Origin of the sequence: Bacillus sp. MRMR6 (assembly GCF_001940785.1) — a bacterium.
GTDB lineage: Bacteria > Bacillota > Bacilli > Bacillales > Cytobacillaceae > Neobacillus.
Window position 1 is genome coordinate 1 of sequence record NZ_MSLS01000023.1, and the last position, 57,671, is coordinate 57,671.

At 40.7% G+C, this 57,671-nt stretch carries 40 protein-coding genes and 2 pseudogenes (1 of these 42 running past the window's edge); 9 read left to right on the plus strand and 33 right to left on the minus strand.

The genetic code is table 11. From position 1 onward, the window contains the following. The 11 genes from BTR25_RS18455 to BTR25_RS18505 all read right to left on the minus strand — a co-directional run. Positions 1–183, minus strand: a 183-nt coding sequence (locus tag BTR25_RS18455; protein WP_483295243.1) for a transposase, incomplete at its 3' end; no start/stop codon positions are given. Between the two features lie 240 nt (positions 184–423). Continuing rightward, on the minus strand, positions 424–1,269 hold the full coding sequence (locus BTR25_RS18460; RefSeq protein ID WP_075689522.1) for a creatininase family protein: 846 nt from the start codon (positions 1,267–1,269) through the stop codon (positions 424–426). A gap of 58 nt (positions 1,270–1,327) precedes the next feature. After that, complete coding sequence (locus BTR25_RS18465; protein ID WP_075689523.1) at positions 1,328–2,713, minus strand: MFS transporter; 1,386 nt, start codon at positions 2,711–2,713, stop codon at positions 1,328–1,330. A gap of 400 nt (positions 2,714–3,113) precedes the next feature. Next, positions 3,114–3,860: an AraC family transcriptional regulator gene (locus tag BTR25_RS18470; RefSeq protein ID WP_075689524.1), complete on the minus strand. Its 747-nt coding sequence runs from the start codon at positions 3,858–3,860 to the stop codon at positions 3,114–3,116. Between the two features lie 273 nt (positions 3,861–4,133). Further along, entirely contained in the window at positions 4,134–5,669 is a 1,536-nt protein-coding gene (locus tag BTR25_RS18475) for an MFS transporter (RefSeq protein WP_083652461.1), read from the minus strand. Between the two features lie 320 nt (positions 5,670–5,989). Then, positions 5,990–8,314, minus strand: a complete 2,325-nt coding sequence (locus tag BTR25_RS18480; protein ID WP_075689525.1) for a glycoside hydrolase family 2 protein — start codon at positions 8,312–8,314, stop codon at positions 5,990–5,992. Between the two features lie 320 nt (positions 8,315–8,634). After that, positions 8,635–11,271: a glycosylhydrolase-like jelly roll fold domain-containing protein gene (locus tag BTR25_RS18485; protein WP_075689526.1), complete on the minus strand. Its 2,637-nt coding sequence runs from the start codon at positions 11,269–11,271 to the stop codon at positions 8,635–8,637. 10 nt (positions 11,272–11,281) lie between these two features. After that, on the minus strand, positions 11,282–12,094 hold the full coding sequence (locus tag BTR25_RS18490; RefSeq protein ID WP_083652462.1) for an SDR family NAD(P)-dependent oxidoreductase: 813 nt from the start codon (positions 12,092–12,094) through the stop codon (positions 11,282–11,284). Between the two features lie 106 nt (positions 12,095–12,200). Further along, a complete protein-coding gene (locus tag BTR25_RS18495; RefSeq protein WP_075689527.1) occupies positions 12,201–13,010 on the minus strand; it encodes an SDR family NAD(P)-dependent oxidoreductase in 810 nt (269 codons plus the stop codon). Between the two features lie 36 nt (positions 13,011–13,046). Then, a complete protein-coding gene (locus BTR25_RS18500; RefSeq protein ID WP_075689528.1) occupies positions 13,047–14,339 on the minus strand; it encodes a glycoside hydrolase family 1 protein in 1,293 nt (430 codons plus the stop codon). Between the two features lie 43 nt (positions 14,340–14,382). Further along, positions 14,383–15,921 (minus strand): glycoside hydrolase family 43 protein, encoded by a 1,539-nt coding sequence (locus BTR25_RS18505; protein WP_075689529.1) that lies wholly within the window; start codon positions 15,919–15,921, stop codon positions 14,383–14,385. 212 nt (positions 15,922–16,133) lie between these two features. Here BTR25_RS18505 and BTR25_RS18510 point away from each other — a divergent pair, with 212 nt between their 5' ends. Beyond that, positions 16,134–17,381 carry a helix-turn-helix domain-containing protein gene (locus tag BTR25_RS18510; protein ID WP_075689530.1) on the plus strand — a complete coding sequence of 416 codons (1,248 nt, stop codon included), beginning with the start codon at positions 16,134–16,136 and terminating at the stop codon, positions 17,379–17,381. 54 nt (positions 17,382–17,435) lie between these two features. Here the strand turns inward: BTR25_RS18510 and BTR25_RS18515 are convergent, their stop codons facing one another. Both BTR25_RS18515 and BTR25_RS18520 read right to left on the minus strand, forming a co-directional pair. Beyond that, positions 17,436–18,722: an MFS transporter gene (locus BTR25_RS18515; protein ID WP_075689531.1), complete on the minus strand. Its 1,287-nt coding sequence runs from the start codon at positions 18,720–18,722 to the stop codon at positions 17,436–17,438. Positions 18,723–18,823: 101 nt separating this feature from the next. Beyond that, positions 18,824–19,230: pseudogene (locus BTR25_RS18520) on the minus strand (PLP-dependent aminotransferase family protein); the annotation flags it as partial. Between the two features lie 454 nt (positions 19,231–19,684). On the opposite strand from BTR25_RS18520, the gene solA reads away from it, so the two are divergent. After that, entirely contained in the window at positions 19,685–20,836 is a 1,152-nt protein-coding gene (gene solA / locus BTR25_RS18525; protein WP_075689532.1) for an N-methyl-L-tryptophan oxidase, read from the plus strand. A gap of 37 nt (positions 20,837–20,873) precedes the next feature. Here the strand turns inward: solA and BTR25_RS18530 are convergent, their stop codons facing one another. Further along, entirely contained in the window at positions 20,874–21,671 is a 798-nt protein-coding gene (locus BTR25_RS18530; RefSeq protein ID WP_075689533.1) for a Cof-type HAD-IIB family hydrolase, read from the minus strand. A gap of 413 nt (positions 21,672–22,084) precedes the next feature. Between BTR25_RS18530 and BTR25_RS18540 the strand changes: the two genes are divergently transcribed. Further along, positions 22,085–27,868, plus strand: coding sequence for a lamin tail domain-containing metallophosphoesterase family protein (locus tag BTR25_RS18540; protein WP_075689535.1), 5,784 nt, complete (start codon positions 22,085–22,087; stop codon positions 27,866–27,868). 433 nt (positions 27,869–28,301) lie between these two features. On the opposite strand, the gene BTR25_RS18545 is transcribed toward BTR25_RS18540, so the two are convergent. The 6 genes from BTR25_RS18545 to BTR25_RS18570 form a co-directional block, all read right to left on the minus strand. Then, the gene (locus BTR25_RS18545; RefSeq protein WP_075689536.1) at positions 28,302–28,934 is read right to left on the minus strand and encodes an FMN-dependent NADH-azoreductase; all 633 of its coding nucleotides are present in this window, start codon (positions 28,932–28,934) and stop codon (positions 28,302–28,304) included. Between the two features lie 710 nt (positions 28,935–29,644). Then, complete coding sequence (locus BTR25_RS18550) at positions 29,645–30,868, minus strand: ROK family transcriptional regulator (protein WP_075689537.1); 1,224 nt, start codon at positions 30,866–30,868, stop codon at positions 29,645–29,647. 151 nt (positions 30,869–31,019) lie between these two features. Continuing rightward, complete coding sequence (locus BTR25_RS18555) at positions 31,020–32,819, minus strand: glycoside hydrolase family 2 protein (protein WP_075689538.1); 1,800 nt, start codon at positions 32,817–32,819, stop codon at positions 31,020–31,022. 51 nt (positions 32,820–32,870) lie between these two features. Next, complete coding sequence (locus tag BTR25_RS18560) at positions 32,871–33,701, minus strand: carbohydrate ABC transporter permease (RefSeq protein WP_075689539.1); 831 nt, start codon at positions 33,699–33,701, stop codon at positions 32,871–32,873. 6 nt (positions 33,702–33,707) lie between these two features. After that, entirely contained in the window at positions 33,708–34,598 is an 891-nt protein-coding gene (locus tag BTR25_RS18565; RefSeq protein WP_075689540.1) for a carbohydrate ABC transporter permease, read from the minus strand. Between the two features lie 143 nt (positions 34,599–34,741). Next, on the minus strand, positions 34,742–36,010 hold the full coding sequence (locus BTR25_RS18570; RefSeq protein WP_254842746.1) for an ABC transporter substrate-binding protein: 1,269 nt from the start codon (positions 36,008–36,010) through the stop codon (positions 34,742–34,744). 1,130 nt (positions 36,011–37,140) lie between these two features. Between BTR25_RS18570 and BTR25_RS27745 the strand changes: the two genes are divergently transcribed. Continuing rightward, positions 37,141–37,305 (plus strand): hypothetical protein, encoded by a 165-nt coding sequence (locus BTR25_RS27745; protein WP_175596828.1) that lies wholly within the window; start codon positions 37,141–37,143, stop codon positions 37,303–37,305. Positions 37,306–37,644: 339 nt separating this feature from the next. Here the strand turns inward: BTR25_RS27745 and BTR25_RS18575 are convergent, their stop codons facing one another. After that, positions 37,645–38,106 (minus strand): hypothetical protein, encoded by a 462-nt coding sequence (locus tag BTR25_RS18575; RefSeq protein ID WP_075689541.1) that lies wholly within the window; start codon positions 38,104–38,106, stop codon positions 37,645–37,647. 101 nt (positions 38,107–38,207) lie between these two features. After that, a complete protein-coding gene (locus BTR25_RS18580; protein ID WP_075689542.1) occupies positions 38,208–39,188 on the minus strand; it encodes an aldo/keto reductase in 981 nt (326 codons plus the stop codon). A 199-nt stretch (positions 39,189–39,387) separates the two neighbouring features. Here BTR25_RS18580 and BTR25_RS18585 point away from each other — a divergent pair, with 199 nt between their 5' ends. Next, entirely contained in the window at positions 39,388–40,284 is an 897-nt protein-coding gene (locus BTR25_RS18585) for an AraC family transcriptional regulator (RefSeq protein ID WP_075689543.1), read from the plus strand. 767 nt (positions 40,285–41,051) lie between these two features. Here the strand turns inward: BTR25_RS18585 and BTR25_RS18590 are convergent. From BTR25_RS18590 to BTR25_RS18620, 7 genes are all read right to left on the minus strand, one after another. Next, positions 41,052–41,651 (minus strand): YesL family protein, encoded by a 600-nt coding sequence (locus BTR25_RS18590; RefSeq protein WP_075689544.1) that lies wholly within the window; start codon positions 41,649–41,651, stop codon positions 41,052–41,054. A 44-nt stretch (positions 41,652–41,695) separates the two neighbouring features. Beyond that, positions 41,696–43,198: a glycoside hydrolase family 32 protein gene (locus BTR25_RS18595; RefSeq protein ID WP_075689545.1), complete on the minus strand. Its 1,503-nt coding sequence runs from the start codon at positions 43,196–43,198 to the stop codon at positions 41,696–41,698. A gap of 3 nt (positions 43,199–43,201) precedes the next feature. Next, the gene (locus BTR25_RS18600) at positions 43,202–44,179 is read right to left on the minus strand and encodes a PfkB family carbohydrate kinase (protein ID WP_075689546.1); all 978 of its coding nucleotides are present in this window, start codon (positions 44,177–44,179) and stop codon (positions 43,202–43,204) included. 156 nt (positions 44,180–44,335) lie between these two features. Continuing rightward, a complete protein-coding gene (locus tag BTR25_RS18605) occupies positions 44,336–45,928 on the minus strand; it encodes an ABC transporter substrate-binding protein (RefSeq protein ID WP_075689569.1) in 1,593 nt (530 codons plus the stop codon). A 147-nt stretch (positions 45,929–46,075) separates the two neighbouring features. Continuing rightward, positions 46,076–46,990: a carbohydrate ABC transporter permease gene (locus BTR25_RS18610; RefSeq protein WP_075689547.1), complete on the minus strand. Its 915-nt coding sequence runs from the start codon at positions 46,988–46,990 to the stop codon at positions 46,076–46,078. A gap of 18 nt (positions 46,991–47,008) precedes the next feature. Continuing rightward, a complete protein-coding gene (locus BTR25_RS18615; RefSeq protein WP_083652467.1) occupies positions 47,009–47,935 on the minus strand; it encodes an ABC transporter permease in 927 nt (308 codons plus the stop codon). 287 nt (positions 47,936–48,222) lie between these two features. Further along, complete coding sequence (locus tag BTR25_RS18620; protein WP_075689570.1) at positions 48,223–49,203, minus strand: LacI family DNA-binding transcriptional regulator; 981 nt, start codon at positions 49,201–49,203, stop codon at positions 48,223–48,225. A 393-nt stretch (positions 49,204–49,596) separates the two neighbouring features. Here BTR25_RS18620 and BTR25_RS18625 point away from each other — a divergent pair, with 393 nt between their 5' ends. Next, positions 49,597–50,097: a hypothetical protein gene (locus BTR25_RS18625; protein WP_075689549.1), complete on the plus strand. Its 501-nt coding sequence runs from the start codon at positions 49,597–49,599 to the stop codon at positions 50,095–50,097. Between the two features lie 63 nt (positions 50,098–50,160). Then, positions 50,161–50,475 (plus strand): annotated as a pseudogene (locus tag BTR25_RS26905) (transposase); the annotation flags it as partial. Positions 50,476–50,594: 119 nt separating this feature from the next. Here the strand turns inward: BTR25_RS26905 and BTR25_RS18630 are convergent. Together BTR25_RS18630 and BTR25_RS18635 are read right to left on the minus strand one after the other, a co-directional pair. Beyond that, the gene (locus tag BTR25_RS18630; RefSeq protein WP_075689550.1) at positions 50,595–51,377 is read right to left on the minus strand and encodes a GNAT family N-acetyltransferase; all 783 of its coding nucleotides are present in this window, start codon (positions 51,375–51,377) and stop codon (positions 50,595–50,597) included. A gap of 248 nt (positions 51,378–51,625) precedes the next feature. Next, complete coding sequence (locus tag BTR25_RS18635) at positions 51,626–52,660, minus strand: M14 family zinc carboxypeptidase (RefSeq protein ID WP_175596829.1); 1,035 nt, start codon at positions 52,658–52,660, stop codon at positions 51,626–51,628. Between the two features lie 534 nt (positions 52,661–53,194). Between BTR25_RS18635 and BTR25_RS18640 the strand changes: the two genes are divergently transcribed. After that, a complete protein-coding gene (locus BTR25_RS18640) occupies positions 53,195–54,340 on the plus strand; it encodes a PstS family phosphate ABC transporter substrate-binding protein (RefSeq protein ID WP_075689552.1) in 1,146 nt (381 codons plus the stop codon). 226 nt (positions 54,341–54,566) lie between these two features. After that, a complete protein-coding gene (locus tag BTR25_RS27750) occupies positions 54,567–54,713 on the plus strand; it encodes a hypothetical protein (protein ID WP_175596830.1) in 147 nt (48 codons plus the stop codon). Positions 54,714–55,231: 518 nt separating this feature from the next. Here the strand turns inward: BTR25_RS27750 and manA are convergent. Together manA and BTR25_RS18650 are read right to left on the minus strand one after the other, a co-directional pair. Beyond that, a complete protein-coding gene (gene manA / locus BTR25_RS18645) occupies positions 55,232–56,191 on the minus strand; it encodes a mannose-6-phosphate isomerase, class I (RefSeq protein ID WP_075689553.1) in 960 nt (319 codons plus the stop codon). 117 nt (positions 56,192–56,308) lie between these two features. Continuing rightward, positions 56,309–57,671: the 3' portion of a PTS fructose transporter subunit IIABC gene (locus BTR25_RS18650; protein WP_083652465.1), read on the minus strand. Its footprint extends 578 nt past the window's final position; only the last 1,363 of its 1,941 coding nucleotides appear in the window; the start codon falls outside the window, past its right edge; the stop codon is at positions 56,309–56,311.

Genomic DNA, 57,671 nt, shown 5'->3' on the forward strand with positions numbered 1-57,671 from the left:
CATTCGAATTGGTGGCACGGCATTGCGACCGTTATCCAGACAATATTTATCTTTTAATTCTTCAATTATGAATGAAAAGTCGACTAGTTTTTTAATTTGGCGAAGCATATTATCTTTTGGAACAATGAGATCATAAATTCCTATATATGGGCTAAGATTAAATGAATCTTGAAAGGAAATCATTTCGGTACCACCTTTAAAGTCTTGTTACCTTAATTATAAAATAAAAAGCAGTTGAAGGGTTGATAAAATCAACCTTCAACTGCCTCAAAACAAAGGACTTTTTCAGTGCCCTCCGCTTTAGCGCCGAGGAGGCTCCCCAGAACGCCCGCGGAAAGGGAGCGATTTCGCAAAAATCAACACTGTCCATTAACACAGCCAAAAGAAAAAAACGAGAAAAAATATTCTCATTTTTTTCAAAGATTATAACCATTCACGGTATTTTTGGAGACTGTCAGTTTGTGTATATTCATCTGTTTTCCGTAATAGCTCAACAATGGTGGGCATATCCAATTTCTCAATAAATTCCTCAATGGCAAGAATGCCTGATTGAGCTAATTCTTCACGATGGTGATCAGATGTAATTTGAGGTGTCGGTAGATGATCAGACGGTTTATCAAAGTATGAACCGATTGCTCCTGACTGCATCGCATATTTCGCAAGTTCATTACCTGGGTTTTTATTCATGCCGTTTAAAGCATTTTGCATATCATAAGTTACAGAATGAGATTCTGAAACATTAATCGGAACATCTTCCAACCTGCCTAATATTTCGTAAGCCCCAATACTCATATCATTAAACCTCTCCATAAACGAATAACTTAAATCTTTAACACTATCAAATGCTTTCACCATGTCTATATAGAGAATTGGTACTTTTGTTTCTTCAAAAAAGTCACGAATCATCCCACTTACGGTTAGGTAAGCCGGTCCATGACAAGTTACATATACCTGTCTTCTAAAACCTTGTTTTAACAGTGATTTTGCAATTGTTTCTAAATAACTCATACCGTCTTTCACGCTCATCTTAATGGTCCCGCGGGCCATCACTGTCCCACCAGCGAAGAAATATGGAAGATTGTGAAGAACAAGACCGTTTGTTGCCTCTGCCATTTTTAAAGCAAGTGCTTCAGCAAAAACAGTTTCGGCATCAAGTGGCAATGCTCCGTGTGTTTCTGTTACACCAACAGGAACAAAGATTAGATCATTTTGCTGTAGATATTCTTCTACTTCCGCGTTTGTACATTTCGATAGAAACCGAGTTCTCAAATATAACAACCCCTTCTTATAAGCGCAACGAACTTCGAGTGAAGCTTCATCGTAATTTTTACAAGTTTGCTGCTCTTCTGTCCTTTAATGTAGTGTACATTTCTTCAAATTTCGTATTATTTAAGTTAAATATCAACCCAATGCCGATCAGCATTAAACTAAACGCTAAAATAGGCAGTCCGTTATACATACGTAAAACACCTTCTGCCACTTCCTTACTTTGAGAAGTTTGCCCGGAAACAAAACCTACCCAACCTAAAGCATAACTTCCAAGGGCCGAACCGACACCCATACCTATTTTACGTGAGAATGAATAAATGGAATAAAGGGTTCCATCAAATCGTTTGCCCGTTTGAAGTTCTGTGTAATCTAAACAATCTGTGACGAGTGCCCAAACAATCATAACAAAAACCATATTGGCTATGGTTGCAATATTATAAGCAACAATATAAATGTAAACATTTTCAATGATAAAAATAGTTAAGAGAATCGTAGCAATTAAACTAAAGCTTGCACTACCGATTACCATATTTCGTTTACCAATCTTTTTAACTAGACTAGGAACAAACATAAACAATACAAGCATGACTCCCATTTGGATGAATTGGTTAATAGCAAATGCACCTGTATTTTTGTAGTATTCTGCGAAAACGATGGCACCTAATTGCGAAACGCCATTAATCATGAGTAATGATCCTACACTTGCCACCATCATCCCCAATAACTGGCGATTCTTTAAGGCTGCCTTTAACGCTTCTGTGAATTTATAATCCGTTTTTGCCCCCACTGGCCGATCATCACGAATGCGTTCTGTACTTAATTTAACAAGTCCGGTATAAGCAAGAACAGAAAGAATACTGAATACAATGGAAATGTAGAAAAACATTTCAGGAACTAGATTCCCAGATTTATCATAGATAAACATGGGAACGAAAGATAAAAATCCAACTCCGACAACCAACCCGCCAATAGAACGAGCACGAGATAATTTCGTTCGTTCAATCGGATCATCTGTAATAACAGCTGCTAACGAACCATAAGGAATAGAATCAGCTGTGTAGGCGATTCCGTAAAACAGGTAGACAAATACAACCCAAACATGAATGGCAGTTGATGACCAACTTGAGACATCAGCAAATGAAATTAAAATTGATGCTGCGAGCAGCCATTTGGAAATATTAATATAGGGTAAAAATTTATCACCACTTTTTCCTAATCTCCATCGATCCGGGATGCTTCCCATCATAACATCTGTTGCTGCATCAACGATTCGTGCAACTAAGAATAATGTCCCCATAAAATAGGGACTAACACCAAGGACAGAGGTGGTGAATAATAGGAAAAATGAGCCGATGTAAAGGTTCGCAAACCCACCGCCAACATCTCCCAGCATGTATCCAAATTGGTCACGGAAACCAAATTTTCTAACCTGTTTCTTTTCCATGTTGTAACCCCCAAATGTAAATAAATATAGATACAATAACTAAACGATCAAAGAGTGATATGCAGATTACCACCATTTGCTTAAATAATAAACTACACCGTGTTTGTTTACTATACAAACTAATTATATATATATGTAACCTTCCTTCATCACCCTCCTCCCACTGTTGTCTAAAAAAAGGACTAGATAACTTTGTAAAAAGCTAAATTCTTCTAGTGACTCTCGAGCTACTATTAAATTTTGTAAACTTTTCAGACTAATGTAAGCGTTTTTAATTTATCTAATGATATCTTAACGCATACTTTCTAACTATTTTTGCAATAAAATAGCATTCTTTTACACTATAATTGCATTAGATAAGAAAAAAGCCTTTAATCAAACTTTTCGGTTGATTAAAGGCTCACTTACTATTATTTCGTTTATATTCTTTTGGGGTTACGCCTTCTTCCTCTTTAAAAACACGAGAAAAGTATTGTTGATTTGCAAAACCTACAATATAGGAGATTTCAATTAATGAGAGATTAGAATTGGTTAATAGTTCCTTTGCTTCCTTCATTCTTATTAAATTTCGAAAATGGCTGATTGTCATTCCCTTTTCTTTTTTGAAAGTCCGCATTAAGTGGGACGGATGTACATGTAACTTTCGTGACATTTCCTCAATCGATAGATCCTCTGAAAAATTCATCGTAATAAAATGCTCAACTTTCTCAACAATGGTTGCTTTTTCAAGTTTTATAAATCGAATAGAAGGATCTGAGTACTCTTCTAGCATTCTTTTATGAATCTCTTCTAGCTCCGATATTGACTTGGCGTTCTCAACCATAATGGCGTATTTTTCTGAAAAATAATGGCATTGCCATGAACTCAAGCCGCCTTTTCCCGCTGCATAGCTGTAAAGCGTATTGTGCGATAATAATAAGTTCTTATACGCACGTAATTTATTTCTAGGAATTCTTTTCATAATATCTAAAGTGTCTTGTCTTAGATACTCATTCAATTCATGCGCATATTGGGCAACAGATTTCTGTTCCCCTTTTCGAACCAATTGTAATAAATCTTCCCGACTTTTATGTGCTGACTCGATCAACTCATGCTTTGTTTTATGTTTACTAAAATCACTAATTAAATCAACATCCGAGCCTTCCATAATATATTCCCATCCCCTCAAATGTTACCTATAAATATTATAAGACAAAAAACTCTAGACCAACTCAAAATTTTCACATGGGTTTCACAGGTTCACACAGGGGGTTCACACAGGGACGGTTCTACTGCTTCCCTCCATAAACTGACTGATGAATCCAGCACAAAGAAATAAAATAAGGTCATGGCTTCTAGCACCGCAAGGTGCAAGAAGCCATGACCTATTTTCTGCTCTTCAACTGAAAAAAACGCAGTAGAACCGTCCCTGTGCTACCGCCTATAAATTGACTGAAATTGTATCATCGTTCGATTTTCCGTTAGGAACGGCATTTCGACGGGTTTCGATTTCTTCTGTAATTTCGGCCATGCGGTTTTTATCTAGTTCATAGTATTTCATGGCAATTAAGGATGCAATCCACGCGAACATCATGACACCTATGGACATGAACATGGTCATCCAGAAAATACTTTCAGAATATGATGTATTGACATCTGGGAAAGCGGTTTTGAAACCAATAAAGGCAAGCATTAATCCTACAAACGTTTGCTGTAGGGAAGAAACGGCTTTATCAATAAATGAATAGACGGAAGATATGACGCCTGGTGCATAACGCTCTGTCTGATAGGTGTTATAGTCAATCACATCCATTAACATCGGCATACTAAGCCCAGAAGCCACATAACGAACTGCCCCGCCGACCAAGTATAATAATAAGAAAGCAATCGTCATAAAGCCCATGTTATCCAAACGAATTTGTGTTGGATCCCCTAACCAGAGAAGTAAGAATAACAGCCCGAAGCTGATTAGACATGCCCATGTTGCACCAACATAGCCTTTCTTTGAGCCAAATTTCATGGCATAACGCATACCAAAAATAAGAACTAAAATATTTGGAATCATTCCAATCCCCTGGATGACCCCCATCATCGCATAATTCCCAATCACAATTCCAAACAGCATGACGTTCACAATCTGATTACCAGCAATTTGCATGCTCAATTTATCCGTGGTTGCGGCCACTATATACATCTGCAATGGTCGATTTCCCTTTAGGATGGGCCATAAATCCTTTAGCTTAAGAGGGATTGTATTTTTCCCTGCACCAAAGTTTTCAATTCGATCCTTCGAAGCAATCGCCAAAATACCCAGCCCATAAGCAACACCCGCAAGAATAACAGTAAAAATGGTCATTTCTTGAAATAAACCAATTTGACTAAAACCACCATATTTTCCAGTTAGATACATAGATAGATAGATGGTGGCAATGGTGTAGAAGATCATCGTATAAATCATCGTAAGCATCCCAAAAACCGGACGTTGTTCAGGATCATTCGTAATAATATTGTTGCCAATCTGAAGGCCCACTTGAGAGAATGTATAACCGAAAATGAAAATAGCATATAAGATAATAAAATAAATCATTTTAAAGCCATCAGGAACGAGATGATTGGTGAAGAACAGTAGTAAAGTTGATGAAGACATTAGGACATAAGCAACAAGGATTGCCGGTCTCACCTTACCGTACTTTCCTCTTGTTTTATCAATAATTAGACCAATAAGTGGATCGGTAATGCCATCAAGGATTCTTGAACCCGTTATAATCAAGGAGGCAATCACCGTGCCAAGTCCTACGATACCAGCAGCATAGTATGAAACAATTCCCATTAAAAACATAAATGCATTATGAGCAAACCCGCTAATCGGATAAAGACCCATTTGCCATTTTGTTGCACGGTGGTATTTACTCTCTCTTTCTGCTTTTCTCAATACCTTTTGTTCCTTTGCAAACTTTCTGGCTTCTTTCTTTTCCATTTAATCTCCCCCTCGCTTATGAAACCCCAACATGACCGGAATATCAAGTTATTCAAAGACAGCTACATTCCAAAAATGAACTGAATCACTTTCATTTTTTTAAAAAATAACTGAATGTTCCTCAGGCCTCCTTTCCCAACCTACAAATAAAGCGCTTACAGATAAGATATAGCAATTAAATATCAAGGTATTGTCTTTTAGTGACCTTTTTGGTTAAATCGATAGATTTCAACTTATTTTTTGAAAATTTAATCTATTTCCAAAACTATCCAATCAAGGGGAAATCTCCACTCACTCATTCACGAGAATCCCCATATCACCTATTTTTTAACTTTTATTAACTCTCGATTTAATCGTTTGATCCTACTCTGGCCAAATAATGAGTTGTTATCACCTTGTTCCTCGGCCATTGATGCCAGTACATCAAGCTTAAAGCCTTTCATCATCCCGTACATGGGGATTTTTGTAAGATCACCTAATATCCGAATGACCACCTCTTTTGTCTCTTCATACTCCATCAAGTCCTGCAGCGTTTCTCGTGAGGAATAGACACCTTCAGGGATTTCAACCTCTTCAATCGGTTCATCGTCATTGTGCTCCGGCAGGTCAAACCAGTTCGCAACCATTTCACCCTGGTCTTCTACTGGTGCTTTATAGCTAGGATTTGCCTCTGCTACTTTTTCAAACCATGCTTGATCATCAACTACTAAATCTCCAGCCTGTGCTTTGACCTTTATATGGTTTGATCCGTCTGCTAGAGCTACATCTTTAAAGACTACCCTTCTATTAACAGCCGATTGTGTCTCTACCTTTTCACCATTAACATACAAAGTAACTTGTTCACAGTTTGTATATACCTTCAAATCTGATTGATTACTTGCACGGTCTACATAACGCTTACCAGCAAGATGAACAAAGTGGTCCTGAGACCAGTGTGCCTTGTACATGAAGAAAGCATCTTTTTTCACTTTGCGATCGTAAGTCACAAGCCCTTTGTTGTTCCGTCCTTTTACGCCGCCTTCATCACGAACATTCGCACCAAAATCAAACATATTCCAGACGTAGGTTGCCCATAAAAAAGGCCGCTCTTCGAATATTTTCCAAACCTTTTCGTGATAGAGTGCATGGTATTCTTCGGTGTAATCTTTTACCTTTGGATCATCACTATGGTATTCAATTATGCCCTCAGCACCGTATTCAGAGATACATAGACTAATATTCGGATTTGTTTCATGGAAACGATCCAGCCATGGAGCAAAGTCTTCTGCCTTCCCATTGTACCAGCCATAATACTTGTTATAGCCGATAATATCTGTCATGCGGTTGTATTCATCCGTGTCCTCTACGATGAAAACGTTGGCCATGGTCGTTAAACGGGTTGGGTCTTCTCTCTTAGTCAATTCATTCAGTTCCCGAACCACCTCGCGAACCTCTTTTTCATGTTTGCTGCCAATTTGAATTTCATTTTGAAGACCCCAAAATAAAATAGAAGGATGGTTAAAGTTTTGGCGAATTAATTCCACCATTTGGGATTTAGCGTTCGCCCCTGTTAAATCTGTTTCAGACATCTCTGTAATAAATGGTATTTCCGCCCATACGACCATCCCTTCACGGTCACATAGATCATAGAAATACTGATCATGCTGATAGTGTGCTAGACGAATCGATGTTGCACCGATTTCTTTTATCAGTTCCATATCTTCTTCATGCTCGTTTCTACTTATGGCCCAGCCCATATCCTTACGGTCTTGATGTCGTGACACACCATGTAATCGTATGTTCTTGCCGTTCAGGAACAAACCTTGTTTTGGATCCACATGGAAATACCGGACTCCGAATGGGACAACTACTTCATCGATTGTGTCATTGTGACGTTGCAGGGAAACCCGCGCTTCATACAGATGGGCATCTTCTAAACCATTCCATAACCTAGGATGGTGAATGGTCATGGCTAGATGAATCGGTTTTGTTTCTCCGCCTTCGATATTGACCTCGGCAGCACGGTAGCCCACTTGTTTGCCTGCCTGGTCAAACAAATCAACCCAAAGTCTCACCTTGCTTGCTTCCGTTACGTCATTTGTGATCCGTGTCTGTATCGATAAATGAGCCTGTTGATCCGTAACGTCTTCCTGTACCACATAAACACCTTGAGATCCGTGATCCATTACATCCACATGTACCGGATTGACAACGACTAAATGAACATCACGATAAATCCCTCCATAAAAAGTAAAATCAGCACGCAACGGATAAACATCTTCAAAGGCCGAATTGTCCACCTTTACAGCTAACAGGTTGGGCTCGCCAAAAACAAAATGCTCCGTTAAATCAAAGCGAAAGGTTGAATACCCCCCGCGGTGCTGCCCTAAATGAATCCCATTTAAAAAAACATCCGTAACACTATTTGCTCCCTCAAACTCAATAAAAACACGATTTCTTTGCTCTTCTTGCGGTAGAGTAATACTCCTACGATACCAACAAGCCCCGCGGTGAAATTCATTGCCGTTTGCTCCGTCAATTGCATTCCAAGTATGCGGCAAAGACAACGAACGCCAACTTTGGTCGTTATAAGAAATTTCTTTCGCTTCGTTTTCATCCTGCTTTGAAAATTTCCATGATTGGTTAAGATTGATCTTCTTCCTCATACCTACACCTCCAACCATTTATTCCTTTTTGTACGAACAAATCAGGTCATCACGATGGCTCTATTTTAGCTTGTAAAAAAGTGTAATACACCTAGTAAGAAACCCTTTACATTTCATCATTTTTGAAAAGTTTATCCGCTAATATCGTAATGATAGCATCCTCCGAATAACTAATATGGTATTTTAGTGACTTTTTTAGTAGTAATAGATTCGACAAGAAAATATTTATTTTTGACAAAAATGAAGCTTTTCTCTGCTAGTGATAACACCAAAAAGAGGCATACATACGGCTTATGTATGCCTTTAATCTTAACTATGATTTACGCTTCTACCAATAACCGTACTGGTCCTAGTAGACCGCTTGGTTCGTGGTGTCCAATCCGTGAAAGCATGTCATTGTTTTCCTTCACAAGGGTGTTGGTTACTTCTATCTGGAGTGAATTTAACCCCTCATGGAGGTGTCCGCTCAATTCATACCTGTATGGAGCTTGGATCCGAACTCCTAGCGATTCACCATTGACAAATACCTCACTTGTTTCAAAGGCATCCCCGAGATCCATCCATACACGTTCCCCATCTAAAGTCCATTCAAAATTCGTTTCATATCGCATCGTTCCAGAAAACGATTGTAAGCCTTCGATACGACTTACATCAGATAGTGACTCAAGTTTACCCCAAGGGTTAAAGTCAGGATATTGCTCAGACGTTGCGGTTGAAAGTGACCATGGACCTTCTATAGGTGCCGCCTGCTGCAGCTTTGTAACCTTCGTGCTTTTCGCTAGCGTGTTATCTACCAATCCAGCCACAACAACTACGGTTTCGAATGGGGCAAGTCTAATAGACACAAGTGAATGTTCACCTTTTTCAGCCACTTCAGCACGGCTTATGCTGTTGTCATAGGCATCATAGCAGACGATTTCCCTTGTAACCGGAAGCTCGACCTCCGTATCGATTTCATTCAATGGATGCTCGTTAAAGAACATATACACATCCATATCCTGCTGTTTCACATGATAATAACGCAGGTATGGCTGTTGGTCCCTCACCTGGATATCAAAATAGCCGGAACTTTTCATGGTGTCAGCGAGTTCAGCAAGTGAAACTGTTTTTACATTTTCATTTGAAGCTAAAATTTCAAGCTCTTCCTGAACAGGTTCGCCTTCACATGAACGCTCAGGAAGACCATCTATAAAGAAAACCGGTAAGCCTTCTTTTGCAAAATCTGCTAACTTTTTAATCGCACTAGCAGGCAAGATTTCAGCATAAGGGATAATGAAACAGTCAAATGTCTCCTCATGACAAACTAGCTTTGAAGCCTTGACTTCTACATCCGCTATGATGGTATCACACGGGAGAATATCACAGTCTATTTGATTTCTCATTAATTCTTTTACTGGCTTTTGAAAATACATATAATTGCCCTCTGACCATTCGGCTTCTGCATGGTATAGTACAGCCGCTGAAGCAACATGGGTACCTGCCGACAATAGATGGCTCATCCGATTCGTATATTGATTGAGATATTTATAATAACGATATTGAGGATTTTTTCCTCTAGCATACATATGCGGTGGGCAATCGTAATCTGGATATTCTTTTGGTGAAAAGGCATGCGGGACAAAATAATTAACCCCTCGAACCAGCATGTGATCCGTCATCCATTTCATCAGTTTTAAGCCTTCCACCCATCCATACGCACCGAAAATTTCTGCCATCGTACGGCCTTTCTTTTTCGGATCAAAATGAGCAAGGGATGTGGCCATTTTTGCCAAACCGTAATTAAAAAATTCGTTATCCGCTTCTCCAGCAAACATTCTTGAAGGAATTTCATCAAAGCCTGGATTTAGCTGCCAAAGTACAACATCGAGACCAGACATATCTTGTCCGCCAAGTGCTCTGAAGAAATGACCTGCACCACTGCCAAGACGGGCATGCACGTTGTTGTCCTCTAACACATGACCAATATATTCAACTCCATGCTCCCTACACCAATTTCCAATTTGGTCAGTGAAATTTTCAGCATATAGCTTGGTTACGACATTCATATAACAATAGCGCATTTCCGACATCACTTTGCTGCCATCATGCCAAAGAAACGGTAAAAACTTCTTGTAATCTGCTCCAAATTCATTTTCTAGTAACTTGTACATCTCTGCACTCCAAGGAAGGGACACATCGGTTTTCCCAAGCTTTGAATCGTAGTAGGCTCCTTTCGTATCATTATAGAAACCTGGTTCATCAGAGAAAAACCCAGCGATTGTCCCGCCAAAGTCATCACGGTACCGTTCATAAAATGCCTCGTGTACGGTATCAATTAGGACTTTAACCGATTTCCTAACAAGTGGATTTAAATAGTCATTCTTCTTAAGATCTCCGCCACGTTCATTTTCAACGATCGTAAATATCCGCCAATACCCTTCCGGAACATCCCAGTAAAGCTTCCCATTCTCAACCTTTGATGTCACATCCTCGGCGATCTCTGTTAATTCTCCGGTTACAGCATCCCGCTTTATCGCAATGACGGCTGTAATGGTGCCACCGCCTGTCTCATAGTAGCCTGGGATATACGGCGGCGGCTCCACAATGAAAGAGGCGTTTCGCCGCGGTCCATATGCATCGATATGGTTGACCGATAAAAAGAGTCGGCGCAGTTCTTTTGGGGCATCCTTCAGCTTACCAGCTGCATGGCCAGTTGGAAAATGGTCGTCATCTAGGATCCATACACGCATATCGCGTTTCTTTGCCTCCTCGATAATGACGTCCATATCCTTCCACCATTTAGGACCAAGAAAGTCTGGATGTGGACGGGCCTCTATACATACCGCTTTTATGTTTGCCTCGTCGATCCGAGCCATTTCCTCTCGAAGTACTTCCTCTTCTTCCCCATGCTGCCAGAAAAAAGGTAATATATAATTCTCTTCGGTACCAGTTAAAACATCATTTAATCTAGTTGCCATTCTTCCCACCTCATTTGGATAAGATTTCAGGATTTCCCCATTTTACAGGTGTTACTTTTCCAGCACCAGACCCCGCATCGATCGGAATCACAGCCCCGTTAATGTATCTAGCTAAATCTGATGCAAGGAATAATGCAAGATACCCTACTTCCTTAGGATCTCCCAATCTACCATTTGGGGAGAAAATCGTAGCATACTGCTGAATGACCTCTTCTGACGCGTCCCCCCAAATAGACGTACGGAAAGTTCCTGGGCATATCGCATTTACCGTAATCTGATAGGGTGCATAATCCAGCGCTGCCGTTTTTGTAAAACCTACTACACCGTGTTTGGACCCAACATATGTCCCCATGGCACTGTTTCCTTCAATCCCTGCCATCGAGGCAATATTGACGACAAAACCAGAAGAGGACTTCGATTGTAAAATCGCTTCAATACCATATTTCATCCCTAAAAAGACACCTTTTAAATTTATATCCATTAAGCGTTCATATTCTGTTAATGAAAACTCATGCAAGGGTCTATTAGCTGCAGAGATACCTGCATTGTTGACAATCCCATCTAACCGGCCAAAGGTTTCAATTGCAAAGTGAATAAGTTCTTTCACTTGCTCTTCCTTGCTGACATCTGCAGCAAAGAACGCTGCTTGTCCACCCTGCTCTTTTATTTCCAGTACCGTTTGCAAACCTTTTGCAGCATTCACATCCGATACAATGACCTTCATCCCATTTTCGCCATAGCATTTAGCGATTGCTTTCCCTAAACCATCTGCTGCCCCCGTAACGATCGCTACTTTATCTTTTACACTTGAAAAATCAATCATCACGATTCTCCTATTCTCATTGTTCTTTTTTATAGGCTGTGATAAAGGAGCAGATTTCGCAAAAATCACCCCTAAACATTCACACAGCCTTTTTATAAAAATTTCATCAGTGGTTGATGAGTTTTTTCATTTGCTTGGCAATAATCCCGACCGCTCGTTTGGGACTCAGCCGATATAATGTATCCATGATTTTTGAATCTTTACCAGCAAGCACTCGATATTGATTATTTTCCATTCCATTAATAATAATTTCTGCTGCTTCTTTAGGCGTTAATAATTGTGACAGATCCTGTTCGCTGGCATTTGTCATTCCAGCCCCTTCCACTCCAGAATTCCTCATGATATCTGTACCAACACCACCCGGGAATACGACCGTTACGTTAACATTTGTATCCTTAAGCTCTGCGTATAGCCCTTCCGTCATGAGTTTAACGGCCGCTTTCGATGCTCCGTAAATCGCCTGACCGGGAACCGGTAAGAATCCCCCCATACTAGAAATATTGGTGATGTGCCCAACAGGTCTTTCCAGTAGATAAGGAAGAAAGGCCTTTGTCATATAAAGCGTGCCATAAAAGTTAATATCCATGACCAGCATGATTTTATCGTAGTCAAGGTCATTGATATTAGTAAAAGGATGAATAATCCCCGCATTATTAACGATGCCGTCAACTGCACCATGATAAGCAATGACCTGCTCAGGCAAGGCCTCAACCGCTTCTCGATCCGTTAAATTCACAATATAGGTCGATAATTTCCCAGCTTTTTCTCCAGCCTGTTTGACTGTTTCTTCAAGTGCATCCTCATTTATATCTACCGCAGCTACACGTGCACCTCTAGAAAGGAGGGTAAGGACTAATTCGCGTCCAATTCCACCTCCTGCTCCCGTAACAACCACTACTTTATCTAGAACTTTCAAGTGTGTCCCCCCTAATTTAATGGTCTACTTTTCCCTTTAGCCGTTAAATCCAGACTTTTTAATATTTCCTAAAAAAGCTAAGCTTTCCTTTGGATATCTCGTTTGTGAGGTTCGATCAACAGCGATCAATCCAAATGTCTGGTCATAGCCCAATTGCCATTCAAAATTATCTAACAATGACCAGTAAGTATACCCGATTACGTTGATGCCTTCTTCTATACATTGTTGGACACCCGATAATGCCCGTTCGATAAACTCTACTCTTTCTTCATCGTGGTCGGTAGATACACCATTTTCGGTAACAATAATCGGCTTGCTCCAATGTTTGGAAACAAAACCTATCACATTTCCTAAAGCTTCAGGATAATATTCATAATTCATTTTCGTTAATCGCGTATCTTGATCCGGTTTCAGATAACCATCAGGCCCGTGAATTTTTCGCGAGTAATTCTGAACACCTAAGAAATCATCTTCTTGAAGGTAAGGCAGATAGTTGAAGAAATCTTCCTGCTGCTCTTGTTCTACAAACTTTTCTCCGCCAGGTAACGCTTGATGGTCATAAAGCGAAAGCGTAATTCCCACTTTAATGGCTGGATTTACTTCTCTAATCACCCTTCTCGCGATTTCATGGCTTTTCATGACGACACGCTCACCATGATCCGTTCGAGGATTATGGAACGTCTGGATGTTTCGAGGATCCATTTCAAATGCTTCACCCAAAGCTCGGTAATACTGCTCCATTTTCTCCTTCGTTTCAACATTAAGGCCAACCTGGATATCACCTTTTTTGGATGAATCGCTGCCACTAGTGCCCATCATTCTCTTCATGATTTTCGCAATTTGCTTCCCCATATTCGCCTCATTAATCGTACAAATATAAGGAATTAAATCGCCCAATTCCGAAACCACATAGCGGCTGTAGTTTCCGAAGTATTCAATCGTTGCTTCGCTTTCCCATCCACCCTCGGTAATTAACCACTTTGGTGAAGAAAAGTGATGCAAGGTGACAATCGGCGTTACCTGCTTTTCGTGACAAAATGCTAAAACCTCTCTGTAATGTTCGATCTCTTTTTGATCAAAATTTCCTTTCGTAGGCTCTATCCGTGCCCATTCAATTGAAAATCGATAGGTGTTTAATCCAGTATCGACTAACAGCTGAATATCCTCTTTAAACTTATTGTAATGATCCACTGCTTCTAGAGACGGTTCCGTGTACATGGTGTATGGAACCTGCTCCATTGCCCAAAAGTCACTATGGACATTGTTTCCCTCTACCTGGTGGGCTGCCGTAGCAGCTCCCATCATAAAATCCTCGCTAAATTTTTTCATAATCATTCCGTCCTTTCAGGTCATTTTACTTACCGTATAAAAATTAATTTTCTCCACTAGGGACATAATGAAAATTGTCAAAACGGGCAGGCGTAGTCGAAACTTTTCCATTTCCTGTTGCATACAGGCCGAAATATAGTCCAGTAAACCCTCCCGCCACTTGTGTAGACAGTAGGGCCGTCTCGCCGCTGCCTATCACTTCCAGATCATCCGTTGTTTTTCGATAGCTGAAGGTAAAGCTCGTTTCCGTTGCATTTACGATTAAACCAACAGTGGACTCGTCATACTCTACTTCCTTTTCTACCTTCCATAGACTTCCCACACGGCGGCGAAAAAGAAGAATAGACTTTCCTCGTTTCAGGGTTTTGGCCACTTCATAATGGTAATTTTCGTTCATAAATACGGTCAAACCCGCTTCCTCTCCCTCTTCATTAGGGGAAAACTCCATCCATGTTGAAATTTCACAGTTGAAATGCTGCTGTCTGCGGCCAACAAAGGCCGGAGATTCATAGTCATTCAAGGTGCAGGCTTGGCCATAGAGCGTTAATGATCCCTTCCTTTCCGTTAGCGACCATGAACCCTGAGCTGGATGACGGTAAAAATTCCAAGTCGGAGAGAGTGAAGCAGTCTCAAACTCTTCTTTTTCCTGCCACGGAATAGGCTCTCCTAATGGAAGTGATTTGGTCTCATGTTCTACTTCAGCTCTTCCATTAATTCCAATCATCGGCCAGCCTTCTTCTGACCATTCTACCGGTGCTAGATTGGTTTCTCTTCCTAGGTGATGAACCTTTGTACTTTTCACCGGCCTAAATCCTAAGAACACAGACCACCATGATCCATCACTAGCCTGCACTAAATCCGCATGACCGGTTGCCTGAATCGGCAGCTTCGTGCTTCGGTTGGAGAGGATGGGGTTATTTGGATTGCTTTCAAACGGACCATACGGGTTTCTACTTCTCGTAATCGTCACCATATGCCCATTTTCCGTTCCACCTTCAGCGACCAATAAGTAATACCAGTCATTGATTTTATATAAATGCGGCCCTTCTGGTGAACTTCCACCTGTTCCTTCCCAGATTAACTTGCACTCACTTAAAAGTTGTCCGGACTCAATATCAAATTCTGCTTGCAGGATTCCATCAGGTCCGAACCCGGGGAAACCAGCGGCAGTTAAATATACTTTTCCATCATCGTCAAAAAACAAAGATGGATCATAGCCTGCCAGATCCTCAATAAAAATCGGCTCTGACCATGGACCTTCTGGATGGTCTGCCCATACATAGAAGGTCTTTCGAATCGTTATATTTGTGGTAATCACATAAAACCGGCCATTATGATGGCGAATGGTGGGAGCATATATCCCCTGTGATGTGGTATAAGAATGGACACGTTTTAGCGGTAACTGACTTTCACGTGTTAATACATGACCAATCTGTTCCCAATTAACTAAATCGCTGCTATGAAAAATGGGTATCCCCGGAAAATATTCAAAAGAACTAGTGACCAAATAAAAATCTCCCCCTACTCTACAAATACTCGGGTCTGGGTGAAAGCCACTAATGACTGGGTTTTTAAACTTCATTCAAACCATTCCTTTCCACGCGAGTTTCGACTTAGCTGAAAGAGGTGTATACTTCAGCTTGATAAATCTAGTACAATGAATAAAAAATTCACTATTTTTAACCGCTTTCACTAGTATAGTAACACCCGCATTAGAATCGTTATGGTATTTTGGTTACTATTTTTGTACTATTGAGAATAAGCAATAAAATTTTTTAGATGGAGATGGCTCAAATGGGTGTTAACGATTACTCGCTAGTAGACAAGTTCATCCTCTTAAAAGAGACATTTCATGTGCCTCTGCTTTTCGTCAGCCCTGAAGGTAAGATTATTCATGAAGACTTACATGATCATGGTCTAAATCCTCTAAATGAAAATCAAAAAGAAAAGTTCTTTAACCCATTAAACTTTGACCCTGGTAAAATATTCAGTTTTCCAGTCATTAAAAAATCGGTGTTTTCAGAGAAAGTGATCTTAATCAGCGTCATCCAGGAAGAAGTATTTCAGGGAACCTTGCTGATTGGACCTACACTTCCACATCCACTATCCGAGGATGTCATTAGGGGCATGATCAATGACTGGCGGGCTTATTTTTATCAAGAAAAGGTCTTTCATTATTTCATGTCTTTGCCGATTATCGAAACGAACCAATTGATCAATATAAGTATTTTTGCCAATCTACTGTTTAATCACGAACTGCTTGCTGCTCAATCAGTGATTACGTCTGAAATTCATGAAGCGGCGGAAGAGAAGGAAAAGAGTCAACAAGTGAACTTAGCGGTATCGGAGAATTTGCAAGCGAACACCTTGCATCCCGACCATTTATTCGAGAAGGAAATTTTATCTGTCATCAGGGAAGGAAGAGTCGAGGATTTAAAGGATTTCCCCTTTGTGAAAGAAGAAGAGGTTGCTAATCTGCTATCTAAATCAAGCTTTATTCGTTCGGTAAAATATCATATTATCACCTTAATCACCTTAGTTTCCAGAGCTTCCATTGAAGGCGGAGTGCACGAAGAGATTGCTTTTTCCTTACATGACCGCTTTATCCTGCAGTTGGAGGATTTGAATCGCTTAGATGAGATTAGAAGCTTAGCGAGGGACGTTCTTTATACATTTGCCGAAAAGGTAAAACAGGTAAAAGATGACCGGTTTTCGACGACGATTACACTCTGCAAGGACTATATTTTTAGACATATCTACGAAGAAATCAGCCATGATGAAATAGCGAATAAGGTCCAATTAAACGCAAAATACTTGTCCCGTCTATTTAAAAAAGAAGTAGGAATCACGGTCAGCGAATACATTCAACAAACCAAAATAGACGAAGCCAAAAAGCTGCTCGCCTTTAGTAAAACCCCTATTCCAGAAATATGTTCCATGCTAAACTTCAACGACCAAAGCTACTTCACAAAAGTATTCAAAAAAATCGTCGGAGTAACACCAAAAAAATACCGAGAAACACACCATCTTTTAGAAAAGTGACGCAGGGACGGTTCTACTGCTTCCTTAAGGAAGCAGTAGAACCGTCCCTGCGTGTCACCTACGAGACCAGACTACTACTGGAATGAGTAATAAGGATAAAACCCCTCCAATAAATGATAATGTGAGGAAGCTTGAACCTGCTACGATCACTCCGGACATGGCTCCTCCAGCAGCTCCTGACAAGGCAACGAAAACATCGATAGATCCTTGCGTTTTAGCTCGTGTGGCTGTGCTAGTTGAATCAACAATAAGTGCAGTCCCGCTGATCAAACCGAAATTCCATCCTAATCCTAGTAAAGAAAGGGCAATGATTAGAAGAACGATAGAATCCCCTGGTGCAAATGCTGAGACCAAGCCTGCCAGAAGCAGCGTAGTTCCAGCAGCAATCGCCATCGCAGTACGCCCCAACTTATCAACAAGGACACCTGTTACCAATGAAGGAAGATACATGGCACCGATATGAAATCCAATCACAAGACCAACGGCCCCCAAGCTATGTCCATGATGCATCATATGAACGGGTGTCATGGTCATAATTGCTACCATAACAATTTGCGTCAGAACCATGATCGTTGCCCCAACGAAGATGCCTCTTTTGTTTTCTGTCTGTTCACTTGCTGCCAAATGACCTTTATCACTAGATTCCTGGTTGGCCGCTTCGATCGATCTTGCGATTATTAATGGATCTGGACGAAGCATGATGAAAAGAACAACACCTGCTAAGATATAGGCTGCTGCTCCCAAAATGAAAGGACCAGCAAGAGAGGGAACACCAATAGACATAGCGAAATTCCCCATTACACTAACCAGATTTGGACCTGCAACGGCACCAAATGTGGTAAAGACCATTGTCATACTAATAGCCGTCGCTCGCTGTTTACGATTTGCTAGGTCTGTACCTGCATATCGAGCTTGTAAATTGGTGGCTGACCCTGCACCATAAACCAGCAGGGAAGTAAATAAAAGGAAAACACTATTGATGATGGCTGCCATGATGACTCCGATTGCTCCAACTCCACCGATTATAAAACCCGTTGTTAGACCTGTCCGTCGCCCAAACGCTTGCGAAAGTCTCCCAACAAATAAAGCTGCTCCTGCCGACCCTAAAGTCAGTAAAGCGGAAGGAAGTCCAGCATACGCATCCGTACCGAGCATTTGCTTTGCAAGAAGTGCCCCCACCGTAACGCCTGCTGCTAACCCTGCACCGCCAAAAACCTGTGAAATACTGACAACAAATAAGGTACGCTTGTATAACGATTGTTGTTTTTCTGAAGAATCAACGTAGCTTTGCAACAAGGCTGTTTGGGCCTCTAACGCTTTTACACTATCTTTCTGCACCATTCTCTACCCCCCCTTTTCTAGGAACAAACCTCCAACTGATTTGAATCATCATAACACGCACTAAAAAGCCATACAATACGAGAATTGTATGGCAAACAATATTAGCTAATTTCGTTAAGCAAACATTTAAGGATCATCAAACCGTTCTCAAGCTCATCGAGCGTTTTCGGTGCACAGACAGACAGCCTTACAGCTCTTTCTGGACAACTATTTCCAACGACAAAACGTTCAGCCCCATACACTTGTACTCCCTGCTGTGCAGCTATCGTTTCAAATTCAGCACCTGTAATCTTGCCTGGTAATAGCAACCAACGAAAGATGCCTGTTTCATCGCCTAAACACGTATAGTTACCCAAATATCGATTTACGATTTGGTTTCTGCGAATGGTCTGTTCCCGATGACCCTCAATTAACACTTCAAATTGATTCGATACAATCGTCCGTGCGGTAAGTTCTGCTAATAAGGGGAACCGATTATATTTAAATTATAAAGTGCCTTTGAAATAGGACATACTTCCCAATTAGAAATAGTATAATGACAATCATACTAATGATGGGTAATCTAGTTAATAACACAATCCATAACAGAACCCCACTGTCTATAGTGAAAAATGATTGAATAATCGTATTCTCTGGTTCTATAAGATCATAATACGATGTGGCCATTATTGCATAAGCCAAAACAATCGTTATACTAATCAAATTTTCATCAACTTTCCCATCTACATAACCCCTATGCTATTTAACATCCTTTTCTTCCATCTTTTCTATCAAATACCCATTGTGACGCCTTAAAGTAAAATTCTACTATTTTTTCAAAAAACCTTCTCCACCAACCAAAGTCAGTTGCTCTTGTCGTTAGGCTTCCTTAGTTAAAGTGTACACCTTCACATGGTTCAATTTTTAAGAGTATAATGGAGATATTTTTAGTATGAATATTAAGATAAATGGAGGTTAATAGGATGACGTATGATGTAATCATCATTGGGGCAGGTTCAATGGGAATGGCAGCGGGATATTATTTATCCAAGCGTGGGAAAAAAACCTTATTACTAGATTCTTTTAGCCCCCCTCACAACAAAGGGAGCCACCACGGAGAAACAAGGATTATCCGCTATGCATATGCCGAAGGTGAGGAATATGTCCCCTTTATTCTTAAAGCACGTGATTTATGGACTGAATTAGAAAGAATGACAGGTAAGCAATTATTAATCCCAACCGGGGTTCTCAGTGTTGGGAATAGAGAGTCTGATTTTCTTAAAAATGTGATCGCTAGTTCTAATAAGTATTCATTACCGCTCGAAGTCTTGGAACCACTCGACGTGCAAAACCGCTGGCCGCACGTTACGATACCGAGAGATTTTGTTGGCTGTTTTGAACCTACTTCAGGAGTCCTTAAATGTGAGGAGAGTATTAAAGCGTATCAAGAGCTTGCTGAAATGAACGGTGCTACGATTCAGATTAATAGCAGAGTAAAAGAAATCATGATTCATAATGAAAAAGTAACGGTCAAAACAGACGATAAAACGTTTTACTCAGATGCGTTGGTTGTTTCAGCAGGTGCATGGTCCGGTGACCTCCTTTCTATGTTAGATTTGGAACTCCCTCTTACACCAATAAGAAAGACCTTTGCTTGGTTTGATGCGGATGAAAATCTCTATCGTTCGAACAGCTTTCCAGCATTTGCATTTGAGACACCTCAAGGACTTTATTATGGATTTCCAAGTATTGATGGGGCCGGTTTGAAGGTTGGTCGTCATGACGGGGGAGACCCAATCCATCCGGATCAGGAAATGTTAGGATTTGGAGCATTAGCAGAGGATGAAGGAGATTTGGTGCATTTCTTAGAACACTATATCCCTGATATTGGACAGTTAAAGTATGGGAAAACCTGCATGTATACCGTTACCCCTGATGAAAAATTTATTATAGACCTGCATCCCAAGTATTCCAATGTTGCGATTGCAGCAGGCTTCTCCGGCCACGGATTCAAATTTAGCAGTGCAGTCGGACAAGCCCTAAGCAATTTAATCACCTCAGGAAAAAACGACATCGATATTTCTCAGTTCTCACTCAATCGATTTAAGCACAGGGACGGTTCTACTGCTTCCTAAAGGAAGCAGTAGAACCGTCCCCGCATTTCCATGAAACCTATATCACATTTGAGTTAAATGAACGAAACAGATAATGATTAATAAACTCCGCTAATCCATCATGTTCGTGGTGTCCTGTCACATAATCAGCGACTGCTTTTACCTCATCACTGGCGTTCCCCATGGCTACACCCATACCGACATGTCGAAGCATCTCTATATCATTAGGCCCGTCACCAATGGCAATCACTTCACTTGGACTAATTCGTAAATCACGTATAATGCTTTTTATTGCCGACCACTTGGAAACGTTCTGCGCAACTAACTCAAAGCCGTCATCCCAATTGATGACATCTGCTTCCTTTTTAAACAAAGCGGAAAATTCAGGACTAGGTTCACCTGTCCGAACACTAATTTTTAGTACATCTTGATAATCTGCCTTTCGTAGATCACCAATATACCGCGGCGGAATTTTCCCTACTTTCGTCCAATAATCGATTTCTTCATTGGTTTCCTTACAATACAGCCCATTCGCAGTATGGATAATAACATTACAAGGATTTTCAGTAGTCAAATGGTGAAATCTTTCTTCATTTACTTGGACGGTTCGCATTTGCGTAACTCTTCCTGTCCCTGCATCGTGAATAGCAGCACCATTCAAACAAATCATCGGCGTGTCTAACCCTACTTCTTTATGGTAAGGAGCGGTCACCTCATAGTGTCGGCCAGTCGCTAGAAAAACCTTGACCCCTTTCTTCATAAGCCTGTAAATCGATTGCATATTTCGATTGGAAATATGGTTTGAGGATTTTAACAGTGTACCATCCATATCAATAAATATTGCCCGTACATGCATTTAATCTGCCTCCTCATCGAGTAGTAAACCAATCATATCATCTGAATATTAATTCCTTGTAAAGTCTGTGTACGGATTTGATATAGTTAATGAGGTCCCTGCACCACTTCATTTCCGACGCAAAAAGAGCATGAAGAGTGGTTAGAACTTCATTTAAAATAGGCACTTCATCTAGTACCAAAGTAAGAGGACCGAAACTTCCTCGTGCACCCAAAAAAAGGAACACGAGAACCGTCCCCGTGTAACACCCGTGTAACACCACCCCAAAAAGGTGCACGAGAACCGTCCCCATGTCGAACCCATGTCGAATTTACCGAAATTTTACACTATTCTTAATTTCTCTTAATAATAGGTCGTTATGCTAATAGGGAGGTATATGCCTACACTATTGAATTGTTTATGAGGAGGTACTTGTGAAAAAGACGAAAAGAAAATCCACCCACAAGAAAAAAGGACTTGCTGTGACGGCTTCGCTTGTTATTTTCGCTTCAAATTTGAGTTTATCCGTTCCGTCCCAGGTCACTTTTGCAGAGGGCAACTCAACAGGAACCGTGATACAGGAGAATGAAAATGAGGTTCAGGTCATCTCTCCTCCTACGCCAACTGAGGAAATGCCGCAAACTACAGTAGACCAGCAAAACATGGAAGAGCAAACCATCGAAGAACAGCAAGAGATTACATCGGAGCCGCTAGAAGAAGACCCAGAATCCGTAGAAACACAACAGTCTGCTGTCCCTGAACCACAAGAAGATATCATTGAAAAACAAGAAGTAGATTACCAGTCTCTCCCATCCCTTCTGATTACGGAAATCATGCCAAATAATGCAGGAGCGGATGACTATGAATATTTCGAGGTATACAATAACACGAATCAACCGGTCTTATTAGACCATTTCACCTTCAGTCTTCGCTATACAGATGGAAGCGGAACAGCAGATGTAGACATGACATTTGCTCCTGTTACCCTCGAACCAAAGGAGACAATGGTATTCTGGCATAATTCGAACCATAAAACCGTGGAGGATTTCAACAGTCATTATCAAACCAATGTGCCAACCGACAAAATGGTCCAAATCGACGGAGCACCTAATTTTTATAACGGCGGCAATCGAGCCGTCGTCATCAAAGACACGAATGGAAATGACCTGGTCCTAGCCAACTATTTACTAGACGATATAGCAAGTGGTCTTGTAGTTCAATACCAATACCCGGCGAATGGTATCGAAATGACCAAGCTCGCAACAAAAACACAGCCAACACCAGGCACTCTTGTTCCCGAGCAAGTTCCAGCCCAAGAGGTCATAACAGCGGGACATCAAGCACCAGTGATTACCCATACTCCCGTTACAGAAGCAAATAATTCAGACGATCTCGTCATATCCGCACAAATTACGGATGATCATGATGATCTCTCTGCCTCTGTTTACTATCAAACAGAACCGGGAACTGATTTTATAAAAATAAAAATGGCCCAAGTGGCTAATCAAACGTATGAGGCAATCATTCCTAGAAACTCTTTGACTACCAATAAACTAAGCTATTACATAGAAGCAAGCGACCAAAACAACCGTGTTGCTTTTTCAAAAGAAAACCCGATGGAAGTGGCGATCAAAACCCCAGAGAAAATTGATTACAATGCCATTCCACCGTTATTGATTACGGAGATTTCACCTAACTCCGCTGGCGGCGGTACAGATTACTATGAATACTTTGAGCTTCATAACAACAGTGATCAACCGCAAGTGTTAACCAATTATTCATTCATTTATTACTACACAGACACTGGAAAAGAACTGCCTTTTCAAATACCTGCCACCACCATTGAACCAGGCGAAACACTCGTTTTCTGGTTTAATAATGGCCAGAAAATGCTGGCTGAGTTTAACCAGCATTTTCAAACGGCTCTAACAGCAAACCAAGTCATCGAGTTTACCGACACCTTCCCTGGCTTTGCTAACGGCGGCAACCGAGCACTTGTATTAAAAAATCAACAAGGGGCAGAAGTCATTTCAGCTAGTTATTTAGGAAGTGATAATGATAATACGGGAGCAGGTATTCAATATAAATTCCCATTCTCAGGTACAGTAATGGAAAAGCTGCAAGGATTAGCCGCTCCGATGCCAGGTTCAACGAGTAGTGACCAGGTTCCTGAAGTACCTGTCCATATCCCAGAACCCGCCAAAGATACAGTGGCACCGGTCATTGACCATACACCGGTGCAAGAAAGTGAAGCTTTTTTACCAATAAAGATTGAGGCCAAGGTAACGGACAATCTGTCCGTACCGCTCGTCACCCTCTATTACAAGGAACAAACGGCTGAGCATTTCACTGTATTATCAATGAATCCAAGCCCAGAAGACGCAAACCTCTTTACAGCAGAGATTCCGGCAGCAAGCGTCTCCGATGATGTCACATACTACATCGAAGCAACCGATGGCGCCAACGTGGAAACCTCAACAGAAAACACCATTCTGGTAAAAGAGCAGAACATTGATTATAACAAGGTTCCATACCTGCTAGTGACCGAATTGGTGCCGGATTCATCGAATGTTGGGACAGCCGACGGCTATGAGTTTATCGAAATCTACAACAATAGCAATAAAGAGATTAATTTTAAAGATTACAAGTTGTATTATCGTTACGGAACGGACCCTGGTACGGATGTAGTATGGCCTTCGGTTCCTGAGGAAGTCACCATTCCTGCCGGAGAAACACTCACATTCTGGATCATCAACGACCAAAATACAGAAAAAACAGTAGCTGATTTCAATGCCCATTATGGGGAAAATCTCGTTGAAAACCAAAACATTGTCCGGATTTACACGGGTGGGATGGCAAACAGCAGCATGCGCGGCCTGGTGATTGGGACAAACACGCATAAAGAAATTGCCCTTGCCTACTACAATGACGCACCAAATGTTGACGATACCATTGCCAATAAAGGGATCATGTACAGCTATCCCCTCGATCAGTCGACACAGCAAAATAAACTGATGATTGACAACGCGTCTCCTGGTAAAGTGGAGGCCAATCAGGTTCCAAAACAACGTGTTCAATTGCCAGAGGATACCCTTGCTCCTATTATTGATAATCGAACAGCTATAACAGAAACCTCTGAGAAAGAAAATATCAGGATTGTCGCCGATGTAAAAGACGACCAAGAGGTCAAATCTGTCCGCTTGTTTTATAAAATTTCCGGACAATCAGACTATCAAATGCAAATATTACAAAAAGATACCCACGATTCGCTTTATCACTCGATCATCCCCTCACCTGAGATCATCGGGAAAGAGGAAGTCGACTATTATTTCGTCGCCTCTGACGGAACAAATGAACAAACCAGTGAGCACAAGCAAATCAAGGTGACAAATGACCATGACCAATCGAGTTTACGCCTCAACGTGAACGAGGGCCAGATCCTTAACGGACAAGTAATCCTAAAAGGAACCTCAGCTACGGACGCTCCTGCAGACGTAACCCTTTCCGTCGATGGAACGGAATTTGAGAGCGAAACGTATCAGTCCCTGGAACGAACAGCTTATTTTGCCTTTGATGTTAACGGCCTTAATACGTACTTCCAGAACGCCGTTACCATGGGCGACGAAATTCTTTATCTCATGGATGGTGACTGGTTAACACAATGGAAAACCTTCAGTATTCCAATTGTGCCCGACCGTTTGCAGCTTGGAGACAATGTACTAACGGTTCGGTCCGGTAATAAAGCAACGCCGTTTGACTTGGGATCGTTAGAAAACCGGGATGATTATGATTTGAAGAACGTCCGCCTTGTTCTTTCCGACGGAACCGTTTTAACCGATCCATCCAACTCTAATCCAACTCAAGTGTTAAAAATGAATGATGCCAACCCGTTTGTCGATTTTTATTTTACGATTAAAGAAGAGCATGCCCTTTCAAAAACAGTCAACTGGGATACCACTCTAATCCCGGACGGCGAACATTCAGTGCTAGTGAAGGATACAGATGAGGAAAAAGCAGTCAAGATTCTGGTTGATAACACGGCACCCGTTATTGAATCGAATCTGACCGAGGGCAAGGAGTACAAAGGTGCGTTTATCATTGAAGCCAATGTGACGGATGCAATTGCCGGAGTAAAAACAGTAGAAACATTCCTTGATGATAAAAAAATCACCCTGCCATACGAAACGGCTTCATCGAAATTAAGCCCAGGGAACCATAAAGTAACCATCAAGGGAACCGATCACGCTGGGAACACCACAGAGTTAATCGTCCACTTCTCGGTTGTGAACGAAAATCCTGAGCAGCCTGAAGGGGTGTCACCCGCAAACGGTGAACATGTTTCCGGCGACCCGACACTAAAGGTAAAAGTAACCGATCCGACCGGAGATGAGGTCGACGTTACCTTCTACCAAGGCTATCAGTATGATGCCGGTATGCCAAGTGTGGTGAAAGGCTTTAAACATGCTTCTGATACAGAACCGCCGCAGTCAATGGCGCCAGTAGGTGAACAAGCTTTCACATCAGAAGATCAGTCACTTGTCAGTGCTGTAGACGGGAACTACTTAACCACTGATTCTGACACTCAATTCCCGTACCATCGTTTTGATGTCACGGTCGATGATTCAGTTGGCGCCGAGGACAAAGTTGAACTCTATTGGAAGGGAAAATCACTCGAAGGCCGTAAAGTTTCGATGTATGCGTGGAACCACCAAGAAGGAGATTGGGCACTCATTGATTATCAAATCGCCGGAGTAAACGACTTTGAACTATCAGGAAATGTGGATGTAAGTGAGTTTATGAAGGACCAAAAAGTCAATGTTCTCATCCAGGATGAAATTCCAAGCACACCAGACGAATATGATTATACGTTTGTGTGGATGTCAGATACACAATACTATGCAGAAAGCTTCCCTTATATTTTTGACCGTCAAACACAGTGGATTGCGGAAAAACAGGACGAGATGAAAATCGAATACGTCTTCCATACTGGTGATTTGGTCAATGTTTCAACAGATGTCAGTCAATGGAATTATGCCGATCAATACATGGGCGTTCTTGATGAGCACCAAATTCCGTATGGTGTATTAGCTGGAAACCATGATGTGAACCAGGTCAATAACGACTACACGGATTATTACAAATACTTTGGTGCCGACCGTTTTGAAGATAAACCATATTATGGCGATTCTTATCTTAATAATCGCGGCCACTATGATTTAATTTCTGCAGGCGGAAACGATTATATTATGGTTTACCTTGGCTGGGGTGTGACGGATGAAGGAATTGCTTGGGTAAACGATGTCCTAGCTGCCCATCCAGACCGGAAAGCGATTTTAAGCTTTCATGAATATTTACTGGCAACTGGAACGAGACATCCACTTGGAGAAAAACTATATAATGAAATCGTCGTTCCAAATGAAAACGTCATAGCTGTTTTAAGCGGCCATTACCACGAGGCACAAACCTATATCAACGAGCTTGATGACAACGGTGATGGTACACCAGATCGGAAAGTGTACCAGATGCTTGCGGATTATCAAGCAGGACCTGAAGGCGGCCAAGGATATATGCGATTGCTCCATTTCGACCAGGACAATAACCGTGTCGTCGTAAATACGTATTCACCGTATTTAGATGACTATAATTACTATGACACCGATGCCTATCCTGGAAAAGACGAATTTGTCATCGAATTAGATTTAGCTGCCGTCAACAAGCAAGTAGCAACAGACTACTTTGCAGTCAACGTCTTTAGTGATGCGGAAATTGGCAAAGATCAAGGTGTAGCGAGCGGGGAAACAGCCCAAACGATGTGGAAAGGCTTGACAGAAGGAGAAACGTATTCGTGGTATGCAGTTGCAGAGGATGCCTTCACTGGACGAACAACGTCAGATATCTGGACGTTTGTAAAAGGCGAAAACGGCCAAGCTCCAGATCCAAATGATGGCGGCCAAGAGGGACCGCCAACAGAACCAGAACAACCTGGCCGTCCAGTTGACCCAATCGGACCCGGACCGGTCAATTCTGGCGGGGATTCAAACGGAGCACCGGGAGCTGACTCCAAACAGCCTAGTGGAAAAACTAATGCTGTGACTAAAAACGGAAACACCCTTCCGAACACCGCAACCAATCAATTTAACTATCTACTAACCGGAACAGCTTTACTAATCGCCGGAGCACTATCCTTCCTGTTTGGAAGAAATAGAAAACAACAATAGCAAATCATTCAACCCGAATAAAGGACATGTAAAGTGCCCTTTATTCGGCTTTTTTTGTACAGCAAAATAAATAGATGGTTAAAAGCTCTCGAAAAAGATGGACTATAGTTGGGAGTTAATCGGAGTGGCAAGCAGGCAACAGGATATGATATTAAGCCAATTCTGGAACGAATACAATATAAACTCCGATTAATTGATTGAACGAATTCAACAGGAGCTTACTTTAAGTAGAGAAACATCAAGGACCGAATCTAAGGTCCTTGATGTATATTTGATTATCAATCAATATTCTTTAACAGAGCCAATTCTCTGAGGAAACATGAAAAATGTGCACCTCTCTTTGGGTTGCCTAAAAGAGATGCCTATACGAAATTTTTGAGTAAGGACTTAAAATTTTCGTTCATACTAGGAGAACCGTCCCTGCGTCACCCTATTAAACTGCTACTGCTGATAGTTTTCTAGCAGCTTCTTTTACTTTTTCTAGTCCTTCTGCAATAATGTCTGCCGCTTGTGCTGGCATTGCGTTGTGGCCCTCGATGATGACTTCATCTACGATTTCCATTCCGAAGACTCCGCCTACAACGTTCTTAATGTAAGTCGCTGCCATTTCCATTGGTGCTGCTTCTGGTGTTGAGTAAATACCACCGCGCGCACTTAGGATTACTGCCTTTTTGTCTGTCATTAACTGTACCAGTTGGCCATTTACGTCATATTTGAAAGTGAAACCTGCTTGGTACACATAATCGATAAACGTTTGTAATGGTGCTGGGATTGTTAGGTTCCATAATGGAAACGCGAATACAACTAAATCAGCCGCTGTAAGAGCATCCATTGCTTTTTGTTTTGCTGCAAGAAGTCGTTTTTCTAAATCTGTCATCTCTTCGCCTGATTGTACTTTTCCAAATGCATTGAATAAGTCTTGACCAAAGTAAGGCATATCTTCAGTAAATACATCAAAAGTTGTTACATTTGCACCTTCTATATTATCCATAAAAGTTTCATACATTTTACTCGAAACAGCGTCTGACGCTGGACGATTATTTGCTTTTACTACCAATATATTCATTTATATAAATCCCCTTTTACATATCTTAAACTAGATACTTTCAATTCAAATATCTTGAATAAACAATATATAAATATAATAGATTTGTCAAAGAAAGTGCACGGGAAGTGCACGGGGACGGTTCTACTGCATTTTAATGAGTTAGGTAGATAAGAAGGGAAAAGGTGATGGTTTTTTGCACATCGCGGTGCACGAAACATCACCTAATTTATACACTAATGCCAAGCACAAATAACTGCCCCTCACTTGATAAAAAACGATTCTTCTAATACAAAGGGACAGTAAAGCAAGGAAGTATCTCATCATTACTAACAATACCTTCGAATATTTTATCATTTTCATTAACATGGTCCCCCAAAATCCCACTATAAGGAATAATATTGCCTAATAGGAGAATTATATTAGGACACCTAGATAAAACACCGATCTAAAAAGAGACTACTTATCGTTTGTGGTCTCTTTTATTTTATTCTTTGCAAATAAATTAAAATATTTACCGTTAAAAATACAAATAATATCCATACCATTCTTTTTCTTTTGGCCATTCAGAAACTAGGTCCTTTTCGCCAAATATTTTTGAACAAGCAGAATGCCATTATGTATTCTTCCAATCCAGCTTCATTGCTTTTGATAAACTTGTTTAAATAGTGCATTCATTTTTTATATAATAAAGGCAAAAGGAAGCAGGAGAACCGTCCCCTTGCTTCCTTTTAATTATCTGTTTTAAACAGTTTGTGTAATACTAGTGTGACTGCTCCTAGGACCATTCCTGTTTTTCCTAGTGTTGAACAAACGACGTTAATTTCCTCGTGGGGACTTTTAAATGTGTATTTTTCAATCATTTTTTTGAGTGGGGATACAATAAAATCTCCTTGTTCAAAAATATATCCTTCTAAAATGAGTCTGGATGGCTTAAGAATATTTATCATATTAGCTGCCGCTAACCCGAGCGAGCGCGCGCTTTCTTCTAAGATCGATACAGCAAAGAGATCGCCTTCCTTGGCTGCTTTAAAAATCATTTTTAACGTGAGTTTATTCTTGCCATCCTTTATCCATTGGGAAAGAATGGAATCTTGATGATTAGTTAACTCACTTTCCACTTTTTTAACAATAGCAGCTTCTGAGGCATATGCTTCTAAACAGCCATGATTCCCGCACTCACATTTTGGGCCATTTACTTCAATAATCGTATGTCCAATCTCCCCGCCCGTATTAAAAGGGCTTTTATAGATTTCATCTTTAATAAAGATCCCGGAACCGATACCTAGCCCGACACTAAGGCAGATGAAATCTGAGAGATCTTGTCCTTGTCCAAACCAGCTTTCTGCTATCGCTAACGCACGAACATCATTCTCAACCATGACAGGAAGCTTAAATTCTTTTTCCAAGGTTTCCTTTATGGGAATATTCTCTAGATGCAAATGCGGAGAAAAGATGGCGACACCTTCATCCGGGTCAACTAACCCGTGCATAGCAAAACCAATTCCCAGAATTAAATCACTTTCAATCCGTGAACGTTTTAGTACATCATGGATATTATTGATAATCATGTCCATAAATTCATCTTTTGACGGAAGTTCGGTCATTTCCTTACTGTAATCCGTTACAATTTTTCCATCCATTGTACTCATAACAACTCGTACAACCTCAGCGGCAGCATAAACCCCGATAATATAATAGGCCGAGTAATTAATCCGCAGCAGAAACGGCTTTCTGCCGCCCGCCACCGTTGAATTAGCAGCCTCTTCCTCTGTAATCAGGTTTTTTTCAATTAATTCACTGACCATTGTACTGACCGTTGGTTTCGTCAGCTTGGTTAATTTAGCAATATCGGCTCTCGAAATCGGTTCTTTTAAACGAATCGTGTTTAAAACCGTTGATTGATTATGCTGTTTCATTCGTTCGAAGCTTCCGGTTTTACTATCGTTGCTCACGAAACTTCACCCCTTTTCTAGAACCGGATTACCAGTTTTTTAACGGTAACGTCAAGCTCTTTCCTACCAGTCATTTAATAAAAAAACCTTTCTAAAAGGACGCTCCTCGCTAAATTCGCGCCTTTTTTAGAAAGGATTCTATCATGTCTTGTTATTTAATAATATCGGAATGCCACATATCGTTGATTTCTTTGATCTTCGATAGCTCACATTTTGGTTCTCTGTTATAGGATAATAACCCGTTTATTTCTTGTTCAACATCTGTTAACTGGGTATAGCAAAAGCCGTGCAGTGCCTTTGAAGCATAAACCGCATCCATGATTCTAAGATAATCAGCGGTAAATTCCTGCTCATCTTTTACGGATGTATAGCCCCAGCCATTGTCCTCGCCGACCTTGAAGCCAATGCCGCCAAATTCAGTTAACAGGATCGGTTCACCTTTATGCTCAAAGCCGTCAGCATAAATTCCTCGTCTTGCTGGCTTGGACTGCAGGAGAGCTTCTTTCGTCGAAAGGGACTCCCTAAAGTCCTCGTATTTGTCCGTTTCATTCGCTGAACCGTGGTTGTAATTATGAATCGCGCAAATATCGGTTACCGTCTGTTCCCAACCATCATTCGATATCACCAAGCGTGTTGGATCAAGAGAATGGATGAGATGGTACAACGCTAACGAATGGTGCTGTTGCTGTTTATTCCCTTTAATAAATGGAACTCCCCAGCTTTCGTTTACCGGAACCCAGGCGACAATTGACGGATGATTATAATCACGTTCAATGATTTCAATCCATTCCTTCGTCAATCTGGCAGCGGCATCCTCACTAAAAGAAGCTGAGGCAGCACATTCCCCCCAAACAAGGAAACCTAGTTGGTCTGCCCAATAAAGGAAGCGTGGATCTTCTACTTTTTGATGTTTTCTACATCCATTAAAGCCCATTTCTATTGCAAGTGCAATATCTTTTTTCAGGTCCTCGTCCGTTGGGGCTGTCAACAATCCCTCTGGCCAATAGCCTTGGTCTAGGACTAGTTTCTGATAGTATGGCTTGTTATTCAGGTAGACCATTCCATTTTCACTATGAACCTTTCTCATGCCAAAATAAGAATCAATCTCGTCATAGACCGTTTCTTCATCTTTTAAAGTGGCCTTGAAAGTAAACAGGTTTGGATTTTCTGGTGACCAGTTCCAGCCGTCATGGTGGAACGCTGTTCTGAATACCTTTCGATTATACAGATTGATTGAGCGTTTATTATAAACTTCAAACACTTCAACGGTATCTTTGGCGATCCTTTCGCCCTTAAAGCTAATTTCGATGTCTACTTTCTTGTTCGTACATTCACCCGCTACCTCGAACTCAAGGGTAATATCTCCACGGTCAATATCTGGCGTTAACCTAAGTTTCGAGATACTTGTCTGGCATAACGGCTCCAGCCAGACGGTTTGCCAAATACCAGTGGTACGGGTATACCAAATGGAATCTGATTTTTCAACCCAAAATTGCTTTCCACGAGGAATGGTCTCATCTGTTGAAGGGTCTTCCACTCTTACAACCAGACTTTCCTTACCCCAAGTTAAATAATCGGTAATATCAAGAGAGAAGCTTACATGCCCTCCTTCATGGAAACCGGCAAACTGCCCGTTCACATAGATCCATGCCCGGTAATCTACTGCACCGAAGTGTAAAACGACATTCTGTTGATTCCAGCCAGCCGGAACCGTAAATTCCCTACGGTACCACACATGATCGTGGAAAGTTGGATCATGGATGCCGCTTAACTTTGTTTGATACGCAAACGGAACCGTAATTTTTCGATCAAATGCACTTTCTTTTTGAAACCATTTTTCCTTTACACCAATGTTTTTATCATCAAAGGCGAAATCCCATTCGCCATTTAAATTTAGCCAATCTTTTCTAACCAGTTGCGGTCTTGGATATTCATTACGAGGTACTGACATGATGTGTGCTCATTCCTTCCTAACGGTTTTGTCTCCCAAAAATTTAAGAATCTATTTAATTCCGCTTTGATTCACACCTTTAATAAAGGAGCGCTGGCCAATGATAAACAATAGAACGGCCGGAATCGTTGCGATTGATGTTAGTGCCATCAACCTTCCCGGTGAAGAAACGAAGCTTCCTTGCTGCATGATGGCAATCCCTGTTGTGATCGTTCTCATTTCAGGAGAGTTCGTTGTGACGAGTGGCCATAAAAAGTCATTATAGATACCCATAAAGGTAAAGATGGCTAATGTCCAGATAACAGGACGAGAAGAAGGCAGGACAACCTTCACGAATACTTGCCACTTGTTTGCACCATCCAGGAACGCCGCTTCTTCCAGCTCCTTAGGAAATCCGCGAAAATATTGATAAAGTAGGAATACGCCAAAGGCATTTGCAGAGTACGGAAGAATTAATACCGCATATGTGTCCAAAAGACCTAGTGCATTGAATTCCATATATAATGGCAAAAATGTAATCACCCACGGAATCGTCAATGATCCAATAAAAATGCTGATAAGTGTCTTTTTAAACGGGACATCAAGACGGGCCAGTCCATATGCTGCCAACGTATCGACGGAAAGGACAATCATCGTACCGACAAACCCGACAAACAGTGAGTTACCCATCCATTTCAATACCGGTGTATCGGTATTTCCAGCTAATGTATACTGATAATTTTCAAGCGTGAATACTTCCGGCAGCCATTTGATCCCTGCCGTGAAGGCTTCTTGATCCGTCTTAAAGGAAGTAGCCAGCATCCATAAAATCGGAACAATAAAGATCAAGCCTATGAGGACTGCTAAAATTACGATGAATGTCTTAAATGTTTTACTTTCCATGCTGGTCTACTCCTTTCGATTGGTGATTCGGAACTGCAAGACAGAAATAACAATCATGATTAGTGCCATTAATAAGGACATTGCCGCTGCATTTCCTAATTGGCGCTGTTTGAAAGCTTCATCCACTATGTTCATTAATAACACCTTTGTTTCAGTTCCCGGGCCGCCGCGTGTCATTAAGTACGGCTGACCATAGATATTAAATGAAGCGATTGTTGAAGTAATACTTACAAATAACATCGTTGGTTTGATGCTCGGCAGCGTGATATGAAAGAAACGCTGCCAGCGGTTCGCTCCATCAAGCGAGCCAGCTTCATATAATTCCTCAGATACATCATTTAAAGCATTAATGAAAATAACCATATTGAAACCAATCGTCCACCAGAGTGTGGCCATGACAAGTGAAACCCAAGCCCACGGGATATCGGTGAGCCACGGAATGATTGGCAGACCCCATTTCATCAGGTATTGATTGAACAATCCACTGTTTGTATCCAGCAGCCATAACCAAATGATCGCTACGACGGAAACGGAAACCGCATAAGGAACAAAGTACACGGTACGGAAAAAACCTTTGAATTTGCCTGGTAATGCGTTTACCAAAAGTGCCAGTCCCAATCCTACCATGATCAATAACGGAACACTGAAGATAACAAATTGGAAGGTATTCGTTAATCCTTCGAAAAATAGGTCATGTAAATATGAATCAGTATTAAAGATATTCAGAAAATTTTTGAACCCGACAAATTCTTGCTCTGGATTGAGCAAATCCCAGTTATGAAGACTCATCCATGCACCATAACCTATGGGAATTAAAAGGAAAACAACAAACAAAAACAAGTAAGGAAGAACAAACAGACTTGATGTCAATTGTGATTTCCAGCTTGATTTACTCATTTCTCTTCCTCCTTTCAGTTGATTGTTGATCAGAACTAGGTACGAGGGGTCGCGGTCGTACTCCTCTCCAATCAACCTCGTTGTCTTTAAAAATAAGGGAGACGTACGAATGAATAGTGCCACCCGTCCGCCTCCAATGTTAGTTACTTATTCAATAATTGTTCAGCCTTTTTATTTGCATCATCCAATGCTTTTTTCGGGTCCTTCTGTCCTAGCAGGGCAAGGTTTACTTCTGCCCATAGAGGATCGGATAATTGACCCCAGTTCGCAACCACTGGTGCAAATTTCGCATATTCAAATTCTGATGCTACAATCGGCTGCTGCTTCATCGCTTTGAATTCCTCGTTTTGTTCATAAATCGCTTTTGAAGCTGGTGCTTGTCCTGATTTCGCCCATTCCATTGTGTTCTCCGCAACGAATTTCAAGAAATCGGAAATACCTTCTAACTTTTCTTCATCCTTTACAGTTGCTGGGATAACGAAATTATGTCCGTTAGCATACACAGCCTGTTCTTTTGTTCCAAGCTGCGGAACTTCTGCTACACCATAGTTGATGCCGGCTTTATCCCATTGCTCCATCATCCAAGGACCATTTAGGTGCATCGCATTTTTGCCTTGCAAGAATAAGGTAACTTCACCATCTTGTTGAACATTTTTAGGCGAAACATTTTCTTTGTGAATCAGATCGCTGTAGAACGTTAATGCTTCCACCGCTTCAGGGCTGTTGTAGTTTGGCTTGCCATCCTTCATTAACTCGCCGCCATTTTGGAATATGATCGTCGGGAAAATGAACTGATTTGGCCAAAGTGTCGGAACTACAAAGCCGTACTGATTCTTTGAAGAATCCGTCAGCTTTTTAGCCGCCTCGACGAAATCTTCACGATTGGTTGGCGGATTCTCCGGGTCTAAACCAGCTGCTTCAAACAAATCTTTGTTATAATACATAACTAATGGATGGATATCCAACGGAATCGAATATTGTTTGTCATCAATATTACCCGCATTCCAAGCCGTTTCGGAATAATCCTCTGCTTTAACAGCAGTCTTGTCAATCGTATCGGTTAAGTCTTTTAATAAATTCTTATCAGCATAATTTTTCATCTGATCTGTATGCATGACTAACACATCAGGTGCATTCTTTTGACCGGATAAAGCAAGGTCAACGGTTTTATAATAATCTGACTGAGGTACAATTTGAAAATCCACTTCGTATTGATCCTGCGACTTATTGTAGTTTTCAACAATCGTCTTCATCCGCGGGCCATCTGCACCAGAGAACGGAGCCCAATAGGTAATCTTATTTCCATTTCCACCTTCAGATTTCGTCGTTTCCTCTTTCGCTCCTGCACAACCTGCTAGAGAACCAAGTGTAAGAGCAGCCGTCATTGCAATACCTAGCCATTTGTTTTTCAATATTGTCTCCCCCTAAGGAAAAAGTGTTTTTACTTAACTAACCGAGAAAGGTTTTTTGATAACACTTATTGGTTGGTTAGTTAATTTAATTTACCAACTGACTTAATCATATTATTGAAAGCGCTTTTTGTCAATTATATATTTTAAAAGATACATAGGGACGGTTCTTAAAGCGGACAATCGGAAGTTTTGCGCGTAAAAAGGCACAACTAGCGTTAATGAGCTAGTTGTGCCTTTGATGATTTTTAAGCAGAAGATCATTGCGCAAAATTATTGATTGCCAGAGAAGGATGAAGTCGCGGCCCTCGCTAATGAACTAAAATATGGTAACCCCACCAAAAATAAATTTTTATTCGTAGAAGGATTTTTTCAATTTACGTCGTATTGGGGATTCAATCCGATACTTATTTTTCATACATTTTTATACAAGTGTTCGCAACTATTATACAGTATATTTAATTAAACTTCATTTGAATTTTCTTTTAGAGCCATCGCGTAGCGATTTCGTTCTTCTACTGCTTCTTCAAATATGATGAACTTTCCTTTCAATATTTCAAAAAAAGGAAGCAGTAGAACCGCCCTGCATTATCCCCTTACCGCCCGCTCTGGAGGACTATTTCCAACGACAAAGCAAGCGTTCAGCCAAATACAAAGTGCATTTGAAATCCGCTCCAAAATTGACTTGGCACTGGCTACATAGTCTAGTCACCGTTTACGGTAACCAAAGCCAGACTCTGTTGACCGTGCTAGCTCCATTTCGCTGGTTACGGTAACCAAAGTGGACCTAGTTTTTTATGAGCAGTTTTTGTCGAGGACCGGTCACAGCCTTCGATGTACTTCTGCTATAAATATATAAAAACTAGAAATCATACAAAGGGACACGTTTTAATACTAATCAAACGATTGTGTAAAACGGAACATAGTAGGATGAAAGAAGAAGTTTACTTATTAGGTCCCAATGAACTTTAACATAAGATTAACAATTGCTTAATATCTAGTAATAATTTATTAACAATCATTTAGTAATATATTTTTAGTGGGGATAGCAGGTGTGGCTATCATGGTATTTGGCGAAGGAGGAGCCGATACTCGTATTCTTTTTACATATAGCTTTTAAAAGGGGGATTTAGATGCAAAAGCCATTAGTTCGGTACAATGAAATGAATTATTTTCTTCTTTACCGGTACTCCTCAGATTATTGCGAAATTCAAGACGTAAACTCCCAATTTAAAATTCTCCTTGTCCACAGTTCTGACGTATCTTTAATACCATCAAAGAGTGATCCTGTTCAGTAAAAGGAAGCAGTAGAACCGTCCCCGTGAACACCTGAAATAAAAAAGACTCCTTCATTGGAGTCTTTTCCGACACTAACGCCAGAGAAGTAGTCTTACCCAAACCCGCCAAATCCAGCGGTTCATCCTTACCCGCATCATTTCACTCCAACTGATTTGAATGTACAACTACCGTTAGTATATTTTTTCAAGGTAAAATGGAGTGGACTAATTCATAATATGGAACAAAAATCCAGACTATTAAGAGGCCATGGGCTCATGAGTCTTACTTATTGCTCAATCTCAAAATCACATATGAGCTATCGGGCTAATTCTAAGGAAGCAGTAGAACCGTCCCCGTGCTTATCCCTTCGCTTTTTCATACAAATACTGTACTCCGTACAATATATACGCTTTGTAGTGTATGTATAGAAAGAATTGAAAATAGGTTAACCGCTTTAAACGAACAATTTTCACCTTTTTTAGAAAAGGCATCACGGAAAAAGCAAATAGACTATTAGCAAGAACATTAAGTAACACAAACTTTTTAAAGTTTCCATAGGAAAATTTAAGTATCCACATCGAAAGAGGCATATAAGGTCCAATATCGAAAGGAAGTTCATCCCTTATAAATACATTTGGCTTATCGTAAAACTTCCACCACTTCTTTTTATGGCCATATACATGATTTAAAATCTCAAAAATAACGATAAATACACCCGATAAGGAATAACGTTTAAAATCACGCTTACCTATAAATAACATGGATAACCAGGAAACAAGTATTAACAACACATTCAAAATCTTATGCCTTTTTGAAATCATCTGTGGATTTCACCTCGTCCGAATTCTTGCATTCTCTCCTTAAGTTATCCAATATTCAAGAAAAAAATGTAATTAATAAAACAGTACTTTTAAATAAAGGTTCAACTATGACCGATTATTGGATGCGGTACATATGGCTCTTCAAGAAACGCAATTTCTTCAGGTGTTAACTTAACTGATAAAGAACCTACAGCACCTTCGAGGTGGGAAATTTTCGTTGCACCAATAATAGGAGAGGTGACAGGTTCTTTCTGAAGCAGCCAGGCAAGTGCGATATGAATACGTGGAACCCCATGTTTTTCTGCCATTTCAGCAACGCGATCTACAACGTGTCGATCTGCATCTGCGGTTGCATCATATTTTGATTTTAGTATAAAATCTGTTTCAGAACGATGGGTTGTTTCCGACCAATCACGAGTTAATTTTCCTGAAGCAAGCGGACTATAGGGAGTTACTCCGATTTTTTCTTCTTTACAAAGAGGCAGCATTTCCCTCTCTTCTTCACGGTAAATCAGATTGTAATGATTCTGCATTGATACAAAGCGAGTCCAACCGTTTTTTTCAGCGACATGTAATGCTTTTTGGAATTGCCAAGCGTACATGGCTGATGCACCAATATACCTTGCCTTCCCTGCCTTCACCACATCATGTAAAGCTTCCATTGTTTCTTCAATTGGAGTATTGTAATCCCACCGATGGATAATATAAAGGTCTACATAATCGGTTCCCAATCTCTTCAGGCTCTTATCCATTTCACTCATAATCGCCTTTCGTGATAAGCCTGCACCATTTGGTCCTTCATGCATTCTACCATGTACCTTTGTTGCAAGAACAATTTCATCTCGATTTGCAAAATCTTTTAGGGCACGTCCAAGGAATTCTTCACTGGATCCCATTGAATACACATTTGCCGTATCAAAAAAGTTGATTCCAAGCTCCAGTGCTTTTTTGATAATAGAGCGACTTTTCTCTTCATTCAGTACCCATTGATGGATCCATTTGTCCGCTTCACCAAAACTCATACACCCGAGACAAAACCTAGATACACCCAATCCTGTATTACCTAGTTTTACATATTCCATTTATTCATTCCTCCCTTTCATTTACTAGCACATTTCAGTTTAAGTTCAGCTATTGCATGTTTTATTATGTCGCAAATGTTAAACAAACCGTTAACTCATTACTATCAAGTTTTTGCCTAATCCTCTCAACAACCTATCCACCCCTGCAAATATCGAGTAGAATGAAAATGTTGAAGGCGAAGAAAAAGGAGAATGAGTTATGCCAGAGCAAATTGACAAACAGCAGCGTGAACTTACAAAAATCATTGAACGTTATACAAGTCAGGACGGTGTTCATCCTACCTCAATTCCATCTTTATTTCTCATCCGTGAATCCATTATTGCCGAACCTATCTCTAGAGTTAACGAGCCTTCTTTTTGCATAATTGTCCAAGGGGAAAAAGAGGTATGGTTGGGAGAGGAATGCTTTAGGTATGGTCCTGGCCATTACATTGTGGCATCCGTTGACTTGCCGGTAACGGGGCAGGTAATAAAGGCTTCTTCCGACTCTCCATATTTAGCACTCAAACTTGAATTTACCTCGAGCGAAATCTTAGAGGTTTTGAGTGACAAAGATCTTCCATCTGGACAGAAAAAAAATGCGAAACGAGCCATGTTTACTAGTAAAGCAGAGCCATCATTATTGGATGCAGCATGTAGGTTAGCGTGTTTGTTAGACAATCAAAAACATATTCCAATACTTGCTCCACTATTTAAGAAAGAAATACTTTATTGGGTTCTAGAAGGTCCGCACGGGGAAACACTGGAGCAAATGGCATTAGAAGGCAGCAATTCCATCCGAATCAGAAATGTAATCGAACATATCATTCATCACTATGAAAAGTCTTTTCGAATAGAAGAACTAGCAAAAATAGCGAATATGAGTGTAGCATCGCTTCATCGGCATTTTAAAGAAGTAACTGCTATGAGCCCTATTCAGTTTCAAAAACAATTGAGATTGCAGGAAGCTAAGCGTTTGTTATTAGCTGAGTCATCAGATGTAGCTGATGTCGCATTCAGGGTGGGTTATGAAAGTCAATCTCAATTCAGTAGAGAATATTCCCGCATGTTTGGTTATTCACCTAGAGCGGATATAAATAGACTGAGAGAGAATTAAATTTAATCCAAAACGGGGTTGAGTCCAATCCAACAAATATACCAAAAGTGATGGCTTGGATAGTAGTCCAAGCCAAAGGAAAGCCGCCTTAAATATGTGACGGTTTATGGGGTTATTTCAAGAAAATACTCCCTACTTAGTTTGGTAGAAATATATCGCATTAAACTTTAGCTTATGCTAGATGGAACGGTTCAATTAGAATTTTATTAGGATGGTGCTCCGAGTTTTTCAAATTTATAACCTCCCCACCATTCAACAATTCTCATACCACTTAAACTCTCCAAACGCCTTTATATAAACGAAAACATGAAATCTAATCAAACGTTTGATTAGCACCAAATTTCCTAACCAATCGTTTGATTAAATCCAGGCAAAACCTTTTTGTTAAACGAACTCACGCTAGTTTTTGGGAGCAGTTTTTGTCGAGGACCGGTCACAGTCTTCGATATACTTCTACAATAAATCTATATAAAAACTAGTAATCTACACAATTGGACACGTTTTGATACTAATCAAACGTTTGATTAAAAGTGAATTTTGCTTGATGAATAAAGAGGTTTTATACTAAAATTGGGTAGAAATTTGTCATTCTAAAATACCACATCCCAACTCACTTAGCTGACATAAAAAAGGTCAAGTATTCTTGCACACCACTGGCAAGAATACTTGACCTTTTCCCTTCCTATATCATGTTGATTAAGTGCACGAGAACCGTCCCTGTGCATCCCCAAAAGGAAGCAGTAGAACCGTCCCCATGCATCCTCCCGCTAACTCATTTCCACCACCTGGTCAAACCATTTTTGGCATAGATGGTAGATGATGTAGGCTGAGGGGCTGCCGATGATGAAGATGGCTGCTGGGTAAACCTGGATGATGGCTATACATGCACCGAGTATGAGTAATAATAGTATGGTTAGGATAGGATTCATCAATGAAAAGAGAAAAGCATTTCGAATCACATGCCTCCAGCCTAGCTCGAAATGGACCATTATTGGAAATAGATACATGGAAATCGAACTAAACAACAAAATGGCCAGAATTAAGATGATATAGAGGATCAGCTGAACTGCCGAACTACTTGGGTCGATGATCCGATAATCAAAGTAAAGAAAAAGCCCAACCACCGTCCAGAGTAGCGAAATGAAGAAGCTTTTTTTGAAATTCTCCTTAAACAGCTGAAAAAACGATTTAAAAATACCATCGGTTTCCTTGTGCAAGATTCGTTTGCGGACAACGCCAAACAAAGCAGCGGTAGCTGGGAAAAAGGTAATAAGCGGGAACATGGCCAAAACCCATAGTACATTCAGTAGAAATAAATCTACTACTGTATTTAAACTGGAAAATAATCGATTGTTGAAAATGTTCATTTTGTCCTTCCCCCTATTCCCTTTTTACAGCATGACAACAGGTACTACCGCCAAACAGATTTCATCTTATAAAGCTCTAACGACTGTAATCGTACTTCCCCATTTTTAGCATATAGCTCCATCTGCACGCTTTCCTCTTTTGGAAAAATTAAGTCTGTTATAACCGACTCACCATTGTTTCCAAACACCTCAACAGAAGACCGATCAACCAGAACATGCAAGCTAATCTTATGATCTCTTATCAACAGTTGACACTCATGCTTAGCAGCGAAATGCTGATGGAAATCAGCTTCTCCCGAATGGGTTCTATCTATAAATAATTGCTGGTTTTCAACGTCATACCCAACAATGGTGCCTTCATCCTCGCCCTTGCAAACCTTGAATCCGAATTCGGTTGCTGTTCCCATGGCTCCCAACTCGAAAGTGGCGGTGATTTCAAAGGTGTTGCTGCTCATGCCTGCGAGAAGATTTTCCCCTGGTCTTACTACTTCATTCTCGATAGAAGATTTTTCACCACGAATCCCTTGTAGCTCACGAACCGGATTTTGGACAAGGCGAACTCCATCCACAGTGTTTTTTAGCTCAATGACTCTTGGAATCGTCATCGCACTCCGCCATTCCTTTGTTGGAGTTATCGTAGCATATTGCCAGTTACTCATCCATCCGATATAGATCCTTCTTCCGTCTTCTGCGGGAACATCCGACCAGCTGACCCCTGCATAATTATCACGGCCATGGTCAATCCACAAGGTGGTTTCCGGAGACTGATGGTTCGAAAAGGTCAAACCATTAAAATCTCCAATAAAATATTGCGTTCTTGAGCCTTCTTTATATTTTTCATGGCTGCCAATGCTGACGATCAACACCCATTTTTTCTGATTAGAATCACCATCTACGGGCAATTCAAACAGGTCAGGACATTCCCAAACACCTTTATGGGAGCCCTGTCCTTCTCCAAATTCACTGGCAAATTCCCAAGAAACTAAATTCTTCGAAGTATAAAACCGAATCACTTGCCCGGCAGCTAATACCATCACCCATTGGCTGGTTTCACGATGCCAGAATACTTTCGGGTCGCGAAAATCCGTAATGCTTTCTTCCTGAAGGACGGGATTTCCCTCATATTTCATCCATGTCCGTCCATTATCCTTGCTATAAGCAAGACTCTGCCTTTGACGCGGACGATCCGAATGAGGATAGGTATCCGCATGCGTAAAAATCGCCACTAACCCTGATTTCCCCTCAAAAAAACCGCTAGTATCGTTCCAATCCACAACGGCACTTCCTGAAAAAATTGTGCCATGTTCATCTGGAGCCAACCCAATCGGGAGGTGTTCCCAATGAATCAAATCTTTACTTACCGCATGGCCCCAGTGCATCGGTCCCCATGTTGTTCCATACGGATGATATTGATAGAACAAATGGTATTCTCCATGATAAAACACCATCCCATTCGGGTCATTCATCCATTGGCTCTCTGGAGTAAAGTGGAACTGTGGACGGTACTTTTCTGTGTAATAATCTGTTTTCTCTAAGACGTTCGTCATCGTTTACCTTCCACCTTTCTCGTTTTCTTTTTTCCAAAAATCTTCAATCTGATGCAGCGTCGGAATACTCGGTATTCCACCTTTGCCTGTCGTTGTTAACGCACCTGCTGCATTCGCAAACGACACCATTTCTTCCATATCTGACTGATTGATCAGCTCTAGAGGTTTATCCATTTCAAGAATTTTCGATAACACACTGCCTACAAAGGAATCCCCTGCCCCCGTTGTATCCACAACGTTTACTTGATATCCTTCTTTCCAGCCGTATGTCTGCCCTCCTCGATAAAAGCAGCCCTCTGGCCCTAACGTGACAAAGATCATCTCTGTTCCAAACTGTGCCTGTAAAACTTCAGTCCCTTTTACAACATCTCGGAAACCTGTTAAAAATTCCAATTCTTCCTCAGACATCTTTACGATATGGGCATATTCAAACCCCTTTAACATCTGCTTCTTAGCCGTTTCAAGTGATGTCCATAAGGGGATTCGTAAATTTGGATCATACGAAACAATTACATGATGCTTTTTGGCATATCCTAATGCGGTAAATGTGGCCGTGGCAGCGGGCTCATTTGTTAATGATAAAGAGCCAAAGTGAAAAATCCGCGATTCCTTAATCGTTTCTTCTCTAATTTCCTCTTTTTCTAGCATGATATCCGCACCCGGATTTCGGCAAAAACTAAAAGAACGATCTCCTTTTTCATCTAAGTGGACAAAAGCCAAAGTCGTATGGATGGTTTCCGAGAATAGAAGATTGCTCGAATCAATCTCCTCTGCTTCTAAGACCCCCTTAAGGAGATGACCAAATTGATCATGTCCGACTTTTCCAATAAATGCTGTTTTCTTATTTAACCTAGATAGAGCCACAAGCACATTAGCCGGTGCTCCGCCAGGATTGGTTTCAAATAATACGTGACCCTTTTCCGAATATCCGGACGGTGTGAAATCAATTAATACTTCTCCTATAGCTGTAACATCAAACATGCTCATCATCCTATATCTAATTTTTGGAAAGGTAGCTATCTACATAGATAGCCGGCAGTTGGATCCCAACGCCTAACTACCCAACTCCCCGTGGTCTGTATCACCCTTTTAAAAGGAAAAGCCAGACGAGAAAGGATGTCTGGCTTACTATGGGAATTATTTGTTATACCGATCAAGTCCTGTTTGGTAAACTTCCATTAATCGATCAAGACCCATATCCTTTAATTGCTTAACATACGCATCCCATTCCTTTTCAATGCCGCCATCGATGAGCCATTGCGCTTCTTTTTGCTTGACGAACGCTTTAATTTCAGGCTCAACCGTATTAATCACTTCCAGCTCTTCAGGGCTAAAGAAGATGGATGGATAGTTTTCTTTTACCATATGCGGCTTGTAATACTTCTCTAGAATGTTTAACCGTTCTTTCGCCCTTGGCTCCATGTCTACGACTGTGCCAAAATGCTCTTTTAAGACAACAAACGGACCGCCCGGAGCTACCTTTTGACGCAATTCACCCATTGCTACGCCAGCAGGAAGCTCTTTGTTCACTAGCATGCCGTTCGCATCTTCCTCGTAAATCTCACCGATCGGACCCCAGTTGATTTGGGCAGACATTTTTGGCTCAAATAATTGGTCAACCCAGCGCATCGTAATCTCAGGATTATTGTTCGCGGAGGTAATCACAAATGCATCTCTGCCATATTCGGAATAGTTAGACCTGCCAATAACCACTTTGCCATCCTTACCTTTTAACGGCGGCAACACCACATAATCATCCACCCGGTCAGTCCCTACAACTTCTGTATTCTCCCACCAAATGAAGGAGCCCAGGGTTGGATCCTCTGTTTTTCCTTTTGCAAACAGCTGCTCTGTCTTCTGAGTAACCACTTCAGGGTCAATCAAACCTTCCTTCACCCAGCCGTGATAATAGTTAATCGCTTCCTTAAATTCCGGCTGTACCGCTGTATAAATGACCTTGCCGTCTCTAACAATTCGATGGTCTGCTTCAAATGAGGAATCTGGTAATCCGAATAACCCGATTAAATCCCCTTCATTTCCGCACCAACCGTTATACCAGAAGGTCAAGCCAATTTCATCCTTCTTACCGTTTCCGTTCGCATCTTTTTCAACAAATGCTTTTAATACATCATGGTATTCTTCTAGTGTCGTTGGCATTTCCAGACCTAATTTGTCCAGCCAGGTTTTATTAATAAACATAATGTTAGGCATGGAGACTAAATCCATTTCTTCTGCCCGCGGAAGGGAATAAATATGCCCATCGGGTGCCGTAACCACCTTTTTCAAATCAGGACGCTGCTCAAATAATTTCTTTAAGTTAGGTGCATATTCGTCAATTAAATCCTCTAGTGGGATAATCGTACCGTTTTGGCCATATTGGACAAGGTCATGGTCAGAAAAGCCAGAAGCATAGAAGGCATCAGGCAGGTCGCCGCTCGCTAGCATTAAGTTTTTCTTTTCTTGGTAACCTTCTCCCGGAATATTGTTCCACTTTATTTTAACGTTCGTTGCTTCCTCAAGACGGTCGAAGATAACCATTTCCGAATAATCAGGTGCCAATGCAGCCTTTGATGAAACAATGTTTAACGTCACTTGCTTTTCTACAATCGGTAGACCTGTCTTATTAAACGCTGACTCTTCTACCTTCTCTGCATTGCTAGAGGAGTCCTTACTTGTGCAGCCAGTTAACGCGAGTGTTGCACTTAATCCCAAAGCTAAAGCGATTGTCATCCTCTTTTTCTTGTTCTTCTGGATATTTTTCTTAATGGATCTAATCATTAGTACTGCCCCCTGTTTAGTAATATTTTTGGAAACCCCCGATGGTAAACGTTCAGTGAAAAAGTCCACCATCACCTCCCTAAACATAGATACCTTCTACTAACCTTTGATTCCGCCAATCATAACCCCTTTTACAAAGTACTTCTGGACAAACGGGTAGACAATTAATAGCGGAAGAGAAGAAACAATAATGACACCGTATTTGATTAGTTCAGATACTCGTTGTTTGGCTGCTAGGGAGTCCAGGTCACTAATCATCATGGTGGATGCCTGATTTTGAATTAAGATATTTCGTAAAATCAATTGCAATGGATATAGGTTTTCATTGTTCAAGTAGATCAAAGCATCAAAATAAGAGTTCCAGTGTCCAACGGCATAAAATAACACCATTACCGCTACAATCGGTTTGGATAGCGGCAGGACAATTTTCCAGAAGAATTTCACATCGTTACATCCATCTATTCTCGAGGCCTCTAGTAATTCACCAGGAATAGTAGACTCGAAGAATGTTTTCGCCACAATCACATTCCAAACCGCTACAGCCTTCGGCAGAATGAGTGCCCACATGGTATTGAGCAAACCAAGATTCTTAACAACCAGGTAAGTCGGAATTAATCCGCCTGAGAAAAACATCGTCATAAGGAATAAAAACATAATCGTATTTCTTCCGTACAGGTCCTTTCGGGACAGAGCATATGCAGCCATTAAGGTAAAGGATACATTGACAATCGTCCCAACCACTGTATAGACAATCGAGTTTTTATACCCAAGCCAAATCTTGCTGTCTCTAAGAATTCGTTCGTATCCTTCAAAGGTTAATTCTTTTGGTAAGAACCATACCTTTCCCTCGTAAATCATATTAGGATTACTTATGGATGCAATCACGATAAAGTACAAAGGATAAATGACTAATAGTACGATCATGGCTACTAGGAACACATTGATAACATCAAAAACCTTGTCTTCCTTTGTTCTTCTAGTATTTTTCTTACTATTTAGGGCCAATAAACTCATGTGTGCTGCACCTCCCTCTTACCACAGTCCTGTACCGGATAGTTTTTTCGCAAACTTATTGACGGACACTAACAAAATTAAGTTAATCACGGAATTAAACAATCCTACCGCGGCAGCAAAACTATACTGCGCCTGCTGTAAACCCATCTTATAAACATAAGTAGGAATAATCTCAGCTGCCGGCTGGTTCATGGGCGTTTGCAGCAAGTACGCTTTTTCAAAACCGATGTTCATAATGTTTCCGACATTTAAGATTAATAGAATAACAGCCGTTGGCATAATGGCTGGAATATCTACGTGTAAGATTCGCTTCCACTTACTGGCTCCATCCATTACCGCTGCTTCATGCAGCTCAGGACTTACGCCGGCGAGCGCCGCGAGATAAATAATCGCAGCCCAACCTGTCTCCTGCCAAACCCCTGAACCGATATAAAGGGGTTTAAACCATTCCGGTTTTGACATGAACGAAATCGGATCCCCACCAAATAACAAGATGATGTTATTAATCAGACCATTGTTTGAAAAGAAGACATAAATCATACCAGCTAATACAACCACTGAGATAAAGTGCGGTGCATACACCACGGTTTGGACAAACCGTTTGTATTTCTCATTTCTGATCTGGTTTAACATCAAGGCCAAGAAAATTGGGAGCGGGAAACCGACGATTAATTGGATGACGCTAAGTCCAAGAGTATTTTTGATCAAGGTCCAAAATTGGTAGGATTCGAAAAAACGTTCGAAATGTTTAAACCCGACCCAAGGACTGCCCATAATCCCTTTTGTTGCAACAAAATCCTTAAAAGCAATTAACACCCCATACATCGGGACATAGTGGAAGACAATAAAATAAACTAATGCGGGTAGGAGAAATAAATAGAGCTGATAATTCGTTAAAATCTTTTTTATGTTTAATCGCTTTTTCACCTGATTAGACGAATGCATAACTGGTTCTACCTTCCTAACTACTTCCATATCCCTTACCTCACTCCCAAACATAATTTGTTACAACTTTTGATCCTGCTTCAATTGAAGCGTTTCCATTTGAAGGTACAAAATATCTTCTAAATCAGTCCCTTTCTTCTTCTTCGGGTTTCGAAATGAAACGTTTCCACTTTAGGGTAAAAAAAATTTTCTACACTCAGGTGCTTTGTTGAAACGTTTCATTTTTTGATTAAAAAAGTTTTTTTCTAATGAAACGCTTCAACTTTACTTTTCTAAAGCCTTAAGGCTTAAGTCGTTTCTCCTTCTCTGTATACCACGGGGATTTGATAAATTTCTTTCTCCAATGTTTCTCCTTGAACCTTTCTTAATAAAAGTTTCACAGACGTTCGGCTCATTTCCTCGACCGGCTGCCGGATCGTTGATAGGATCGGATGAAACAGTTTATTGTCTTGAATTCCATCGTAACCGATGACTTTAACATTCTCTGGAACTTGATATCCATGCTTTTTAGCTCGATCTATATATTTGGCCGCAAGCAAATCTGTATTTGCAAAAACACCATCTACATTCTGGTGTTCCTTGTTATTGAAAAAATTCTCAAAAAATGTATCGTCCGAATAATCTCCATCACCATTCTCTTCATAGATGAGATATTCTATCCCTTGCTCCTTTGCCTCGTCAATAAATCCTTGTCTCCTTAGTTCAACTTCACTATAAGCTGAACTCGTAAGTCCAAGATACACCACTTTTGTAGCTCCTGCTTTCACCAGTTCTTGAAGAGCTATGCGCCCGCCCTGATAATTATCAGAAGTCACACAATTAATATTCTTATTATCAAAATGACGGTCAATACTGATAAAGGGAATATCCGTACTGACATTGTCATCAATGTCATTGTAGGTAATCCCGATAATGCCGGCAACTTTATTCTGACTGAGCATATCTAGGTAGTAAAGTTCTTTGTCTGGCCGTCCTCCACTATTGCAGAGCATTAATTTATAGCCTTCGCGGTCAAGCTCATCCTCGATATAATAAGCTAACTCCGAGAAAAACGGATGCCAGATACTCGGAAGTAATAGTGCAACCATTTTGGATTTTTGCATTTTGAAATTCCTAGCGACTTCATTCGGTATGTAATTCAATTGTTTGATCGCTTCATTTACTTTCTTTCGGGTTTCTGCCTTAACGGTTGGGTGATTATTAATGACTCGTGAAACCGTGCCAACCCCAACTCCTGCCAGTTCCGCTACATCCTTTATACTTGGCACCACAACTACCCTCCATCTATAAAATAAATTCCTGTAACGATGAATCCTCACCATTTTGGAAACGTTTCACTTTGTTCATACACACATCATATCACCACTTTGGAAACGTTTCAATATTTTTTTGAAATAGTTCACAGGGTACCCCTCACGGAAACATTCTTGAACTTCTTCTACGAGAAGTTCTGCAGGGGAATTAACGGTATATGCCTTGTTTGTTCTATTAAAGCGGAATGAAAATAGTCGAAAATTGAATAGGTAATTTATGACCTTTCCAACAGACGGAAGAGAGCAACAAGCTACTAATCTTCAGAGATAACTAATGGTGTGGCAAGCACTGTCTGGAAACCTTTTATAATGAATGATCGTCTAATCTAAAAAGGAGGTGCAATATATTTGACAAATTTTAACCCATTACTTGCTCTTGCTATATTTATGTCATTATTGTTGGTCGGCTGTAGCAATGACTCATTTGCTAACGTAGTAGCAAGCGAAAAGACGTTACCTTCTAATTTTCATGAGATAGCATTTGAAAGAGATTCAACACCATTTTTTCAATACTTGGTCAGAAAATCTGTCACCCGATCTGAATTCGAACAAACTTGGAACCTATATGGATTTGAAAATAAAATGCCAAACATTTACTTTAACAAGAAAGATATATTTTTTATTGGAGTTCTTGAGTCTGGAAGTTGTCCCTACACGATAAAAAATGTTGAATTAAGCCCTGACAATAGGACTATGAAGGTACCTTTAACAGAGCCAGAAGGAGCTTGTACTTCTGATGCAACGCCAAGAACCTTTGTAGTCCAAATCGATAAGAAAATATCCAAAGACATAGTGAACGTTGTCATTGTTCAAAGTGGGATAGAAACAAATGTACCGTTTGAAAACTAAAAAACAAAGGGAACCCTCCTATTTGGGGTTTCTTCTGTTTTCGTTAACAATAGTCACGGTCCCGAAGCAAGATTCAGTTACAATAAAGATTCTGATGAATGGTTTTGTGTAATCACCCCAGAGTTTTATGAATACAGTCAACACCAAAAGACCGAAGAATTTAAAGAACAATATAAGAAAAGAGCTTGCCAAGAATGGAAAAATGGCGAGCTGAAGAATTTTCACGGGCTAGATCGTGCCAAGGGGTACGGTCTAAAAAGCATGTCTTAACAAGCAAAATTAACTGCCTTAGCAGTTAATTTAAAGAGGATAGCGAAAATACCATCCTCTAAAATTCAATCAGAATTTAACTTTTTGATCGTTTTTAAACCACATTGACAAAAAATGATTTATATTTGGTAAAATTTATCGAGAATGAAGTTCTAAAAAGTGGACTTTTTCAGTGATCTCGGACGGTTCTACTGCTTCCTCAAGGAAGCAGTAGAACCGTCCCTGCGCTATCTATGCATGGTCCACATGCCAATATCTTTGAAGCCTAGTCGCTTGTAGATACGTCCGGCAGCAGGGTTGTCATAGAACAGGCACAGAGTTTTCCCCTCTGCTAATACGTCTTGAAAGAGTCTTTGCATGATAGCTGTTGCGAGTCCTTGGCGGCGATATTCTTTTTTAGTACATACACCGACAATCATCGCAGAAAGTGAGTTTTCCGCAGCGGTTGAAACACAAGCGGTTATCACGCCATTTTCTTCCGTATAGTAGGTTCTACCGGTGTTCGATTCCATGGATTGATGCAATATATCACGAGCATCACTTCTAAGTGTAAATTCTTCGATGCTGCCACGGAGTTCAATGATTCGGTCTACATCCACTACATCCGCCTTTTTTATCTCCAAATTAGTAGAGCCAAGATGTTCGTTAGTGAGACATTCAGCAAAGTAAGTCACTTGCTTTTTTCCAAGAACTAAATCATCAAATGCTTCAAACTTTACTACAAGCTCTGTTTTCCCAGAAAGATAAATGGGCTGATTATAATTTTTCATAATCGAAACAAATTCGTTAACATTAAAATCCCCTTTAGCATAGGGAATAAACGATTGATAGAAACGTAGAAGTACGGCTCTTATCTCTTCCTTCTCATCGAATTCTGCCCAAATCTCCTGAAAATCAGAATCATATCCAAATGCCTCTAGATCGCCAATAATAAATAAATTGATTGATGGCTCCTCACTTAAAAAAGAAAGAACCTGTTCATGATCCCTTTTAGTCATTTTTCTAATCATGATCATCTCCCCCTAATCTTGTTAATAGATTAATAAAAGTATATTTAAATTTCAATCTATTTTGTATGTTAGTGAGAAGACCACAATCAATTTTTTTGACTCATAAAAAAATCCTGAATAAGAACAACTAGGAGCCCCCCTTGGTCTTATATCTCAATTACGATTTAGGCAGCGTAAACTTGAACGGTGAAAATAAAAAGACCTGAGTCCATTGAAACATCGAACTCAAGTCTTTTAATCTGTTAATACTAATAACTATAATGCTGCTCAGGGAGCTGATCGTAAACAGCAGGATCGGCCGTTGAAATAGACCCGTTTGCAATTGCTTTTGCGGTAGCATCCATCGCCGTAAAGGCTTGCTTGATGAGATATCCGTTCGATTTTTGGCCAAGGACATACGGCTCGTACGAATGGTCTGCCATCCCGCGCATTTCAAACAGCATGACAGAGATTCCATACTGCAGTGCCATGGCATTCGAGGCAACGTTTATATTGGTAGATGGTTCATCATATTTCAGTACAAATCCCCAGCCCTTGGAATTTACACTTTCCAACAGGACAGTTGCAAGCTTCTTGGAACCTAGCAACACATCAGGATCAACATCTGGGTGATAAGGAGCCAGCACCGACCCCGTCGTTAACTTTCCAAAGTAATCCTCTTGAGTCCCTTGATGATGAAAATCAATCATATAATCAATATCGTATTTTTGGAGTACATTTGTATGCAATGCTTGTGTTTCAGGTGCCACTTTGTTCACATGGTCCCGGTTCAAGTCAAGTCTGTTTGCGTTAAACCGAGTCAAATGTCTTCCGCTCGCCATATAGTTGTCAAGCGAGAAATTCACATCGCCCATTGCTCCATCGGCATTTAACATAGGGACAATCAGAATATTGACGTTCTTAAGCATTTCCTGTGTTTGTTTCGAGTTTGAGCCAAGATGACGTATGTAATCCAGTGCTCCTTCTGTTGTTAAGGCTTCGTTCCCGTGCTGCTGAGTTAGAAAAAGGATAGTTGGGTTTTCTGGGTTAGACATGTACTTTGCAAGAAAAAGGTCTCGTCCTTTTACCGATTGGCCAATCACTTCGAGTTCCATTTGCGGCTGTCTATCCGCTTCCTTTTTTAGAAAAATAGCCATTTCATCATAGGTTGTCAGCATGGCCGTTTGCACCGTTTCGTTCCCATTGACATCCGGACCATTGCCAGCTGCAAACGATGGCGTAAGCCCCAAGCCAGAGCTTGCAATCACCGCGGACAATGATAGTGCGAGCACTTTTTTCTTCATGTAGATCTCCCCTTTTTAATAGAAAGTAACCAAGCATTTTTATTATACGGGAGGGTTTGCAATAATTTCCATATATTATGAAAATTCAGTTAATAAATGAGCTAAATTTACTAGATAGAGGGAGATAAGTAGACTAACAGACCAGCTTCCATCTACGAATTTTCCTTATCTTTTGCCTCATTGACGGTAAGGGGGCTAAGGTCTACTAAATTCTACTATCGATATTTCTGAAAATGATAATAGGACAAAACGGTGCTTTAGTAGAAGTGTTCTAAAACAATTTATAACCCCACTAACCCCCCCTTTTGCAAAATGAACTCTAGAAACAAAACAGAAATCTATTCTACAATCATTAAAAATCAAGCAATTCTAAATAAAACCCGGGGCGCGACAGGCACTTGTTTTGATATATATTAAGATCTAAATTTTTCTTTTCCTAATTGACCCAAATATCCAAAATCGTGTAAAATTACACTAAACGAAAAATAAGGTACATATTAAACAAAACAAAATGCCCACATTTAGGAGGACGGTATGAAAATTTTTGGTACGATACTGACGATTGCTGTATTTGGATTGTGTGGATTTGTAGCAACGATTATCGCAGCACTTTCAAGAGATGCAGAGTTTTACACGATTTTTATTCCAGCCTTAACCATCGGTTTAATCATTGCTGTGATTCTTGCAATCTATGGAAAACTCAAGAATAAATTGGCCAAAAATGCTGCAATTGCTTTTTTCGCGATAAGTGCTGTCTCGCTCACTGCATTTGAAGGCTTTCAAGCCTACGAAAAATCGCTAGAAGTCGTCAGCTCACAGGATGTAGATTTATCGGAGTACCGCCCTTTTGGAAAAAATACTAAAGCTGTTTCATTGGATGAACCTTCTTCTTTTAAAATAGAACACGACCTTCCATTGTTAGACGGGGCAACGGCTTTATATCCGGTTTATTCGGCCTTTGCACAAGCTGTTTATCCAGAAAAAGAATATCCACTATATGAAGGTGAGGTTGTTTCCAGCCAAACGAGCCATGCCTTTGACCGGTTATTAAAAGGAGAAGTGGATATCGTCTTTATTGCACCCCCCTCTAAAAGGCAAATGGAATTCGCGGAGCTACAAGGAGTAGACCTTACCTTGACCCCGGTTGGGAGAGAAGCTTTTGTTTTCTTTGTCCATGCTGATAATCCAGTAGACGAATTATCGATCAAACAAATTCAGGAAATTTATGCTGGTGAGATTACCAATTGGAGTGAAGTCGGCGGAGAGGATGAAGAAATCCGTGCGTTTCAACGTCCAGAAGGTAGCGGCAGTCAGTCTGCATTAATCAAGATGATGGATGGTATTTCATTAATGAATCCGCCTTCGGAAGATATTGCCTCTGGCATGGGGGGAATAATCAAAGAAACGACGAATTACCAAAATCGGAAAAATGCGATCGGTTTTTCATTCAGACATTTTTCACAGAACATGGTTGAGAACGGAAAAATTAAAAACATTGCCGTAGAAGGCATCCTGCCAACAAAAGAAAATATTCAAAACGAAACCTACCCCATCGTAGCAGAATTCTACGCCATTACAGCCGGCAGTGACAACCCTCATCTAAAAGCATTCATCGAATGGATGCAGTCCGAACAAGGACAAGAAATAATTGCCCAGACCGGCTACATCCCGCTTCAATGAATGCACAGGGACGGTTCTTCTGCTTCCTTCAAAGGAAGCAGAAGAACCGTCCCCATGAACTTTTACATAAGATTAACAATTGCTTAACATCTAGAAACAGTTAATTAACAATCGTTTAGTAATATATTTATAGCGGGGATAGCAGGTGTGGCTATCATGGTGTTTGGCGAAGGAGGAGCCGGCACTGGGATTCTTTTTACATATAGCTTTTATAAGGGGGATAACGATGCAAAAGACATTAGTTCAATACAATGATATGAATTATTTTCTTCTTTACCGATACTCCTCAGATTATTGCGAAATTCAAGACATAAATTCTCAATATAAAATTCTGCTCGTCCACTCTTCCGAAATTTCATTACTGCCATCATAGAGTAATCGTGTACACTGATAACTCCCACAGCTAAAGCCGTGGATTGTCAGCCAGTGCTTTACCCTCGAAATCCACCCCCTCCATATGATAGAAAGGAGCCCTGGCAACATGCCAATGGCTCCTTTCTATTCGGACAATCTCCACCCTTTGCTCACACTTTGTCCTTTCAACCCCTACTGTTGGTTAGTGGTATGACTGAAAAAGTTATACTGTCACCAGGGGAATGGTGATGTCCAACACCCGGATTCTCTTACTTATTTTCCACTCACCATTCGACTATTTTCTCTCCTCAAAAACAAATCAAAAGCCATTATAGCAAGTATATTCGCAAATTCAATCAAACGTTTGATTAGCTCAAAAATACTTAATCAAACGTTTGATTAACTGCAAGCAAACCCCTTTAGGAAAACGAACTCATGCTAGTTTTTATGAGCAATTTTTGTCGAGCAACAGTCACAGTCTTCGACTAGCAGTTCCTATAAAAACATGGGTTAAGTGAAGAAGAAGGTCCCAATGCACTACACATGTGAAACGATAAATTTTGCGTTTCCTTTAAGCTGGTATTCACGGATTCCGTAGGGTAGTACAAAGTGGGTGCCTTTTTCGATTGGGAATGAGTTACCGTCTATGGTGATGGTTGCTTTTCCCTCAACCACGCTTACTTGTAGAAAGTCCTTGGTTAATTCAAGGGATGCACTGCCGTTTAATTGCCAATGATAAACAGTGAAATACTGCTCTTCCACCAATTTCTTTTCTACTAAGTCACCCATCACTGTCTCTGTTTGTTCAACTGATGGATCCTGATGTGGAAAGGTAGTCACTTGAATCGAACGTTCTAGGTGTAATTCACGTGTATTGCCTGCCGCGTCTTTCCGGTCGTAATCATATACACGATAGGTGATGTCTGAGCTTTGCTGTGTTTCTAGGATAACGATGCCCTTTCCAATCGCATGAATGGTACCGCTTGGCACATAGACAAAATCTCCAGCCTTCACCTGAACTCGTCTTAACAGCTTGTCCCATTCACCTTTGTCCACCATCTCTGCTAATTCCTCAGGCTCTTTAGCATGGTGGCCTAACACAAGCTCAGCACCTTCTTCCGCACTTAACACATACCAGCACTCTGTTTTGCCATAAGGGACATTTTCCACTTCACGGGCAAACTGGTCATTCGGGTGCACTTGTACAGAAAGATCATCTGCAGCATCTAATATCTTCACTAACAATGGATACTCTTCCTGATTACCAGCCTTCTTTTTAAAAAGCTCTCCATGTTCGCACCAGGCATCCGCTAACGTTTTTCCAGTAAGAGGTCCATTTTTAATCATACTAGGGCCATTCGGATGTGCAGAAATCACCCATGCTTCACCTGTTTGGGCTGACGGAATATCATAATGAAACTCTGTTTTTAACTTCTGACCACCCCAAATTCTTTCTTGTAAAACAGGCTGTAAAAAAATCGGTTCATATCTATACATAGTAACCTCCAAATTTATACTCTTGTTCACTTTTATGAAAATACAGAGAAAAGAGAGCATAGCCGCTCTCTTTTTTCCAACATAATGGAAACCTCACATATTTAGTATACCAACCTATTAAATCGTTTCAAGAAGTTTGTAAGCTTCTTTCTTCGATGTAGCCTTTAATAATTGTTCTCTGAAGCTTTCATCCATAAGCTTTCTTGATAGCATTTGGAGAATTTTTAAATGTGAGTCCCCTGCTGCATTTTCTGGGACAGCGATCATGAAGATTAGTTTTGCATCTGTACGGTCTAAGCTTTTCCAATCTACTCCATCACGCTTGATTCCAAAAACGACTGCCGGGCGTTTGACAGCACTTGATTTTCCATGTGGAATCGCAATATTCATTCCAAGGCCAGTAGTACTTTGCGCTTCACGGTTTAAGATGGCTTGTTTGAAAGCTTGCTTTGAGCTTAGTACTCCAGTTGCATCTAATTTGCCAATTAACTCTTCAATCACATCGTCACGAGTACTACCCTTTAAATTCGTTTCAATTAAATCTATATTTGTAATATCCGTTAATTTACGGATTTCTACATGGAAATTCGTCGTTTCTACCTTTCCCAACGTTTCAGGTACATCCACTTCTGACACAGTTCCAACACCAGCGGCAACAGGTTCGCCTTCAACATCCTTCTTCAAGAATGTAACCATCAATGCAGTTACAATGACACCGACAATAACAGCTACAAAGAACATCACCACATTATCAACAGCACCTAAAACCGCTACAATCGGTCCACCGTGAGCCACTCTGTCACCAACACTTGATAGCATCGCAATAACAGAACCGACCATCGAACCGACAACAATACTAGGAATGACGCGAAGCGGATCTTGTGCTGCGAAGGGAATCGCACCTTCAGTAATCCCGAATAATCCCATTGTAAAGGACGCTTTACCTGCTTCTCTCTCATTCTGACGGAATTTACGTTTGTTAATAAATGTTGCTACTCCAAGGCCAATTGGAGGAATACAAATCGCAACCGCAATAGGACCCATGATGGAATAGTTCCCCTCAGCAATCATCGCAGAACCGAATAAGAAAGCTACCTTGTTGAATGGACCTCCCATATCAACGGCAATCATCGCACCCAAAATTATCGCTAATAAAATCGAACTCCCACCCTGCATACCAGCAAGGAACCCAGTAAGAGTTTCAAACACTGATGCAACCGGAGCACCGATCACAAAGATAAAGAGTAATCCAACAATCACAGATGAGAAGATTGGAATGAAAATAATTGGCATAACCGGCTGAACCGCTTTTGGCACTTTAATTTTCTTAATCGCCAAGGCCACATAACCTGCTAAGAAACCGGCAATAATCCCACCAATAAACCCGGCACCTGCTTCACTTCCATAAAAACTGCCGTTTGCTGCAATATAACCACCAATCATCCCTGGTACAAGCCCTGGACGGTCAGCTATACTGACG

What these genes read in the sequence shown, in the direction of transcription:
- BTR25_RS18600 (WP_075689546.1), bottom strand. Translation starts at nt 44,179, where the DNA reads ATGTTTGATGTTACAGCTATAGGAGAAGTATTAATTGATTTCACACCG.
- BTR25_RS18555 (WP_075689538.1), bottom strand. Translation starts at nt 32,819, where the DNA reads ATGTCAGTACCTCGTAATGAATATCCAAGACCGCAACTGGTTAGAAAA.
- BTR25_RS18545 (WP_075689536.1), bottom strand. Translation starts at nt 28,934, where the DNA reads ATGAATATATTGGTAGTAAAAGCAAATAATCGTCCAGCGTCAGACGCT.
- BTR25_RS18470 (WP_075689524.1), bottom strand. Translation starts at nt 3,860, where the DNA reads ATGGAAGGCTCGGATGTTGATTTAATTAGTGATTTTAGTAAACATAAA.
- BTR25_RS18475 (WP_083652461.1), bottom strand. Translation starts at nt 5,669, where the DNA reads ATGGAAAAGAAAGAAGCCAGAAAGTTTGCAAAGGAACAAAAGGTATTG.
- BTR25_RS18595 (WP_075689545.1), bottom strand. Translation starts at nt 43,198, where the DNA reads ATGACGAACGTCTTAGAGAAAACAGATTATTACACAGAAAAGTACCGT.
- BTR25_RS18605 (WP_075689569.1), bottom strand. Translation starts at nt 45,928, where the DNA reads ATGACAATCGCTTTAGCTTTGGGATTAAGTGCAACACTCGCGTTAACT.
- BTR25_RS18615 (WP_083652467.1), bottom strand. Translation starts at nt 47,935, where the DNA reads ATGCATTCGTCTAATCAGGTGAAAAAGCGATTAAACATAAAAAAGATT.
- BTR25_RS18530 (WP_075689533.1), bottom strand. Translation starts at nt 21,671, where the DNA reads ATGCATGTACGGGCAATATTTATTGATATGGATGGTACACTGTTAAAA.
- BTR25_RS18560 (WP_075689539.1), bottom strand. Translation starts at nt 33,701, where the DNA reads ATGGAAAGTAAAACATTTAAGACATTCATCGTAATTTTAGCAGTCCTC.
- BTR25_RS18505 (WP_075689529.1), bottom strand. Translation starts at nt 15,921, where the DNA reads ATGAAGTTTAAAAACCCAGTCATTAGTGGCTTTCACCCAGACCCGAGT.
- BTR25_RS27750 (WP_175596830.1), top strand. Translation starts at nt 54,567, where the DNA reads ATGCAAAAGACATTAGTTCAATACAATGATATGAATTATTTTCTTCTT.
- BTR25_RS18485 (WP_075689526.1), bottom strand. Translation starts at nt 11,271, where the DNA reads ATGGCAACTAGATTAAATGATGTTTTAACTGGTACCGAAGAGAATTAT.
- BTR25_RS18575 (WP_075689541.1), bottom strand. Translation starts at nt 38,106, where the DNA reads ATGATTTCAAAAAGGCATAAGATTTTGAATGTGTTGTTAATACTTGTT.
- BTR25_RS18585 (WP_075689543.1), top strand. Translation starts at nt 39,388, where the DNA reads ATGCCAGAGCAAATTGACAAACAGCAGCGTGAACTTACAAAAATCATT.
- BTR25_RS18590 (WP_075689544.1), bottom strand. Translation starts at nt 41,651, where the DNA reads ATGAACATTTTCAACAATCGATTATTTTCCAGTTTAAATACAGTAGTA.
- manA (WP_075689553.1), bottom strand. Translation starts at nt 56,191, where the DNA reads ATGTATAGATATGAACCGATTTTTTTACAGCCTGTTTTACAAGAAAGA.
- BTR25_RS18480 (WP_075689525.1), bottom strand. Translation starts at nt 8,314, where the DNA reads ATGAGGAAGAAGATCAATCTTAACCAATCATGGAAATTTTCAAAGCAG.
- BTR25_RS18635 (WP_175596829.1), bottom strand. Translation starts at nt 52,660, where the DNA reads ATGAAGAAAAAAGTGCTCGCACTATCATTGTCCGCGGTGATTGCAAGC.
- BTR25_RS18610 (WP_075689547.1), bottom strand. Translation starts at nt 46,990, where the DNA reads ATGAGTTTATTGGCCCTAAATAGTAAGAAAAATACTAGAAGAACAAAG.
- solA (WP_075689532.1), top strand. Translation starts at nt 19,685, where the DNA reads ATGACGTATGATGTAATCATCATTGGGGCAGGTTCAATGGGAATGGCA.
- BTR25_RS18490 (WP_083652462.1), bottom strand. Translation starts at nt 12,094, where the DNA reads ATGATTGATTTTTCAAGTGTAAAAGATAAAGTAGCGATCGTTACGGGG.
- BTR25_RS18630 (WP_075689550.1), bottom strand. Translation starts at nt 51,377, where the DNA reads ATGATTAGAAAAATGACTAAAAGGGATCATGAACAGGTTCTTTCTTTT.
- BTR25_RS18565 (WP_075689540.1), bottom strand. Translation starts at nt 34,598, where the DNA reads ATGAGTAAATCAAGCTGGAAATCACAATTGACATCAAGTCTGTTTGTT.
- BTR25_RS18465 (WP_075689523.1), bottom strand. Translation starts at nt 2,713, where the DNA reads ATGGAAAAGAAACAGGTTAGAAAATTTGGTTTCCGTGACCAATTTGGA.
- BTR25_RS18515 (WP_075689531.1), bottom strand. Translation starts at nt 18,722, where the DNA reads ATGGTGCAGAAAGATAGTGTAAAAGCGTTAGAGGCCCAAACAGCCTTG.
- BTR25_RS18510 (WP_075689530.1), top strand. Translation starts at nt 16,134, where the DNA reads ATGGGTGTTAACGATTACTCGCTAGTAGACAAGTTCATCCTCTTAAAA.
- BTR25_RS18580 (WP_075689542.1), bottom strand. Translation starts at nt 39,188, where the DNA reads ATGGAATATGTAAAACTAGGTAATACAGGATTGGGTGTATCTAGGTTT.
- BTR25_RS27745 (WP_175596828.1), top strand. Translation starts at nt 37,141, where the DNA reads ATGCAAAAGCCATTAGTTCGGTACAATGAAATGAATTATTTTCTTCTT.
- BTR25_RS18500 (WP_075689528.1), bottom strand. Translation starts at nt 14,339, where the DNA reads ATGAAAAAATTTAGCGAGGATTTTATGATGGGAGCTGCTACGGCAGCC.
- BTR25_RS18640 (WP_075689552.1), top strand. Translation starts at nt 53,195, where the DNA reads ATGAAAATTTTTGGTACGATACTGACGATTGCTGTATTTGGATTGTGT.